The sequence below is a fragment of the Rhizobium pisi genome, assembly GCF_003938655.1.
Taxonomy (GTDB): Bacteria; Pseudomonadota; Alphaproteobacteria; order Rhizobiales; family Rhizobiaceae; genus Rhizobium; species Rhizobium pisi.
The window spans coordinates 115343-172076 of sequence record NZ_RJJT01000004.1 but is presented as its reverse complement, the minus strand read 5'-3'; the positions used below and the strand labels follow the sequence as shown (position 1 = coordinate 172076).

The following is a 56734-nucleotide window of genomic DNA, read 5'->3' as shown; positions in this document are numbered from 1 at the left end:
CCAGGGGATGGGCCACCACCCCCGCCGAACGCAGCACGTTCAGAACGCCGGCACAAAATCCGAGAAGCAGAAGAACAATCAAACCCCAAGGCGCCGTGCCGACAAAACGGTCGAGGAGATAGCCTAGAACAGCACCGACGACGATCGCGGCAATGAACTCGCTGGAAAGCTTCATAGCCTGGGCATAGCCTTTGCGGCTTACCTCGGCACGAGCCTCGCTTGCATCATCCGCTCCCGCCTCAACACGCTTGGTCGCGAGTTCCGCTTCCAATCGCGCACGGCGCTTCTCAAGACTTTCCTCGCGGTCATCCGCCATGGATCCCTCCTCGCTTGCCCGTCGCCCGTACTCCCGCTACCCCGGTCATTCGGACCCCGGACACGAGGGTTGAAACCCTTCCGGCCCGTTCTGAAGTCGCGCGCAACATAGTTTTAGGGATTGGTATAGTCAAGGCGTAGGCGGCTTCTGTCCAGCCAGAAAATAATTCCATCGAATCAATAATTTAGGCCGATATCCGGTCGATTGCCCAAATTCGATTGAAAGAAACCGCTTTTAAGGGTCGGAAATCCGCTGGCCCAGGCGGTTTATCTCAGCTCCAGCCGCCGCCATAGGTACGATAGAAGACGTGGAGACCGATGCGGCCGACCTTTTCCATGGTCTTTGCCCATTTCGGTCTGACATAGACGGCGTGATAATGCGTTGCCGAGCCAACCTGCGGCAGCCAGATCTTGCCGGCAGTCACCGCCATCGCCACGTCACGGGCGACTCGCCAGTGATATTCCGAATTCACCCTGTCCTTGATGCTGTCGCAGGCGAAGGAAAACTGGCAGCGGTTGCGCCAATCCTCGTTCTGGTAAACGACGCCGCAGATCGTCTTGGGATAGGCGGGGTTGCGGACGCGGTTGAGAATGACCTGGGCGACGGCCGCCTGGCCCTTCACCGATTCTCCCCGCGCTTCGAAATAGATGCCGGAGGCAAGGCATTGCTGTTCGCCGGCGGAAAAGACGCTCGGCGGCAACACACTTGCGGCCCAGGCGTGATCGCGCGGGCCGATCTCCGGGACGAAGCGGCCCTCCCCCTGGTCGGTCAGGATGGAATCGAACGGCGACTGGCGGGCATAATCGGGGGCGGGCGGCGCGTAGGCGGTGGCAAGCACATCGGCCTTGTTGCTGGTGACGAGGCTTGCGAGCATCGCCGGCACGTCGTTGTCGGTGACGACAGGCTTCTTCTTGTAGAAAGAAGTGGCGATCTCGATCTCCTTGCCCCGGATCTTCGGCTTGACGAAGGCCGACCTCTCCTTGAGATCGAAGCTCGGCGTGAAGAGCATCTTGGTGCGCTCGAGAATGGAGCCGGCGGAAAAGTCCTTCGGCGGCTGCATCTTCTCGACGGCGACGATGCGGCCCTTCTTGGTGGAGCGCTTGACGCGATCCTCGTCCGGCGTGTCCTCGTGGCCCTTGTCCTTCCCGGTGAAGGCGACCTTGCGGCCATCGGGCAGCACCATGCCGGCGCCGGCGGAGATCGACCCCGTCACATCAGGCTCGGCGAAAGCCAGTTCGGCCTGGTGGATGGAGCCGGCGGGAGAATTGGTCAGCACCATGCGCCAGTTCCCGCCTTCGCGGTCGAGACCCGCGAGCATGGCGGCAAGATCGGCGTGGGATGCGACACTTGGGAAAATCAGCCAGCCGGCAAGACCGAAGATCGCTGGCGACACCCAGTTCTCGGGAAGAAGACGCAGCTTGCTACGGAAAGGGCTCTTGCGACGCAACACGAACTCCGGGCATGGGACGCGGGAACATTCCCTTGAAAATCTCGCATTAACCTTGACGTCCGGTTAACGGAGCGTGCCGGAATGTGACCGTGAGAATTTTTGGATATTCTAATGCGGGCGATATTTCCTTGCGAAAGTCCCCTCCCCACACGGGGAGGGACTAACCCGGAGCGCCCGCTCGTTCCACTCGAAACGTCGCAGATATGCAGGTTAAGCCCCTCCCCCTTGTGGGGGTCCAGAGGACGGGTCGAGACCTGTGGCTCGACCCCGGGCGGGTTTGGGGCGGGGTCTTCATCGCGAAGACCAATAATCCGGAAGCATCACAGAGTTAGGGCCTCAAACCGCGCCCCCCGTTCCACACATCAAATAATGACGTGCGAGCCCAGTTCCACCACGCGATTCGCCGGCAGACGGAAGTAGTCCGAGGGATTGGCGGCGGCATTGGCGAGCGCGATGTAAAGCCGGTCCTGCCAATAAGGCATGCCGGACTTGGCGTCCGGCACCAGCTTGCGGCGTCCGAGATAGAAGGACGTCGACATGATGTCGAACTTCAGCCCCGTCTTGCGCAGCGTCGCCAACGCCTGCGAGACATTTTGCGATTCCATGAAGCCGAACAGCAACTCAACGCGGGAGAAGCGCTCGGAAATCTGCTCGACCTTGTAGCGGTCGTGACCCGGGACGCGCGGCTTGTTGACGGTGCGGATCGTCAGGATGACGTTGCGGTCATGGAGCACGTGGTTGTGCTTAAGATTATGCAGCAAGGCGGCGGGCGCCGATTCCGGATCGCTGGTCAGGAAGATCGCGGTGCCGGGAACCTGGGCCGGCGAATGCTCGCTCTTGCGCTCGATCGAGCTGACGAAGGAGGTGAGCGGAATGTCGGTGTGGCGGGTCTTTTCCATCAGGATCGCCGTGCCGCGGCGCCAGGTCCACATGATGACGGTAAAGGCCGTGGCGATCAGGATCGGGATATAGCCGCCGTCGTGGATCTTCAGCAGGTTGGCGCCGAGGAAGATCATTTCGAGCGCGACCAGCGGGGCGAGGGCGATGATGGCAACCGGCAGCGACCAGTTCCAGCGGACGCGGACGAATTCGAAGGCCATGATCGAGGTGACGACCATGGCGCCGGTAACGGAGATGCCATAGGCGGTCGCCAGCGCGTCCGAGGTTTTGAAGCTCAGGACCAGGAAAATGACGCCGATGAACAGTACGGCGTTCACCGAAGGCACGAAGATCTGCCCGGTGTTGGTTTCGGAGGTGAAGAGGATTTCCATGCGCGGCAGGAAACCGAGGTTGATGCCCTGGCGCACCAGAGAAAAGGCGCCTGTTATGACAGCCTGGCTGGCGATGATCGTCGCAGCGGTGGCAAGGATGACGACCGGCAGCAGCGCCCATTGCGGAAACATCAGATAGAAGGGATCGGACATCGTTTCCGGCTTGCCGAGAACGAGAGCGCCCTGACCGAGATAGTTCAGCGTCAGCGACGGGAACACCAGCGCGAACCAGGCCCACTGGATCGGGCGGCGGCCGAAGTGACCGAGATCGGCATAAAGCGCCTCGGCACCCGTCACCGTCAGGAAGACGGCGCCGAGCACGACGACGCCGTAGAAACCCTCATGCAGCAGGAAGCTGACCGCATAATAAGGATTGAAGGCGGCAAGGATGCCGTAATCGTCCGAGATATGCGATACGCCGGCGGCGGCTATGACGATGAACCAGACGGCGGTGATCGGGCCGAAGAACTTCGCAACGGCGCCGGTGCCGCGCGACTGCACGACGAAGAGCAGCGCCAGGATCACCACCGAAATCGGCACGATATATTCCGAAAGGCTGGGCGTGACGAGCTTGAGGCCCTCGACCGCCGACAACACCGAAAGCGCCGGCGTAATCATCGCATCGCCGAGGAAGAGTGCCGCACCCATCAGGCCGAGCAGCATCAACAAGGCGGTATGGCCGTTGGCGGTCTTCATCAGAAGGGCAAGCAGCGACAGTGTGCCACCCTCACCCTCGTTGTCGGCGCGCAGCAGGAAGAGCACATATTTGATGGTGACGATGATCGTCAGCGCCCAGATCATCAGCGAGATCAGGCTGATGACCTCAAAACGGGTGAGGCCGTCGTGGGCCACGGGCTTCAACGCTTCGCGAAAGGCGTAGAGAGGGCTCGTGCCGATATCGCCGTAGACGACGCCGACCGAACCCAGCGCGAGATAAAACAGCTTTCTCGGCGTCATATGACGTTCGTGCTGATGGCTCTCTTCGGACATGAAATTTCAACAGGCTCCTCAGAGCCAGCCTTTCCAGCGGAAAAAGAAAAAGGGAATGATGGCTGAGATCACCATCAGGGTCAGCGAATAGGGATAACCCGCGACCCAGGTCAGTTCCGGCATGACCTGAAAGTTCATGCCATAGATGGAGGCGACCAGCGTCGGCGGCAAGAACACCACGGATGCGATCGAGAAAATCTTGATGATCGAGTTCTGCTCGATGTTGATCAGTCCGAGCGAAGCGTCGAGCAAAAAGGTGATGTTGGCGGCGACGAAGGAAGCGTGCTCCGACAGCGACTGAACATCGCGTGAGACGGTGCGGCAGAGATCTTTCGCCTCGCGGTCCTGCTGGATCGCCGGGACAGTGTGAAAGAAGGTCAGCAGGCGGAAAAGCGAACCGAGGCTGTCGCGCAGTTTGCTGATCGTCCGGTGATGGCCGGCGATATCCCTCAGCTTCTCCTCGAGATAGTTCGAGGGCCTGCGCACCTTCCTGGCCCGGTCGCCGAAGACATGCATCGACAGGATGTCGATACGCGAGACGGAGACCTCGAGGATCTCGGCAGTGCGGTCGACGATCGTCTCCAAGAGCTTGGCGAGGAGGGCCGTGCCATTGCGCCAGTTTTCCGGCAGCCGGTGAAGGGCGGCGATGAACAGCGCAAAGGATTTAGGATGAGCGTAACGGATGGTGACCAGCCGGTTTCTGGCCAGGATGAAGGCGACGTCAGTCAGCATCGGCGCTTCGGTATCGGCTTTCGAAAGCAGCGAGGCCGTCATGAACACGGCGTCGTTTTCGACATAGAGGCGTGCGGAGGGCTCGATATCCTTGAGGTCGTCGCGGGTCGGAACCTCGATGCCGAGAACCTTCTCGACATAAAGCTCCTCGTCGCGGGTCGGCTCGACCATGTCGATCCATACGACATCCTCGGGCACGGACGCGCCCTTCGAGAGATCGCGGATCTCGATCGACCTGCAATTGGAACAGTAAGCGGTGATCACCGGCACAATCTCCGATGCTCACGCGGCTTCGTGGCCGTTGCCCTCTTCATCGAAAGCCTTTCCATGCGGCCGCGAGCGCAGCAACGCGACGGTCGCTCGTCATCGATCGAAACGGAAGCGGATCAAGAAAGCTCATATAACTCCGGCTGCATCCAGTCTTTCGGACCGGCATGCGCATTCTGCTCCACCGCATCGCAGTTACCAATCCTTCGATCGACAAGACAACTCCGAACCTGCAGGCGGACCGGACCCTTCGAAACGAAGGCGGCCGTCATCGAGCATCTGCTGCAACGCCATCATGGCGCCGCGGCATATGAAGCAAAGCCATGAAATAATCAAGACATCTTCCGTGAAGCGCGGCTTTTCACCACGCTTCCCCCACAATTTGGGGTATCGGCCGCAGCGATTCGGGTATCGGGAGCCTATATTTTACGCATGTCGTTATCCCGGAACCGCTTCACACTTCCGGGCGACATGCATTATTCGAAGACGATCGTTGGCGCAGGGCGCTGTGACTGGCCGGCGAGCTGCTCCCAGACCTTGGTAGCGATGCCGCGATAGATGCCGGCGACGATGCCGTTCGGCTCGGAGGCAACCAGCGGCGTTCCGGCATCGGAAGTTTCGCGGATGTTCATCGTCAGCGGCACTTCGCCGAGGAAGGGCACGCCGATGCGCTCGGCCTCTTTGCGGGCGCCGCCATGACCGAAGATGTCGTAGCGGGTGCCGGTGTCCGGGGCGATGAAATAGCTCATGTTCTCGACGATGCCGAGGACCGGCACCTCGACCTTGCGGAACATGTTGAGGCCCTTGCGGGCATCGATCAGGGCCAGATCCTGCGGCGTCGAGACGATGACGGCGCCGGCGAGCGGCACCTGCTGGGCCATGGTCAGCTGCGCGTCACCGGTACCGGGCGGCATGTCGACGACGAGGACGTCAAGCTCGCCCCAGGCGACTTCGCGCAGCATCTGCAGCAGTGCCGACTGGACCATCGGCCCCCGCCAGATCATCGCTGTCTCCTCATCGACGAGAAAGCCCATCGACATGACCTTGAGGCCGTAATTCTCCATCGGATTGATGATGCGGCCGTCGATCTGCGTCGGGCGGCCCGATATCTTCAGCAAACGCGGCATGGACGGTCCGTAGATATCGGCATCGAGAATGCCTACGCGCAGACCGTTGGCCAAAAGGCCGAGCGCGAGGTTGACGGCGGTGGTCGACTTGCCGACCCCACCCTTGCCTGATGCGACGGCGATGATGGCGCCGATGCCGGGAACGCCGATCTTGCCCGTGCGCGGGGTCTGTTGCTGCGGGGCGTGCGCATGGCCCTGATGATCGTGCGAATGATCGTGGCCGGCATGGCCGTGGGGCGGGTTCGGCGCCGGACGCGCAGCAGGAGCTGCGGCGGCCGCCTTCTTGTCCGCCGTCAGCGTGACGAGAGCGCCCTTGACCCCCGGCATTTCCTTGATGACGCGCTCGGCAGCGAGCCGCATCGGCTCCAGCTCCCTTGCGCGCTCGGCCGGAACGGTGATGGAGAAATAGACCTTGCCATCGGAGATGAAGACGTCGGAAACCATACCGAGCTCGACGATATCGTGCTCGAGATCCGGTCCACGCACGGTCTTCAGCGTTTCGAGAACCTGTTCCTTGGTGACGTCGGCCATTCCACCCTCACTGCTTCTTCTCGCAGACTACAGTGCCGCGCGTTTTTCAAGACGCGCAAAGGACGCTGTAGCACTTTAAATTACTGCATAATTTTAGCCTTGATCGATTCCGATCAAGGCTAAAATTATGCAGTAGAGATAGTGGAGGCGCACGCCTTCGCCAAACAAAATCATCGGCCGGAAAATCGATTTGCCGGGCACTCAGGAGAGCAGCGGTGAAATTCGCGTTCCGTTGCGGCCATCAAGTCCGCCGGGCTTTCGCCCTGATGGCCGCAACGGTCTCCCCTGAGTACCGGCGCAATGCGGGCGAACTAGAGTAAGCCGAAAAAAAGACCAGCAAAAAATGATGGAGAAAGCCGAAATTGCAAACAGCTGCGAAAGGAGCGGTGCGAAAACGCAACAATCGCCCCCGACGCCGAAGCACCGGAGGAGTGCAGTATCGGCGTCGGGCAGCGATGTGTCGGCCGCGCCATTTCCTGGCGCTGGTCATTAAAGTCCCCTCTGGACCTCTGGCAAAGGAGATGCAGAAAGCGTGCCAGATGGAAAATCCGGAGGAATAGGGCAAACACGCGTGGGATTGTTCCCTTGCGAGAAAACGTGCCTATACGCTGGGCGAAAGGCGATAGCACGCCGTGCCTTTTTGCACCTTATTTGATCAGGCCGATCCGCAGCGCCTTGGCGACGGCCTGGGTGCGATTGACCGTGTCGAGCTTCTTGGTGGCGCGGTTGAGGTAGTGATTGACCGTGTGCTCGGACAGCGTGAGAATCTCGGCGATTTCGGCACTGGTCTTGCCGGCCGCCGTCCAGTTGAGGCAATCGATCTCGCGGTCGGTCAGCGTATCGGTCATGCGCGTGTCGAGATGGCGGATCTCGGCGAGCCTGTCGAAGACATGGATAGCGATATAGCACAGCTCGCGCATTTCGGCCGCACTGAAGGGTTCGCGATCGCCCGCGAAAGAGACGGCGCCGCGCAGGCCGGAGGGCTCGTGTGTCGGGAAGTAGGCGGAGCGCATCATCTTGAAACGTTCGAACAGGGAGGTGACGAGGATGGACTTGCCATCGTCCCGCGGCCAACTCTGCCGCGACATGTCGAAGGAGAAGGGCCGCGCCGATGTTCTGAGGCGCCTGAGAACCGGGCTGTTCACCATCAGGCCTTCCTGGTCGTAGAGCGCCAGAAGCTCAGCCGGCCAGCTGGTGATGACGGTGCTGCCCTGAAGATCGAAAGAGGTGATCGGCGGCAGGTTGAGAACCATGAAGGCACGGCTGCGATAGGCTTCCGTCACGCGTTTCATGAAACGGAAAATATCGAACTGGGTCTTCAGGCCCGCTATTTCCTGAACATAATCGTCTTCTTCCGGGGATGTTTGCGACAAGTGTGCCATCACATTTCTTCATCTTCGGCCCAGCGGCCGGCAAACCATTTACGAAACCCCATGGGTGTTTCGATTGCATCAGGGAATGACGACCGCTTTGGATCACATGGGATCGGCCTCGGCGTTTCAGCGTATGGCCGTTGAACGGTTGTAGATTTCGCGGACCGTTCTAGTTGTGGTGATTCGCCGGTAAATCTCAATATCGCGCTCATCATAAGCATGCTCTGCGATCCCGTCCAGGAGCCGGCGGACGGCGATTTTTTCCCGTCAACGGCGCGGACCAAGACGAATGCGCATGCCTTCCATGATCCTCCCGGCCGCCAGTTGAACCGGAACGGCCCATTGGCGCAGAAGTTCCATCGACAATCGATAGGCCGGGCCGGTAATCGACACCCCGCCGATAAAAGTCCGGTCCTCCGACCAGATGGGCGCGGCGACGCAGCGGATGCCGGCCTCGTGCTCTTCACGGTCGAAGGCATACCCGAGATCGGCGATCTCACGGATCTCGGCGAGCAGGGTTTCAGCCGAAACATGGGTGGAGGCGGTAAATCGGGTAAAGCTCAAATCGGCCAGCAGATTGGCGAGGCTTTCGGCCGGAAGCCTGGAAAGCGCGGCCTTGCCGACGCCGGTGCAGTAACAGGGTGAAGCGTTGCCGATCTGCGAATACATCCGCACCGGCTGGCGGCCTTCGACCTTATCGAGGTAGATGATCGACGAGCCCCTGAGCACACCGAGATGGACCGTCTCGCCGGTCGCCTGCTGCAGATCGGCGAGATGCGGTTCTGCAATGAGACGGAATTCGTTGCGCGCCCAGCTGCGCGCGGCGAAATCGAGAAGGCGCAGGCCGGGAGCGTAGCGGCCGTCGACGTCGACCTCGATCAGCCCTTCCTCCACCAGGTGACCCAGCTGGCGGTGCAGCGTGCCGCGCGGCTGGCCAGCAAGGGAGAGAATATCGGTGAAGCGCAGCGGCGCATCGGCGTGGGTGACGAGGTCGAGCAGCACCATCAGCTTGCCGAGCGTGCCGGTCTCGCGTGCCTGCATTATACCATCACGGTTTGAATCCATCGCCTCGTCCGCCCTTGACAGAAAGGGCAGCATAATTCGATAATTCCATATAGTCAAATTAAGTTCCGAATAATGGAACAACCCGCCGGGAGGAGACGGTGACCGTAATGCCAGCACAATTTCCCGAATTCAGAGACCGCACCGTGCTCGTGACCGGCGGCGGGTCGGGCATAGGTGCCGCGATCGTCGAAGGTTTTGCCCGGCAAGGCGCCAAAGTCTCCTTCATCGATATCGCAGAAGCCGCAGGCGGCGCGCTTGCCGAAAGGCTGTCGCGGGAAACGATGCATCCCGTCTCCTTTCACCATGCCGACCTGCGCGACGTCGAGGCGATCCGATCTACGGTCGATAGCGTCGTTGCGACCTCCGGGCCGATCCGCGTGCTGGTCAACAATGCCGCCTGGGACGACCGTCATGAATTCGACGAAGTAACCGAGGCCTATTGGGATAACAACCAGGCGGTGAACCTGCGGCACGTCTTCTTTACGTCGCAGGCGGTGGCGCCGTCGATGCGGGCAGCCGGCGGCGGGGCGATCGTCAATATGTCATCGATCGCCTTCAAGCTGAATATGGGCGGGTTCCCCTCCTATGCCGCAGCGAAGGCAGCGGTCGTCGGGTTGACGAAGAGCATGGCTGGCAGGCTCGGGCCTGAGAATATCCGGGTCAACTGCATCCTGCCGGGCATGGTCGTCACCGAACGGCAGATGCAGCTCTGGCTGACCGAGGAGAGCATCGCGCGCTCGGTGGAGCAGCAGTGCCTGAAAGTCGCACTCACGGCCGATGCGATCGTCGGTCCTTGTCTGTTTCTTGCATCCGACTGCGCGGCGGCAATGACCGCCCAGTCCCTGATTGTCGATGGAGGCGTTCTGTAATGGTAAATCCCGCTTATGTGGCGGTCGACTGGGGCACCAGCAGCTTTCGGCTGTGGCTGATCGGCAAGGATGGCGCCATCCTTGCCGAACGCCGCAGCGGCGAAGGCATGACTAGCGCGGCAAAGACCGGCTTTTCCCAAGTGCTCGCCGGCCATCTTGCCGCCATCGAGGCACCGGAAAGCCTGCCGGTCATCATCTGCGGCATGGCGGGCGCAAGACAGGGCTGGGTCGAGGCCGGTTATATCGACGTGCCGGCCCCGCTCGCCGCGATCCTGACCGGCGCCGCCTCGGTGCCTGGGGAAAGTCGCGACATACGCATATTGCCAGGCCTTGCCCAGCGGGATACCGCCACTCCCGACGTCATGCGCGGCGAGGAAACCCAGCTTCTCGGCGCGCTTGGCTCCGCAAGTTCCGGCGCGCAAGCGGTCTGCATGCCGGGCACCCATTCGAAATGGGTGCATGTGAGCAACGGCAAAGTCACCGGTTTTTCGACCTTCATGACCGGCGAGCTTTTTGATGCGGTCAGCAAACACACGATCCTGTCGCATGCTGTAGCAGGTGCCGAAGAGCAGCCGGTCGACGCGGCAGCCTTCGAGGCGGCGGTGTCGGCCGCTTTCGCGCGCCCGGCGCTTGCCTCCAACCTGCTCTTTACCGCCCGCTCGGGCCAGCTCCTGCACGGGATATCGGCCGCTGCCGCGCAAGCCCGGCTTTCCGGCACGCTGATCGGCCTCGAGATCGCCGGCGCGTTGCAGGATGCGCCAAGCGGCACAGGCATCACCCTCGTCGCCTCCGGGCGCCTGCAAGCGCTCTACGAACAGGCCTTCAGAACTCTCTCCCTTGCCTTCACCGCCATTGATGCGGACGCCGCCGTGCGCCGCGGGCTTTCGGCCGCGGCCGAAGCCATCTGGCCGAATTGAGAAAGCTGACACGATGAACCGCATCTCCTTCCCCGACATGAAGCGCCCGCTGATCGCAATCCTTCGCGGCATCAGGCCTGAAGAGACCGAGAGCGTCGTCGGCGCCCTGATCGAAAACGGCCTGACGGCGATCGAGATCCCGCTGAATTCGCCGGAGCCGTTCAAATCCATCGAGATCGCCGTGAAGATGGCGCCGGCCGACGTGCTGATCGGCGCCGGCACCGTGCTGACGGCCGAAGCGGTCGACAGCCTGAACGCGGCCGGTGGCAAACTGCTCGTCACGCCGAATGTCGAGCCTGAGGTGATCATCCGGGCGCGCCAATACGGCATGGTGACGATGCCCGGTGTCTTCACGCCGACCGAGGCGCTGGCGGCAGCGCGCGCTGGCGCCACCGGCCTCAAATTCTTTCCTGCCAGCGTACTCGGTCCTTCCGGCATCACAGCGATCCGGGCCATCCTGCCGCCGGAGCTCACGATTGCCGCTGTGGGCGGCGTATCGGACAAGAATTTCGGCGATTACACCAAGGCCGGCATCTTCTCCTTCGGCCTCGGCACCAGCATCTACAAACCCGGAATGACCGCGTCAGAGGTTGCCGAGCGCGCCAAGGCGACCATTTACGCCTATGATGCAGCCATTGGGAGCGTGAACGTATGACCGATATCTACGATTTCGAGGGCAAGACCCTTTGCAACACCAATTCCGTTCTCGGCGAAGGCCCGACCTATGATCCGGACAGCAATACCGTCTGGTGGTTCAACATTCTCGGTAAGGAACTGCACGAGCTCAATCTTTCGAGCGGGCAGAAGAAGGTGCATCCGCTGCCCGTCATGGCGAGCGTGCTTGCCCGCATCGACGCCGGACGGCAACTGATCGCGACGGAGGAAGGGCTTTTCGTGCGTGACGTGGCCAGCGGCAACCTCACCTTCTACGCCGCGCTCGAAAACGACAAGCCGGAAAACCGTTCGAACGACGGACGCACCCATCCCTCCGGCGCGCTCTGGATCGGCACGATGAGCAAGCGGGCGGAAAACCAGGCCGGCGCCATCTATCATGTCGCTAGCGGCAAGGTGACGAAGATCTTCAACGGCATCAGCATCCCAAATTCGATCTGCTTCTCGCCTGACGGCACGACCGGCTATTACACGGATTCCCGCATCAACCGGCTGATGCGCGTCATGGTCGATCCGCAGACCGGCCTGCCCTCGGGCGAGCCGATCGTGCTCGTCGACAGCATGAACGAACCAGGCGATATCGACGGTTCGGTGGTCGATGCCGATGGTTATATCTGGAATGCACGCTGGGGCGCCGGCGTCGTCGACCGCTACAATCCCGATGGCCTGCGCATTTCGCGCTACAAGGTTCCGGCCGTGCAGCCCTCCTGCCCGGCTTTCATCGGCGCCAACGCTGACCGGCTGGCAGTGACCACCGCCTGGGAAGGGCTCGACGAGCATGCTCGTTCGGCGCAGCCCAGCGCCGGCGCGCTTCTGGAGCTTGGCATCGAGGTCAAAGGCATATTCGACCCCGTCTACGTCATCTGAATGTCGTTTGCCGGCGGCAACGAGAGGCGCTCCGGACCGGGGCGCCTTTTGCTTTTCGTTGCCGGCTTCTCGATAAATGTTCCGTGAAAATCGAGAAATTTTCCGTGTTTTCAGCCGGAACCAATCTGCACACCAGTCATTTCCTCTTCGAACCGACACGGTAAGCATGCCCAAAATGAGCCTTGCCGGGTCAGCGATTACTCTAGGGAAATGAAAAGGCAGGTTCGAAATGACAAGCAAACTTCTGACGACTGTTGCCGCTGGCGCCCTGTTTGCCACGGCTTTCGCACCGGCGGCATTTTCGCAGGCGGCCCCAAAGCCGGCGGATCCCGCCGCTCCGACGCAGGCAGCTCCGGCTGATCCGGCAGCACCCAAGCCGCCGATAACCCCTGATGTCACGAAGCCCGCAGGCGATGCCGCACAGGCTCCCGCTCCGGCACCGACAGCCGATACGGCTCAGGCCGGCTACATCACAGAGCAGGCTCCGGACCAGATCAGCGCCAATACCTACATTGGCCAGTCGGTCTATAACGGCAACAATGAAAGCATCGGCAGCGTCAACGACCTGATCATGAAGAAGGATGGCGGCCTTGTCGCTGCGATCATCGGCGTGGGCGGTTTCCTCGGCATTGGCGAAAAGAACGTCGCCGTGCCGATGGAAAAGATCACCGTCGCCCAGAACACGCAGGACGGCAGCGTCAAGCTGACGACGAGCGAAACGGCCGAATCGCTGAAGGCCGCACCTGAGTTCAAGACGCTGGCAATGCAGTCGGCTGAAAAGGCTCCAGCCGCGACCGGCACCGATACCACGGCAACCGGCTCGACCACGGCTAAGTAAATCCGCGCGCGCGGTAGTATAGCGTAGGCGATGGCGCTCCTAGGGGCGCCATTGCTTTGTTTCCGCGAACGACTCGGAAATCTCTACGCGCTGACACGCTCGGTCACGGCTGAGTCGTAGTAATTCTCGTGCAGGAAGCGCAGCGTGGCTATTCCATCGGCCGGCCGGCCGAAGTGATAGCCTTGCCCCATGCCGCAGCCGAGCGTGCGCAATTTCACCGCTTCGGCATAATCCTCGATGCCCTCCGCGACGACTTCTAGTTCCAGGCCCTCGCACATGGCAAGGATCGCCTTGATGATGTGTTCGGAGGCGCGGTCGGAATTGATGCGCGAAACGAAGGCGCGGTCGATCTTGATCTTGTCGAAGATGAAGTCGCGCAGGCGCCCGAGACTCGACTGGCCAGTGCCGAAATCGTCAAGCGAAATGCGCACACCGGCGGCGCGCAGATCAGCGATGATGCGATGAGCGGTGTCGGCCGAACCCATGACCGCGGTTTCGGTGATCTCCAACTCCAGGCGATGCGGATCGAGGCCGACACGGCCGAGGATCGACAGGACGCTGCTGCTTGTGCCCGGATCCATCAGCTGGGCCGAGGAGAGATTGAACGACAGGAAGAGGTCGCGCGGCCAGGAAAGTGCTGCTTCGGCAGCCTTGCGCAGCAGCGCCTCCGATAGTGCGTCGATGAAGCCGCGCTCTTCGGCGAGCGGCACGAAGACGCCGGGCGAAACGAAGCCGAGATCGGGATCGTTCCAGCGGGCGAGCGCCTCGAAACCGACCACCTGATTGTTGGACAAGGAGACGATCGGCTGAAAATGCACATCGATCGCATCGGAGATGATAGCGTTTCTGAGCGCCTGCTCCAACTGCGTCGCGCGCTTCATTTCCTGCGCGATCTCACGCGAATAGACAGTAATCTGGCCGCGGCCGCGGCGCTTGGAACGGTAGAGCGCGGTTTCGGCGCTCTTCAGCAGTTCCTCGCAATCCTCGCCCGCAAAGGGGTAGATGGAAAAGCCGAAGGAGGCGGAGAGACGAACGTTGCGATCACCGAGATCATAAGGCGCCGACAGGACCTCGCGGATCATCTGGCCGAACTTCTCGGCACTCGCCCGTTCGAATATCAGCGGCAGCACGAAGGCGAATTCGTCACCGTCGTGGCGGGTGACCAGCGCACCATCCGGAATGCAGGCCTTGAGGCGATGGGCGACCTGGCAGAGGATTTCGTCGCCGGCGGCCGAGCCGAACAGATCGTTGATCGGCTTGAAGCTGTCGAGGTTGGCAATGCCGATGGTGAAGGGAGCCGGATCGCTGGCCCGCTCGGCGGAAATCTGCTGCACCTTTTCCCGCATACGATTGCGGTTTCCCAATCCGGTCAACGGATCGGTATAGGTCATTGCCTGAGGCTCATTCTGACTGCCGGTCAAGAAAGCTATTTCCGCCGATTTCATCATCCAAACCCAAGCTTTTCCTCCACAGGCATGCGAAGAATGACCGGCATGTCTTAACATTTCGATAGTAAATCAGCAGTCGTCGCCGCTCGGACGTTCCCCAAAATCTGGGGAGTTGACCGATCTTTCGATTAGTTTCGAGCCCTCATCGCCTCTTCAATTAGATACTTCTGAAATACGGTCTCGAGCATATCGGGGCTGACCGGTTTCATAATGACGTCGTCCATGCCCGATTTGACGCATTCGGTGCGGTCACGCTCGAAGGCCTGGGTCAGCACGCCGATGATCGGGGTGTGGACCTCGCCGCCAGCTTCCTCCATCTGGCGAATGAGGCGCGCGGCCTCGAAGCCGTTGAAGCCCGGCAGGGAGATATCCATCAGCACGATCTGCGGCCGGTGTTCGGCCCAGAGGCGCACGACCTCGTCGCCGGTCGCCGCGATCATATGGCGGTAGCCGAGGCCCTCGAGGATCTGCGAAAAGACGATCTGGTTGATATCGTTGTCCTCGGCCACGAGAACCTCCAGGCCGACCACCTCGTCGGAGGTGCTGATCTCCCAATCGGTGTCCGCACCGGCGCCGCCGCGGCCATTACGATTGAAGTGGCGGGCGATCTGGAAGGTGAGCTCGTTGGCGATCTGGAAACCGTCCATGACGAGCGCCGGGATGCCGTATTGCTCGGCGAGTTCGAGGCAGCGCATGCCCATCTGGTTATCGATGATCAGCAGATCGAGCGAAATGCCGGAGGAGGTGGCGATTTCCAGGAACCGCTCCTCCTCGTCCTCGCCGCGCACTGAGCAGGATTCGAAGCCGTATTTCGACAGCGTGCGCAGGGCGGCGGTTTCGGCGGCGAGATCGGCAGTCACGACGAGGATCTTGCGGCCAGAGAAATTTTCCGGAACGATCGCTTCCATCGCCGCCGGTTCGCGCCGCTCGACGGGGCTCGGCACCGGCAGATAGGCCCGGCGGTAGCTTTGATTGCTTGACGTGGTAATCGCGGACGCCCGGTCGAACTCGTCGAGATCGGCACCGTCGCGCGGCAGGTCCTGCATGGTCGACACCAGGAAATAGCGGCCGGGCTTGCCAATGCGGTGCTTGCGGCTGACGATGTCGCGCTCGATGCCGTCGCGGGAGATCTGGCGCTGGCGGGAGACGGACATCTCACCGGTCTCCAGCACATGACGATCGCTTTCCTCGAAGCGATTGGCGATCTCCTGGGAAAAAAGATCGCCGCTTTTGCGGCCGAGCACCTCGTCGGCAGTCGTCTGGTATTTCTCGCAGAAGGCGAGGTTTACGGCGACATAGGTGAGGTTGCGGTCCTTGACGAAAAGCGGAAACGGAAGATTGTCGAGAATATCCTCTGTGAGCTGCACGCGCTCCAGATCCGAACGCCATTGCTCTTCGCGCTTCTTGTCCTCGGAAATATCAGAAATGATGGTGACGCCGTACCCGCCCGGCAGCCTGCGTTTGACGAAGCGCACCCAGCTGTCGGTGCCGTGACGCTCGACGGCGTCGAAGCGCTCGCGCCAATGCGAGGCGATTTTCTGCGACAGCCAATCTTCGCGGCTGAGCGAACCGCCCTTCCTGACGTCATACTGCTGGCGAATGCCGGTATCGTAGATCGCACCGAGGAAATCGCGGAGCCTTGTGCCCGGTTTCAGCATTTCGGGTGGCAGCGGAAAGAATTCGAGGATCTGACGGCTGGCGAAGATCAGATGGTCGGTCTTGTCATAGATGATGAAAGCCGCCGAAAGGCTGTCGCACACCACATCGAAAAGCGCCGTCTGCAGATCGGCCTCGGCGGAATTCCCGTCGGTTTCCGATGATGTGTCCGCCTTTTCGAAGCCGGCACTCATTCTATTGCGTCCCACATCTGTTCGATTTCACAGCTTCCGGAGGTATGTGATTAGAAATGCCATTTTTATGTTAAAACCGGCTTAACATTACCCGTTCCCGAAATTAGCGGAGTTCCGGATCACGGTTCCGGGAAAGCCCATCGACCCCCTTCCCTCCAGCCCGCGAATCCTCGAAAATAACCCATGGCCATCAGACAGCTTTCCGAAACGCTCATTAACCAGATCGCCGCTGGCGAAGTCATCGAACGGCCTGCGAGCGCTGCCAAGGAACTGATCGAAAACGCGCTCGATGCGGGTGCGACGCGTATCGAGATCGCCACAGCTGGCGGCGGCAAGGCGCTCTTGCGCGTCAGCGACAACGGCTCGGGCATGGACGCGACCGATCTCGAACTGGCGGTCCGGCGCCACTGCACCTCGAAGATTTCAGAGACGCTCGAGGATATCCGCACGCTTGGCTTCCGGGGCGAGGCGCTGCCTTCGATCGGCTCCGTCGCAAGGCTCAGCATCGCAAGCCGCAGACGCGACAGCACTGAGGGTAACGAGATCGCCGTTGCCGGCGGCAAGATCGTGCATCTGAGGCCTGCCGCCGCCAATCCCGGCACGATCGTCGAAGTGCGGGACTTGTTCTTCGCCACCCCTGCCCGGCTCAAATTCCTGAAGACGGAAAAGGCCGAAGCCGGCGCCATCACCGAAATCGTCAAGCGCATGGCGATCGCCTTTCCCGCCGTCCGCTTCGTGCTGTCGGGCTCTGACCGCACGACGCTGGAATTTCCCGCGACTGGCGACGATCACCTGGCGCGCATGGCGCAGGTGCTCGGCAAGGAATTCCGCGACAATGCCATTGCGCTCGACGCTGAGCGCGAGGACGTCTCGCTCACCGGCTTTGCCGGCGTGCCGACCTTCAATCGTGGCAACTCCGCCCATCAATATGCCTTCGTCAACGGCCGGCCGGTGCAGGACAAGCTGATCCTCTCGGCGATCCGTGGCGCCTATGCCGAGACGATCCCATCGGGACGCTATCCGGTTGCGGTGCTGTCGATCACGCTCGATCCGGCTCTCGTCGACGTCAATGTGCATCCGGCGAAATCCGACGTGCGTTTCCGCGATCCGGGCTTGGTGCGCGGGCTGATCGTCGGCGCGATCCGTGAAGCCTTGGCGCGCGACGGCAGCCGGGCAGCGACGACGGGAGCGAGCGACATGCTTCGCTCCTTCCGCCCCGGCTTCCAGCCGAACGTGCAGCGGCCGCAGGGCGGATGGTCGGCCGAGACTTCGCCATCCCGGCCCTACCAGCAGCCCACACATTTCGCCGAGCGGCCGCAGGCTTCCTTCGAGGGGCTTTCGACGCCAACGGCGCAGGCCGAACCGCAGCCCTCCATGTCGCCGGCAACCCCGGAATCCATCACGCGATATCCGCTCGGCGCGGCGCGAGCGCAGATCCATGCGAACTACATCGTCGCCCAAACCGAAGACGGCCTCGTCATTGTCGACCAGCATGCCGCGCACGAGCGGCTGGTCTTCGAAGCGATGCGCAAGGCGCTGCATTCGAAGCGGCTGGCTTCGCAGGTGCTGCTCATCCCCGAGATCGTCGACATTCCCGAAGAGGATTGCGATAGGCTGATGCAGCATGCGGTAGAGCTTGCCGAACTCGGCCTGGCGATCGAGCGTTTCGGTCCAGGTGCTATCGCAGTGCGCGAGACGCCTGCCATGCTCGGCGAGGTCGATGCGGGCGGTCTCATCCGCCAGCTTGCCGATGAGATTGCCGAATGGGATACCGCGTCCGGCCTGTCGGCCAGGCTCGAATATGTGGCTGCGACCATGGCCTGCCACGGATCGGTGCGCTCCGGACGGCGGTTGCGGCCGGAGGAAATGAACGCGCTGCTCCGCGAAATGGAAGTGACGCCCGGCTCCGGCCAATGCAACCACGGACGGCCGACCTATATCGAACTGAAGCTCAGCGATATCGAACGGCTTTTCGGCAGAAGCTAAAAAAGCTGGAAAAGCAGCCTTTGCGGGAGTAAGGCAGACTAAAGCGTGTCGCGATCTTTCAGATTCGCTTGCCACGCTTTAGGCATTTGGTGTTCCGCATGTCGTGATCGCAAAACCGCGGCACACTTTTGCGCGACATGCTTTAATGACAGACTGCAGGGAACGGAGCGCATGAATTTGTTCGAAGGGCACGGAAACCGCGAAGCGAAGATCCGGTATCTCGATGGCGATTTCCAGATTCTCTCGCCCGGCTCCTATGTCGTCTGCGCGATGACAGGCAAACAGATCCCGCTCGACGAGCTGCGCTACTGGAGCGTTGCACGGCAGGAACCCTACGCCGATGTCATGTCATCGCTCGAAGCCGACAAACGCGCCGGCGTGCTGCCGAACCAGCGGCGCTAGAAATTGCGATCCGCTGCGCGGCAGACGCGACTGTGGTGCCGTCGGAGGTTCTGGCTGAGATGGTTCTCCGACCCGCAGCCCGGAGCTGCTGCAGGGAGAATATTCACTCTGGTCACCCGGCGACTTGAAGTATCATAGGCTCTCCAGACTAGCAAACTGGCTCCGGGCCGCAGGGTTCGACGATATCAATCCCGACAACGGGTGAGGTTTGACTCTGCCGCCTACGCGGTCGGCAGAGGGTAATGATTCACTTGAATTTTGCCATATTCTCAGGCGTCACGAGCGCAGCGCCGGAGTCGATCAAAGACTCAACCTTCTCTCCACGAATCGATTTTACCAGCGCATCCACACCGAGTTCAGCCATCTTGGTGGGGAACTGTGCCACTGACGCATCCTCGATCCCACTCTTCAGCGCCTCCTCTTCGCCGCAGCAGAAGTCGAAACCGACCAGCACAATCTTGTCGTTGGCAATGCCGGCGTTCTTGATGGCGCGTGCCGCGCCAGCAGCGGGCGGGCCGCAAGCCGCATAAATGGCCTTAAGGTCCGGGTTCTTCGTCAGCAGATCCTCGGCGACACTGATCCCGAGTTCCTCGGTGCAGTTTGTTGCGCCTTTCCCCACTATCTTTACGTCAAGACCATTCAGCCCTTCAAGCATACCCTTCACACGATCATCAAGTGCCGGCACGCCGGGCACACCCTCGAGAATCCCGAGCGTGTCGCCGGCTTTAAGAACAGTTTTGAGATATTCGCCGGCGATTTTGCCGGCGGCGAAATTATTGGTCGTGGCAAGCGCCGTCCTGCCGTTCCAATCCGGAATATTGTTATCCATCAGCACGACCTTGATCCCGGCCGCCACCGCCTTGTCCAGGGCAGTCGACACGGTGGGATCGACGGGGGTAAGGGCAATGCCCTGCACGCCTCGTGTCACCATCGACTCGATCTGGGCAATCTGGCCCTCGATGTCGGTTGCTGATGTCCCCTGCCCGTAGATGATCTCGACGCCGGGATTTCTCTTCGCATAATCCTTTGCGGCGTTCTCCATTGTGGCGAAGAACGGTACAGGGAATTTGGTTATAAAGCCAAGCTTCACCGGCTCCTGCGCCAAGGCCGGAACTGCAGCGACGGCCAGGAGCGCAAGAGCTCCCAGCAGGGATTGCGGTTTCATGATATGCCTCCCATGTTTCGACCGCCCTCCTCTAGAGCGATCTCGTTGTCCGCTGCCCCGACGAAGCAGCGATCTCCCTTAAACCTCCGCCCCGACAATCATCGCGACAATGTCCTGCTTGTTCGCTTCCGTCGGCTTCAGTTCACCCACCTTGCGACCCTGCCGCAGCACAACCGCCCGATCGGCGATTTCGACGACATGTTCCATATTGTGCGTGATGATGATCACGGCATTGCCGTCGGCTTTGAGCTGATTGATAAGGTCGAGAACTTGGCGAGACTCGCGAAGCCCGAGGGCAGCCGTTGGCTCATCGAGAACCACCAGCTTGCGCGCAAAAACAATGGCGCGCGCGACCGCGATCGCCTGTCGCTGCCCACCGGACATCAGCGCGACCGGCGCGTCGAACCTCGGCAGCTTAACCTTCAGACGATCGATGACACTTGCTGCTTCCCGCTTCATCACGCCCGTGTTGAGGAAGCGGAGCGGACGCGGCAGCCAGGAGGGGAAAGAGATTTCTCGTCCGCAATAGAAATTCTGTACGGGGGTCAGGTTGTCGAAAAGCGCCAGATCCTGATAGACGGTTTCAATACCGGCGCGGCGGGCGGCCGCCGTTGAATGGAGCGATACAGGCGCACCATCCACGAGGATCTCTCCTTCGTCGAGACTATGAAGCCCACTGATGCATTTGACGAGCGTCGACTTGCCGGCACCATTGTCCCCCAGGAGAGCGGTTACCTCGCCTGCATAGGCATCAAAGCTTACATTTTTCAGGGCATGGATCGCGCCAAAGCGCTTCTGCGCGTTTCGAACCGAAAGTGCCGGTGTTGTGGATGCAGGGTTCATTGTACTCTCGCCGATTGAAGCACGCGCGCCCGCGCCTCGAGATGATTGCGAAGCACATCGGCCTCTACGGCGATAACGATGACGAGCCCAATCGCGATCATTTGAAAGAACACGTCGACCCCGAGAAGGTTAAGGGCGTTGCGGATGACGCCGATCAGCACGGCGCCGATCAGGGCGTGGCCGAGATGGCCTCGTCCGCCAAGGAAGCTAGCGCCACCGATAATCACCGCAGCAATCGTGTCGAGCTCCAAAAGATTGCCGTAGATCGGCGAGGCGGCGGCGGTCCGTCCCGCAAGTAGCACCGCGCCGACACCTGCGCAAAAGCCTGAGACAATGTAGGTTGCGAGCAGAACGCCCTTTACCGGTATACCCATGCTTCTGGCGGCATTCGGCGCGCCGCCGACCGCATAGATCCATCGGCCACAGACCATCGACTTCGTCAGGATCAGAAAAAGTAGCCCGAACATCGCAACGACAAAGAAGGAATTGGGCACACCAAGCGTCGTCCCGCCGCCGATCGCAGTCACTGCATCGGGCATCCCGCGCATGGTGGTGTGGCCGGGCGCCAATGCAAGTGCCAGGCCGCGGCAGATACTCAAGCTCGCGAGTGTAATGATGAAGGGGTGTGGCAGCCGCCCATAGACAAACACCACGCCGTTCACCGCGCCGACAGCCGCACCCGCAAGCAGCATGGCCACAATGACGACGATCGAGGAATCAACCTGCTGGTAGACCAGCCCGCCGATGACCGTCGCGAGCGCAAGATTCGAGCCGACAGACAGATCGATCCCGCGCGTTAGGATAACGAGCTGCTGCCCCATTGCCACAACGGCAATCACTGCCGTCTGCGCCAGGATGTTCCCGAGGTTAATGGGCTTTAGAAAAGCCGGCGTGATCAAACTAACGACGGCGATGAGCATAATGAGGATCAATAATGGGCCCAGGCTCAATAGCTTCAGCCCCAATGTGATGCCAGATTGTCTCGGATGGAAGGTTGCATCCTGCGAACCACCAGGCCGCGACGAATTCTGAGGCAGAATCCCGGAGTCTTCCAAATTCCCCTAGCCTCCCCCGTTTTTTATACATAAGAAACATATGATACACGTGGGTCAACTTGTTTTTTATAGATATATAACCATCTCTAGGATTGCGTCATGAGAACAGATACAACCTTCAAGAGAGCATTCAACGACATGATCGATATCATTCGGACGCTCGATCTCGGGGAGGAATTGCCGTCGGAAAACGCCCTGCGCGCCCAACTCGGCGTGAGCAGAACGACGGTGCGGAAGGTGCTGGCCGGGATGTCCGCCCGTGGGATCATCATATCTGAAGCGCACAGGCGGATCATAGGTGAGCAGCCGCTACAGGCGGAGCGCTATCCGAAGGAAGAGACCTTAGCCATTTCGGAACAGGTCGAGACGAGTTTCATGGAATGGATGCTGCGCGACAATGCCTGTCCGGGCACCGAAATCAATGAGGCGGAATTGGCCAGGAAATTCGGCGTCGCGACAACGATCGTGCGTGAATTTCTCAATCGATTTCAAAAATATGGGCTGATCGAGAAGCGTCAGAATGCAGGCTGGATTTTTAAAGGGTTCACCGCGAATTTCGCACTCGAACTGTTCGAAATCAGAGAGATGTTCGAAATGCGCTCCGCACGACTGTTCGCTACCCTGCCCGACAGCTCGCCGGTCTGGAAGCAGGTCCGTGCCATACGGGCAGCGCATTTGGAACTGCTCGCGGATATCGACGCTCGGTTTCAGGATTTCTCGGAGCTGGACAGCCGCTTCCATCGGCTGATTGCGGCAGTCTCGCCAAACCGCTTTATCGAAGGCTTCCAAGACGTGATAGCCATGGTCTTCCACTATCACTATCAGTGGAACAAGCGTGATGAACGCACGCGGAATGAGATCGCCATCAGGGAACATCTCGCGCTGATCGACGCCCTCGAAAGCCGCAATATCGCCTTGATCGATCGCGCCTGCCGGTCGCATCTGACCTCCGCCCGCGAAACTTTGCTTCGCTCGATCGTATGAGGAGCGTTGCTCCATCAGCATCCTCCGAGCGGATCGAGCCTTCAGGAGCGTCGCCGCAGTGCCACTGCAGCAGCCCACTAGAGCGGGTCGGCCTTGCCTGGACTTGCTTTAACCCCGGCCTTGATTTCCCGCAGGCGCCGCTCCCGGCAGGCGGCGATCGCCCGGTCGATGATGAGGCTTGGTGCGCTGTGATCCTCGAACACCATGTCGACCTCGATCACCCTGCTCTTTTCGGCAAGCCGCTCCGCCTTGCCGTGATGGCCGGAGAGGCGGACGAAATCCTTGGAGGTGGTGACGATCAAAAGCCCCTGCCCGTCGGCGGTCGTCAGGATGTCGTCGATCTCCTCCTCGGTCAGGTGCTCGTGGTCCCCGAAGGATTTGGCGACGACGATTTCGGCGCCGCGTGATTCCACAGTGCGGAAGAATTTGGCCGGATCGGCGATGCCGGCGAAAGCAAGCACCTTCGCGCCGGCAAGCGTATTGTCGCTGCGCACTTTCAGCGATGCGGTGAAATAGGGTTTTGCCGCACGCGCCGCCATTCGGACGATCCTGTCGGCAGCATTGCCGCCGCCGACCTTGAGCAGCGCCGTGGCATAGCGCAGCTGCTGGCGGATCGGCGCGCGCACCGGACCGCCCGGCACGATATGACCATTGCCGAGACCGCGCGTCGCATCGATGACGAGCAGGGCATAGTCGATCGCCAGCCGGGCACTCTGGAAACCGTCATCCATGATGATGAGATCGGCGCCCTCCGCCACCAGGCGCTGAGCCCCTTCGACGCGCCTGCGGGAAATCACCGTCAGCGCCTCCTGGGCGAGCAGCAACGGCTCGTCGCCGACGGCCACCGCCCGGTGATGATCGGGATCGACCACCGTCGTTACATCGAGCGAGCCGCCATAACCCCGGCTGAGGAAACCGGGCTTCAGCCCCTTCGCCTTGGCGGCGCGGGCGATCGTCAACGCGGTCGGCGTCTTGCCGGCGCCGCCGACGGTGAAGTTGCCGACGCAGATGACGGGAATGGGAACAGAGGCGCGGCGCGCATAGGCCATGCGATGACCTGCGATGCGGCCGTAGAGAAAGGAAAGCGGCAGCAACAGCCAGGCCCGCCAGTCGGCCTTCCTCCACCAGAACGGCGGCGCTTCGGATATCATCTTGCCGTCCTGCTCCCCTGCCCGCCTTGTTCCCCCGCGGTCCCGAATGCAAAACCGCTGTGCATTTTTGCTGGAATTGCTCCAGCCGCAGCCAGCCCCTTGCGTTTCGACCGGCCGGATTGAGAAGCTAAAATCGGTGAAAATGCAAGCCCTTACCGGTCAGGCAGGCTGCAGATCCGGCAGCAGCGTCTCGATGGCGGTGATGTCGTCGAGCACATGATCGGCCGCGGCGGCAAGCGATTCCCGCGAACCGGTGCCCGTCAGCACTGCGATCCTCAGCCCCGCACCGGCATTCAGACCCATGTGCAGATCGTGGTTGTTGTCGCCGACCATGGCGATTTCGTCAGGCGAAAGGCCGGTCGCGGCACAGAAGCCGAGCACCATGCCGGGCTCCGGCTTGACGCCGAAACCACTGTCGTAACCGGCGATATAGTCGACATAGCGGGCAAAACCAAAACGTTCCGCCGTCTGGCGGATCGAGCGTTCATTGTCGCTGGAGGCGACCCCGAGCTTGAAGCCGCGCTGATGCAGCCGGGCAAAGAAGCCGGCGAGATCGGTCACCGGCACGGAAAATTGGGCAGCATGGGAAAAGAGTTCGTCGAGGCGGATCGTCAGCTCGTCGACATCGACCATCGAGCCCGCTGCCACGAGACCTTCGGCGATCTGGCGGGTATTGCCGGCGGCAAGCAGGCTGTCGGGAACGATATGACCGGTCGCGGGATCCATGCCGCAGGCCGAAAGCAGCCGGTCGGCGAGCGCCTGATCCCCCTTGGCGGCGATGCGGGCAAGCTCCCGGTTCACCGGCAGCCAGCTTTCGTCATAATCGAGCAGTGTACCGTCCTTGTCGAAGAGGATGCCTTTGATACCAGCCGCGGCCAAAATTGCGCCTCCTCAGACCTGCGCCACGGCCTTCGGCAACAGCCGCGCCTTGACCGTCAGGGGATTGATATAGGGCTCCAGCCCCTTCACCGTCGCCGTCAAAGCCCCGCGCATCTCATGCACGGCGGTGATGCCGGCCTCGATCATGTTGCGACGGGCTTCGTCGTTGGTCAGCAAATAATGCACGCCCTTGGCCAGCATTTCGGTATCGCGCACCATGCGGGCGCTGCCACTGCGGGCGAGTTTCTGATAGGCCTCGCGAAAATTCTGCACATGACCGCCGGAGAGGATGGCGCAGCCGAGCATGGCGGGCTCCAGCGGATTTTGACCACCTTCGGCAAAGAGCGAGCGCCCGACGAACGCGATTTCCGTCAGTCTCAAATAGAGGCCCATTTCGCCGATCGTATCGCCGAGGAAGATATCGACATCGGCGGACAAGGCATCGTCGCGGGTGCGGCGCGCGACCTTCAGCCCGTGCTTGACCAGCGCCGCCTCGATCTCGTCGCTGCGCTCGGGATGGCGCGGCACGATGATCGTCAATTGACGATCGCGCTCCTTGAGCGCGCGATGAACGATGGCCGCAGCGTTCTCCTCGCCGTCGAAGGTCGAGATCGCCGCCCAGGTCTTGCGCTCGCCGATCTGCTTCTTGTAGCGAGCAAGGACAGCGCTGTCATAAGGCGGTGCGTCGGTATCGACCTTCAGATTGCCCGAGGTGATGACGGGGACCGCACCAAGATCGCGGAAACGCTCGGCATCGACATCCGACTGGGCAATGACGAGGGCGAGATTTTCGAACAGGGCTTCGGCGATCGCAGGGCGGCGGCGCCAGCGGGCGAAAGAGCGGTCCGACATGCGGGCATTGATCAGGATTTGCGGAATGCGGCGGCGGCCGAGTTCCAGAACCGTTGCCGGCCAGATCTCGGATTCGGCGATGATGGCGCAGTCGGGCTGCCAATATTCGAGAAAGCGGCTGACGGAGGGTTTCAGGTCGAGCGGCACATATTGGTGGATCGCTTCGTTGCCAATGCGCTCGGCAGCGAGCTTGGCTGATGTGATGGTGCCGGTCGTCAGAATGACATGGATGTCGCGACGGCGGATTTCGCGGATCAGCGGGATGACGGCGTTGGTTTCGCCCACACTTGCTGCGTGGAACCAGACGAGCGGCCCCTGCGGCCGGTTGGCGCTCGGATAGCCGAAGCGTTCCAGGCGGCGCGCGCGGTCTTCCTTGCCCTTGGCCGTGCGGTAGGTGAGATAGAGGCCGACAACGGGAGAGGCCACGGTTCCCGCCAGACGATATGCGCTCAGACCGAACCGCGCTATACGGGAACTCATTGCGCCAGCCTCCGATCAAAAGCGATCGACATCAACCCCATTCCCCAATCATCGTTGCGGCCGGAATGACCGATTAATTTGTTCAGAATGCGTCAAACAAACCGATCGAAGGGAGCTCGATGTACGAAATCCCCGCTCGACGAGCGGTTGACCGGCCGCATGTGCCAGGGTCAGTTGCCCTTCGACTGCGGATCAAGCAGACGATGCATGTGGACGATGAAGTAGCGCATATGCGCATTGTCGACCGTCTGCTGCGCCTTCGCCTTCCAGGCTGTCAGCGCCGTGGCATAATCGGGGAAAATGCCGACGATATCGAGACCGTTCAGATCACGGAACTGGACGTCATCGAGGCTTTCCAGTTCGCCACCAAAAACGAGATGCAAAAGCTGCTTCTTGTCACCGGAGTCAGTCATTTTCTTGTTCTCTTTCTGCCTATTCTCCTCCGACACCTCATCTGCGGGATTTTGACGAAAACGTCAACTGTCTCGTCGCCCCGTAAAGGCTGCGAGAAATTCGGTGAGACGGGGTTCTGAAGCCGCGCAAAGCGCCTCGTGGGTGACGTTGGCGAGATTGTAGACGACCGGTTTGCCGGCGAGGTCGACGAGGCCGCCGCCGGCGCAGGCGAGGATCAGATCGGCAGCGGCAAGGTCCCAATCATGCGAATTGCCCTTGACGAAGGTGCCTTCGAGACGTCCGTCGGCCACCATGGCGATGCGGTAGGCGAGCGAGGGAATGTATTTCTCGCGCCTGACCCGGTCGCGGAACTCCGGCGGCAAGGTTTTCAACACGTCTTCACCGATCGCGAGGCGGCTGATCTCCTCCGGTCCCGCGGCCGAAACGATCAGGGGCACACCGTTCTTCAGCGCCACACCACCCTCGATGGCCTCATAGAGTTCTTCGAGCGCCGGCGCATAGAGCACGCCGGCCACCGGCCGGCCGCGATGAACGACGGCAACGCTGACGCACCAGACCTTCTGCCCGCCGAGAAAGGCGCGCGTGCCGTCGATCGGGTCGACGATGAACAGCGTCTCGCGGGAGAGCCGGTCGGCGGCGTCCTCGGTTTCCTCCGACAGCCAGCCATAATCCGGCCGGGCCTTGCGCAGGATGGTTTCGAGCGTCTTGTTGGCGGCGAAATCGGCGGCGCTGACCGGAGAGCGGTCCTCGTTCTTCCACCAGACCTCGGGCGACTGGTTGAAGAAGCTGAAAGCGACCGCGCCCGCCTCTTTCGCGGCATCGGCGATCAGCGCGAGATCGCTCTGCCAGCGGGCTTTATCCAAGTCGCTCATTGCGTCTATCCGTTTCTCAACGCCCGGCGAGCGTCATGCCTTCGATGGCGAAGGTGGGGGCGGCGACGCCGAACTTGCGATCTATGTCGTTTGCCAGCGTCAGGCGCATGAACATGTCCTTGAGGTTCGAGGCGATCGTCACCTCGGAAACCGGGAAGGTCAGTTCGCCGTTCTCGATCCAGAAGCCGGTCGCGCCGCGGCTGTATTCACCGGTGATCATGTTGACGCCGTGGCCGATCAATTCGGTGACATAAAAACCGTTGCCGACGCTACGGATCAGTTCCTCCGGCGAGATGTCGCCGGGCTCGAGGGCGAGGTTGGTCGAGGAAGGCGTCACGGCGCTGCCGCCGCGCACGCCGCGGCCGTTGGTCTCAAGGCCGAGCTCACGACCGGTCGAAGTCGAGAGGAACCAGTGCTTCAGAACCCCGTCCTCGATCATGACAAGCCGTTCGCCGGACACGCCCTCGCCGTCGAAGGGCCGCGAGGAGGGCCCACGCACGATCAGCGGATCGTCGGTGATCGACAGACCCGATTTCAAAACTTGCTGGCCCATCTTGTCACGCAGGAAGCTCGTCTTGCGGGCAACAGCGGCGCCGTTGATCGCGCCGGCGATATGGCCGACGAAACCACGGGCGACACGCGGATCGAAGATGACGGTGACGCCCTTGCCGGTCGGCACCTGGCGCGGATTGATGCGCTTTACCACCCGTTCGCCGGCGCGGCGACCGATCTCCGAGGGATCGTCCAGTTCGCCATAGTAGAGACGGCTATCGAAATCATAGTCGCGCTCCATACCCGTGCCTTCGCCCGCGATGACGCTGACGGAATGGCCGAAACGGGAAGCCATGTAGCTGCCCGAAAAACCGTGCGAGGTGGCAAGAACCAGGCCGCCCATGCCGGCGGACGCACCGGCGCCGGAAGAATTAGTGACGCCCTCGACCGCAAGGGCCGCCGTCTCGGCCGCAAGAGCTGCCTCGCGCAGCATCTCGGAGGAGACTTCCGTGGTGTCGAGCAATTGCAGATCGGGATAGGATTTCGAGAGGTTCGCCTCATCGGCCAGGCAGGCGAAAGGGTCTTCCGGCGAAACTTTCGCCATGGCGACGGCGCGTTCGGCAAGCGCCTGAAGATCGAAGCCCGGATTGGCCGAAACGCTGGCGACCCGCTTGCCGATGAAGACGCGCAGCGAGAAGTCGTCGCTTTCGGAGGACTCCGTTCCCTCGACCTTGCCGAGGCGTACGCTGACCGATTGCGAGCGCGACCGGACGACAACGGCGTCGGCGGCGTCGGCCCCGGCCTTTTTTGCCAGATCGATCAATTGACTTGCACGGGAAAGAAGTGTCGAGGAATCGATTTCAGAGGACATGATTTGGCCTTTCCTTCGGCTTCCATTTATTGTGCACTCTCCCAGGCATCAAGGCCGCCGCCGCCGATTCTTTGTCGGAGCCGCCTGCATGCTCTCCGCCGTCGAAAGAAATTGTCAGCATGTCAGCGCCCAATGCCCTTTTTTCCGAAACGATCCTGCTGCTCGGGGGCGCGGTTGTCGCCGCTCCGATCTTCAAAAAGCTCGGGCTCGGCACGGTGCTCGGCTACCTTGCCGCCGGCATCGTCATCGGCCCGATCTTCCACGGCATCACCGACGGCGAGCAGATCCTCGACGTCGCCGAGCTCGGCGTCGTCTTCCTGCTCTTCATCATCGGGCTGGAGCTGAAGCCAAGCCGTCTCTGGCAGATGCGGCGCGACATTTTCGGCCTCGGCACGGCGCAGGTGGTGCTGACAGGCCTGGCGTTGACCGCGCTTGCGTGGTTTTCCCAAGTTCTCGACTGGCGTGGCAGTATCGTCGCCGGATTTGGCCTAGCGCTGTCTTCGACTGCCTTCGCCATGCAGATCCTTGAGGGCGACGGCGACGTCAACACGAAATACGGGCAGCGCTCCTTCTCGATGCTGTTGTTCCAGGACCTGGCGATCGTGCCGCTCCTGGCTCTGATCACCGTCCTCGACGGCGGCAAGGGCAGCAATGCCCCGTTCACCGATTTCGCCGTCGCCGTCGGCGCGGTTGCGGCGATGATCGTCATGGGCCGATACCTGCTGACGCCGCTCTTCCAGATCATCGCCCGGACCGGTGCGCGCGAGGCGATGATCGCGGCCGCTCTCTTCGTCGTCATGGGATCGGCGAGCCTGATGCAGCTTGCCGGGCTTTCCATGGCGATGGGCGCCTTCCTTTCCGGCGTCATGCTGGCCGAATCCTCCTACCGGCACGAGCTGGAGGCTGACATCGAGCCGTTCCGCGGTGTGCTGCTCGCTATCTTCTTCATCGCCGTCGGCCTGTCGCTGGAACTCGACGTCCTCGTCGACAACGCCCTCTTCATCATCATCGCCGTGCCGATCGTCATGGCCGTCAAGGCGATCATCATCTACGGGCTCTGCCGGATCTCGGGCTCACCGCACAATGATGCGATCCGGATCGCTTTCCTGCTGCCGCCCCGGCGGAACTCGCCCAATATGTGCTTCCTGATGGGACACTGCCGACGCTTTGCGTCACCGTCACCGACAAATCCGACCAAGGGCAGCACGACAAAGCCCGTTCGCATGGCTGCGAGGCCTGCGGGATCAGCGCCTCGACCCTGCTGCCGACGCCGACGGATGTCGCCGGCGCTCCTATACCCTTTGCGGTTACGGTTGAATTGCCGATCCGGGCCGAGGCCTTCCACCGCCAGCTTTTCCCGCCCAATACCGGGCCTCGCGCTCCTCCTTCAGATCCGATCCCTGCCTGAACTCCGTGTTGCGGCGGGCGCCGTAACGCGCCTTTCAACGCCGGCCAACCTGCTTTCCTGCAGTCGGCCGTGGATACGGATCCATTCTCATGTCGACTATTACTGCTGCCGAACCGGCGGAGGACGCTGCACACGGCGTTTCGCTCTATCGCGCCATCTGGCGCTGGCATTTCTTTGCCGGGCTTCTCGTCATACCCTTCATGCTAAACTTGGCCATTACCGGATCGCTCTATCTCTTCAAGGATGAGATCAACAGCACCTTCTTCGGCTACCGTTACATAGTCCAGCCGACCGGCAAAACGCTGCCGGCGGCGCGGATCGCAGAGATCGCGGCCTCCGCCGTGCCGGGCTCAACCGCGACATCCTACAAGGACCCGGTTCTGCCGGAGCGATCGGCGATCGTCACCGTCTCCGGCGATGCCGGCTCGACGCTGGTCTTCGTCAATCCCTATGACGGCAAGGTGCTCGGTGTGGTCGGATCGATCGACGAGTTCAATTATGTCGTCAAGCGCATCCACAGCCTCGCCTATTTCGGCAACACAGCGAACCGGCTGATCGAAATTGCCGGCGGCTTCGCCATGGTGCTCGTCGTCACCGGCATCTATCTCTGGTGGCCGCGACGCCAGACAGGGGGCATCGTCAGCGTGCGGGGGACGCCCGGCCGCCGCGTTTTCTGGCGTGACCTGCATGCGGTGACCGGCGCCTTTGCCGGTGTCCTGATCTTCTTCCTGGCGATAACCGGCATGCCCTGGTCGGGTTATTGGGGCGCGAACGCCAATGCCTGGCTGACCGAACACGGTCTCGGCTATCCGGTTCAGCTCTGGGACGACGTGCCGAAGTCGCGGAAAATCACCGAAGACATTCTTCCGAAGAGCGGCTGGATCGTCGAGAAGGCGCCGGTTCCGCTTTCCGATATCGCCGCGGCGCAATCAGCCAGGCCAATCGGCCTCGACAAAGCCGTCGAGATTGCCAAGCGGTTGGGCATGGCGCCGGGCTTCGACGTGGCGATCCCATCCGATGAAACAGGCGTGTATACCGCCTCGCTCTATCCCGAGGATCTTTCCGACGAACGGACCATCCATATCGACCAGTACTCCGGCAAACCTCTGATCGATATCGCTTTCAACCAGTATCCGTTGCTCGGCCGGGCGATTGAGTGGGGCATCAATATCCATCAGGGACAGGAATGGGGGCGCTTCAATCAGTTGCTGATGCTCGCAACATGTCTGGCGATTGTGCTCAGCTGCGTGACGGCTGTCGTCATGTGGTGGAAACGGCGCCCAGCCGGCCGCCTAGGCGTGCCGCCCATGCCGCCGCAGCGCTCGGTCTATTACGGCCTGTGGGTGATCACCGGAATCTTTGCCATCGCCTTCCCGATGAGCGGGCTTGCCATTGTCGTCATGATCGCCTTCGACCAGCTCGTCGTTCGGTTCGTACCATTGTTGAAACGCGTTCTCGCTTGAAGAGGCCATCGGATGAAGAAGATTATCGCTATTCTCGCCTGCCTGTTGCTTGCCTCGACGGCATCTGCCGGTGACGATCCGCAGCAGGCGATCCCGGCAAGGCTGAAGCTGATGTTCGAACGGCCAGACAAGCCGCTTGATATCGCGCCGGTCGTCGTTCAGGCCGATTGGGCGATCGTCGGCTGGCGACAGGACGGGCGCGGTGGACGCGCCCTGATGAAGAAGACGCATCATGGCTGGAGCGTTTATCTTTGCAGCGGCGATAGCCTGAAGGACGCCGGGACGCTGGAGAAGATTGGGCTCTCCACAAATGATGCCGCCGGGCTGGCTGCGAGGCTGAAAGATGCCGAGGCCGGCCTCGATTCTTCCGTGCTTGCGCTCCTCTCAAGCTTCCAAGGCACCGTCATGATGATGAATGAGGCATCGAACGGCTCGGGCGGCGGCCATGAGGGCCACGCCCAATGAGAGTAAGGCTCTAGCGCTTCAAGCGCGCTTCGATCTCGCGGTCGAGGGCGAATTTGAGGTCGTCCTTGACGCCGACGGACATGGCGAGGACTTCGCGGGCCTTCAGGAAATCCATGACGCCGGTACGGCCGACCGCAGGGCGTAGGAAGATCTGCGGCTGGCAAAGCTTCAGCTTGAGCGAGATCGCCGTCTGCATCATCAGCTGGCCGGAGCCGAAGATGCTTTCCATGCGGTTCGGAATATGCGTGCCGTCACCTTCGGGGGCGCCGACGACATCGATGCCGATGACGATATCGGCAAGATCCATCAGGCATTCATAGGGCACCGGATTGCTGATGCCGCCGTCGATCATCACGCGGCCGTGCAAGCGCACCGGCATAAAAACCGCGGGAATGGCGGAAGAGGCCGCCAGCGCCGGGAATAACTCGCCCTGCTCGATGATGACTTCGTGCTGCCCGTAATAATCGGTGGTGATGACCTTCATCGGGACCAGCAAGTCCTCGAAGCGGGCCGGAAGCTCGGACGGCAGGAAGGCCTTGAGGATACGCTCCAGATTGAACTGGCCGATGCGGATGCCCTTGGCCACCGCATCGCGCACCGTTGCCGGCCTCAGACCCCAGATGCGGGCGACCACGGCCGTCTTGTTGCCAACGGTCTCCAGCGCATGTTCGCGGATTTCGACGCCGGACATGCCGGCCGCCATGCCGGCCCCCATGATGGAGCCGATCGACGAGCCTGCGATCGCCACCGGCCGGATGCCGAGTTCGTCGAGCGTCTCGATAACATGGATATGGGAAAGCCCGCGCGCGCCGCCGCCGCCAAAGGCAACCGCGACCGTCGGAAGATCGCTGATCGCAGGCAATTTCGGACTGATGATCTCTGCCTGCTGCACGCTCCGTCCTCGCCCTTATTGCGGCTGATATCGGAAGAAATGCACCCTCGTATCCCCAAAGATGCGGCTTTCGAGGAAAACATAGGAAGGATGGACCGAAACGACAACGTCGGCACGCTCCTCGAGGACCGCGATCGCGCCTGGTTGCAGCCAGCCGCCCACGGCCGCTGCCGCCATCGCCTTCTCGCCGAGACCCTTACCATAGGGCGGGTCGGCAAAGAGCACATCGAAAGGTTCGAGATTGCCGACGCTGCCGAGATCGGTCGCATCCCGGCGCAGGATGCGCGTGCGGCCGTGCAGGCCGAGCGCATCGATGTTCTCCCAAAGAAGTGCCCGGCCCTCGACACTGTTTTCGACGAAGAGCGCGTGGCGACAGCCGCGCGAGACGGCTTCAAGGCCGACGGCGCCGGTTCCGGCGAAAAGATCGAGGATCCGGGTGCCGTCGACGCAATCCGGATAGGCATGGCTCAAAATATTGAACAGGCTCTCGCGCGTCCGGTCGGCAGTCGGCCGGATATCGTTGGATTTTGGCACGGCGAGAGGCCGTCCGCGAAACTCACCGCCGACGATCCGCACCGCGCGTCATTCCCTTTCCTCTAGCCCCACCTCTGGACGGCCCGCCCGCAGGCTTGTCGCCGCCCGGCCTCTCGCCGCCGGGCTTGGCGCCTTTCGGCTTGCCGGAAAAACTCTTGGCCCCACCGGGCTTGGCCGCAAAACCCTTGCCGCGAGGTTTGTCACCCGACGGCTTGTCGCCGAAGGATCTTTCGCCACGCGGACGCTCGGAGCGGCCCTCGCCGGCAAAGCTTCTGGCTGCCCGCGGGCGCTCGTCGCCATCCTGGCGCGGCTTGCGATCACCACGCGGCTTGTCGCCGAACGGCCGATCCCCACGGGAGGGGCGATCGCCGAATGGGCGGTCGCTGCGCGGACGCTCCGAACGGCCTTCGCCGGCGGAGGCTCTGGCGGCGCGAGGCCGCTCGTCACCATCCGCACGCGGCCTGCGATCACCACGCGGCTTGTCGCCGAATGGCCGATCACCGCGCGAGGGACGATCACCGAAAGGCCGGTCGCCGCGCGGACGCTCCGGGCGGCCTTCGCCGGCAGAGCTTCTGGTGCGCGGCCGATCCTCACCCCCTTCGCGGAGGCGGCGTTCGCCCCGGGCTGGCCGGTCGCCAAAACCGCGGTCTTCGCGAGCGGGACGATCGCCGAAGGAGCGCTTGCGGCCGGAACCTTCTCCCTCATCCTTGCGACGGGGCTCCTCGCTCGAACGGATCCATTCGCCATCCTCTTCACGCACGCGGTTCACCAGCGTCCGCGGGCGATCCTCGATGCGATCGAAAGCGGTGTTCCTTGCCGGCGCCTGCTCGCCGCGCTTGCGCGCGGTCTGCGCATTCTTGGCGGCTTTCGCCGCTGCCTTTTCACCGAGCGGACGGGCGCCGGGCGCCATCCAGACATTGGCACTGCGGCGCTGGCCGAGCGGATGGGCGCGCTTCGGCTTCTCGTCATCCTTGCGACCGCCGTCGCGGCGGTCGTCATCCCTGCGGCCCCCACCAGGGCGGTCGTCGCGCTTGGTATCGAGGCGGCTCAGCGCCCGTTCGCGCTTGTCCTCCTCGCGGCGCGGACGCTCGCGCTTTTCCGGGACTGTGGGCTCGATCTCTTCTTCGGCGGCAACGGCCGGCGCATTGTAGATCGGCGCGTCGAAATTCGCCTTGGCTTCCTCGATGAGGCGCGGGCCGAGCTGGTCGCGCAGCGTGCGGCCGCGCACCTCGATGACATGACCTTCCGGCAAGTCGCCGAGCTGGAACGGGCCATAGGAAATGCGAATGAGGCGATTGACGTCGAGACCGAGCGCACCGAGCACGTTCTTGATTTCGCGGTTCTTGCCTTCGCGCAGGCCCATGGTGATCCAGACGTTCGAACCCTGGGTACGGTCGAGCGTTGCCTCGATCGATCCGTAGAGCACGCCGTCGACGGCGATGCCGTCCTTCAACTTGTCGAGTGCTTCCTGATCGATTTCGCCATGGGCGCGGACACGGTAGCGCCGCAGCCAGCCGGTCGCCGGCAATTCGAGCGCGCGAGCAAGGCCGCCATCATTGGTGAGCAGCAGCAAGCCTTCGGTGTTGATGTCGAGGCGGCCAATCGACATGACGCGCGGCAGCTCTTCGGGCAAGTTGTCGAAAACGGTTCGCCGGCCTTCCGGATCGGCATTGGTGGTCACCAGGCCCGCGGGCTTGTGATAGAGCCAGAGCCTGGTGCGCTCGATGCCGCGGATCGGCACGCCATCGACCTCGATCCGGTCGGTGAGCGTGACGTTGACGACTGGGGTTTCCAGAACCGCGCCGTTCAGCGTCACCCGGCCTTCCATGATCATGCGTTCGATGTCGCGGCGCGAGGCGACGCCTGCGCGCGCCATCACCTTGGAGATGCGTTCGGCCTTGGCGTCGCCATCGCTCCCGGCGTTGGCCGGGCGCGCGGCGGCAGCCTTTGCCGGCTTCGCATTGCCCGCCTTGGGATCAGCTTTCGGCCTGGTATCCCGTGAAAAGGGCTTTGCGCCCGGCCGTTTTGGCTTGTCTTTGGGTGTCATTTGTTGTTTGCCTGCCTTTTGGGCCTGTCTATCAGGTCACGCATCTGCGGTTAAGTGGAAATTCTTGCGATCGTGAAGACAAATCGTTTCATGGAGATGGCGCTTCAGGAAGCGCGGGCGGCCGAAGCGCGCGGCGAGGTGCCGATCGGCGCCGTCGTGGTGATCGACGATATTGCCGTTTCACGCTCCGGAAACCGTACACGCGAGCTGAAAGACATCACCGCACACGCCGAAATCGCCGCCATCCGGCTCGCCTGCGAAGCGCTCGGGCAGGAGCGGCTGACCGGCGCCGATCTTTATGTGACGCTGGAGCCCTGCACCATGTGCGCGGCAGCCATCTCGTTTGCGCGTATCCGGCGGCTCTACTACGGCGCGGAGGATCCAAAAGGCGGCGCCGTCGACAACGGCGTGCGATTCTATGCGCAGCCTACCTGTCATCACGCTCCGGAGGTCTATTCGGGCATCAACGAGGTCCAGTCGGCCGAGATGCTGAGAAGGTTCTTTTCGCAAAAGAGAGAAACGCCGTAGCGCTGCGCGCGTAGCCATCGTTCCAGCTCGCGAAGCCGATCGATGGTAATTGAGGAAGGCACGGCTGAGCCGGCCGAGACAACTCATACCATACCCGCAGGCGCTGCCTTGCCTGGCGCTCCAAACATAACCAGTCGGCCCACTGCGATCCGGGACCGAAAGCTGTTATTGCAACAGATTCCACCACTGCTTGCCGCTGTTGGCGATCGCCGCATCCTTCTTACGCTTCTTCTGCTTCTTGAGCTCGGGTTCGCCGAGATCGTCGAGCTTTGCAGGATCATCGACGGTGCGGTAGCCGGACGGCGGATCGGAGATGGAGCGGCGCTGATCGAGATAGGAGCCCTTCTGCAGGGCGCGGGCATCACGATAGGCCTGGGTCTGGGCTTCGGTCGTACGACGACCGCCTTCGATCGCCGAGCTCGCCAGAGGCGAGCGGTAATTCGGATTGTCCGAGTTCGTATCAGCCTCGGAAACGAGGCGGGCGCGGGTCTCCTCCGGCGATTCAAGCCACTGCGGATTGTCCTTGTTGGCGATCGTCGGCTGCGGCGTAACCAGGGTCTCTTTCTGTGCCTGGGCCGGCAGCACCAGCGTCGGACGCGGCGTATACTTGACGCCCTTGTTCTTCGGGTCCGGTCCCGTCAGCGACACGGACTGGCCAAGATCGTCGGTCAGCTGCTCCATGGAGGTCTTGCCGGTGCCGTAGGTCGGGCTGCTGGCGCAACTGGACACCAAGGAGCATCCCGCCACGACAACAGACAGGCAGGCGCCTATACGGAACCAATGCGTTGCGAACATGAAAACCCTTCCAGCCACCGGTGCAATCGTTGCCCAACCGGACAACCGTCCCCCTGACGCAAAAATCCGGCCATTTTCAGGCAGCTTTTACCGGATGAACGCTATAAAGGCAATTCACCCGGCAAATATCTTCAGGCGCGGATGCCGAGTTCACGCAGGGCCGCAGCGTCTCGCGCCGAGACATCGGGATATTCCGGATCGGAACCGACATCGGTGGTGATGCGCCAGGAACGGGCGCATTTCACGCCTTCGGCAAGCTTCGGAATGACCGCGACTTCGGGCACCTCGGACAGCCGGAAGGCGTCGGCCGGGCCTGCGCTCGCCTCGATCGTGATGCCGGAGGTGATGCAGACTTCGCTGAAATCCTGACCTTCGAGCGCCTTGCGCAATTCCGCATCGGTAACGTGGACGACAGGAGCCGCTTCCAGCGACGAGCCGATGCGCTTGTCCTTGCGCTCGATTTCGAGAGCGCCGGTGACGACGCTGCGGATCGCGCGGATCTTCTTCCACTTTTCCGCGAGCGCATCGTTGCGCCATTCCCTGGCGACCGGGGCGAACTGCTCCAGATGCACCGAGACGGCCGAAGGATCGCGCGAGAGCCATGCCTCTTCCGTGGTGAAGGGCAGCATCGGCGCAAGCCAGGTCACCATGCAATCGAAGATCATGCGGATGACATAGAGCGCCGAACGGCGGCGAAGGCTGGAGGGCGCATCGCAATAGAGCGCATCCTTGCGGACGTCGAAGTAGAAGGCCGAGAGCTCGACATTGGCAAAATCAATCAATGCGCGGGCGATCTTCTTGAAGTCGAAGGCGTCGTAGTTTTCGCGCACGAGCTGATCGAGCTCGGAGAGGCGATGCAGCATCAGCTGCTCCAGCTCCGGCAGATCGGCAAGCGCGATGACCTCGCCCTTGTCGTGCGCCAGCGTGCCGAGCATCCAGCGGATCGTGTTGCGCAGCTTGCGATAGGCATCGACATTGGTCTGGATGATCGTCTTGCCGACACGCAGATCGTCCGCATAGTCAGAGGTCATGACCCAGAGGCGCAGGATATCGGCGCCGGCATCCTTCATCACCTCCTGCGGCGAGGTGACATTGCCCTTGGACTTCGACATTTTCTCGCCCTTCTCGTCCATGGTGAAGCCATGGGTGAGGACGGTGTCGTAAGGCGCGCGGCCACGGGTGGCTGCCGATTCCAAGAGCGAGGAATGGAACCAGCCGCGATGCTGGTCGGAACCCTCGAGGTAGAGATCGGCCGGCCACTTCAGGTCGGGGCGGTCTTCCAGCGTGAAGGTGTGCGTCGAGCCCGAGTCGAACCAGACATCGAGGATATCCATGACCTGCGACCACTTGGCCGGATCATGCTCGTTGCCGAGGAACCGCTCCTTGGCGCCTTCGGCGAACCAGGCGTCTGCGCCTTCGACATCGAAAGCATCGAGGATGCGCTGGTTGACGGCATCGTCCTGCAGCACTTCGCCCTGCTCGTCGACGAAGACGCAGATCGGCACGCCCCAGGCACGCTGACGGGAGAGAACCCAGTCCGGGCGCTGCTCGATCATGGCGCGCAGGCGGTTCTGGCCGGCAGCCGGCACGAAACGCGTGTCGTCGATCGCGTTGAGCGCACGGGTGCGCAGCGTCGTTCCGTCAGGCAGCGTCTTGTCCATATAGACGAACCACTGCGGCGTGTTGCGGAAGATCACCGGCTTCTTGGAACGCCAGGAATGCGGATACTGGTGCTTCAGACGGCCGCGGGCAAAGAGCGCGCTGCGCTCGATCAGCGCCTTGATGACGCGGTCGTTGGCATCGCCCTTCTTGCCGTTGTCGTCGATGACGCGCGCGCCTTCCAGGCCCGGAGCATCCGATGTGTAGAAGCCGCCGTCGTCGACCGGGAACGGGATCTTGGTTTCGATGCCGCACGCCTCGATTTCGCGGGCATGCGCCATCCAGACATCAAAGTCTTCGCGGCCGTGGCTCGGCGCCGTGTGCACGAAGCCTGTACCGGCATCGTCGGTCACATGGTCGCCATCGAGCAGCGGCACGGCAAATACATAACCGTCGCCGAGACCCTTCAGCGGATGGGCGCAGGTGATACCGGCGAGATCGGCAGTCGTGACGTCGGCGAGACGCTTGTACTGCAGCTTTGCCTTGGCGAAGGATTCCTCAGCCAGCTTGTCGGCGAAGATCAGTTTCTCGCCCGGGCGCGGTCCAAAATCGTTCTCGGCGGCCGTTACTTCGTATAGGCCGTAAGCAACGCGCGACGAGTAGGCGATCGCCCGGTTTCCGGGGATCGTCCAGGGTGTGGTGGTCCAGATGACGACGAAGGCATCCTTGACGCCATCGGAGCCCTTCGCGACCGGGAACTTCACCCAGATCGTGTCGCTCTCATAGTCATGATACTCGACTTCGGCTTCCGCGAGCGCCGTACGCTCGACGACCGACCACATGATCGGCTTGGAGCCGCGGTAGAGCTGGCCGCTCCCGGCGATCTTGAGGAGTTCTCCGGCGATGCGGCTTTCCGCGTGGAAGTTCATCGTCAGGTACGGATTTTCGAAATCGCCGACGATGCCGAGACGCTGGAACTCACCGCCCTGGATGGCGATCCACTTTTCGGCATAGGCGCGGCACTCGCGGCGGAATTCGATCATCGCCGACGGCTCGGTCAGGTCAGGCTTGGCCTTGCCCTTGGCGCGATAATTCTCTTCCTCGATCTTCCATTCGATCGGCAGGCCGTGGCAATCCCAGCCCGGCACATAATTGGCGTCGTAGCCGCGCATCTGGAACGAACGGTTGATGACGTCCTTGAGGATCTTGTTCAGCGCGTGGCCGATATGGATATTGCCGTTGGCATAGGGAGGGCCGTCGTGCAGGACGAATTTTTCGCGGCCGGCGGCAGAAGCGCGCAGCTTCTTGTAGAGATCCATCTGCTGCCAGCGGGCAACGAGTTCCGGCTCCTTCTGCGGCAGGCCGGCACGCATCGGGAAATCCGTTTCAGGCAAGTAGAGGGTCTTCGAGTAGTCGATCTTTTCGGCTGTGTCGGTCATATGTGACAATCGTTTCTGGCGGCCCAGGAAGGGGCGCAACGGACATGAAAATAGGTGGCGGCGGAAGCGCCTGCTCGCAAGCGCCGAAAACCCGGACCTCCCGGCCGCTTAGCGCGCGCGGAAGGCCGGGCCGATAATTCGTATCGTGGTCGCCAGCCGAAATTTCGTCATAGCGCCGGTTCATAGGCGTTTTTGCCGGGAAAAGGAAGAGCAGAAATTACCTGCATGCGATCCTGCGGCACGGCCGAATTCGGCTTGCGCCGGAGAAAATCCGAGCTGGTGGCAAACTCAGGAAAAGCACAGTTTCCGATCGAGCTCGCCAAGCGGTGCCACGCCCGCCAGCAGTGCCCTCGCCTCCTCCTCGTCGCGCTTGATCTGGGCGACGAGCGCTTCCAAGCCGTCGAATTTCAGCTCGGGTCTGAGATAGCCGAAGAATGAGACCGAGCAGAGCTGACCGTAGAGATCGCCGCTAAAGTCGAACAGATAGGTTTCCAACAATGGTGCACCGTTTTCCGTGACCGTCGGGCGGCGGCCGTAGCTTGCGACGGCATCGTAGAGCGTTCCGTCCTGAAGGCGGAAGCGGACGGCGTAGATGCCCGCTGCAAGTTCGGCCTCGGGCGGCAGGCGCATGTTGGCCGTGGGAAAACCGAGCTGCCGGCCGAGCTTTTCTCCGTCGATCACCTCGGCTTCGACAGTATAGCGGTACCCCAGCATGCCGGCGACTTCGCTGACGCTGCCCTCCTTCAGGAGCGCGCGGATGTGGCTCGAAGAGACGACGTCGGCGTTTTCGTCGCGGAAGGCATCGATCAGGGTGACGCCGAAGCCGTAGGTCTGGCCGGCATTCATGAGGAAGGCAGGCCCGCCCTCGCGGCCGCGGCCAAAATGGAAATCGAAGCCGGTGACGACTTCGGAGGCGCCGAGCCAATCCTTCAGGATCGAATGGATGAAATCATCGGCCGAGCGCTGCGAGAACTCATAGTCGAAGGGATATTCGATGACGGCGCTGAAACCCAGCGTTTCCAGAATGCGGGCCTTCAGCGGCGCAGGCGTCAGTCGGAAGACCGGCGTCTGCGGCCGGAAGACCGTGCGCGGATGCGGCTCGAAGGTGAGCACCAGGGCGGGGATGCCGCGCGCTTGGGAAATTTCCAGCGCGCGATTCAGCACCGACTGGTGGCCTCGATGCACACCGTCGAAATTGCCGATGGCAATCACACCGCCTCTGAGATGGGCGGGCAAAGGATCCCGGGTTTCATTGCGATGGAAGACGGTCATCGTCTGGCTTCTCTTCATGCAAGGCGTGGCATCCACCACCTCGGCGCCGCCTTTTCCCGTTCGAGATAGGCGTTGAGGATCGCCTCGTCGGTCTTGCCGTTGAGGGTGTATTCCTTAGCGTGGATACCGCCGCTGATGTAGAGGAGGTCGAGGCCGTAATTCAAGGCCCCGCGCACATCGGTCGGCATGCCGTCGCCGATTGCCAGCACACGATCGATCGGGAAATCGCCGCGAAGCTCGCGGGCCGCCGAAAGCGTCGCCTCGTAGATCGGCCGGTGCGGCTTGCCGGCAATACGCGTCCTGCCGCCGAGCTGCTCGTAATAGGCGGCCATGGCGCCGGCGCAGGGGATGATGCGGTGCCCGCGCTCGACGACCAGGTCCGGATTGGCGCAGATCATCGGCACTTCACGCGCTTTGAAATCCAGAAGCATGTCGGTGTAATCCTCCGGCTTCTCGGTCTCGTCATCGAAAAATCCGGTGCAAACGAGCGATTGCGCCTCGCCTGCCGGCCGGCGCTCGACGCCAATGCCTTCGAGAAGCGCGCTGTCGCGATCGGGGCCAAGCAAAAAGACCGTCTTCGGCCCTTCGGCGATCAGCCCGCGCGTCACGTCGCCAGAGGTGACGATCCTGTCATAGGCGCTGTCGGGAACGCCGATGTGGCGCAGCTGCGCGACCACCTGCCAGGAAAGGCGCGGCGAATTGGTGATGAGCACCACGGCAAGGCCGCTCTCTCTTGCGGCTTGAAGGGCTGCGGCTGCCTTCGGAAACGGATCGACCCCATTGTGAACGACACCCCAGACATCGCAGAGCACCACATCATAGTGACCTGATATCTCCGAGAAGTTTTCTATCCGCTTGGCCATTCCAATTTCCCGATTTGCTTCAGTCACCGGTGACATTGCAAAGGCGCAAGGCGATGGCAAGGCATTTTCTTCGCCGTGGCAATGCGAAATTCCTGAACGGCAATCAGACGAGCCCGGACGGTCAAGGGTCGCCCGCGTGGGGATTTCGGTCGGAATCTCCGAGAATTCTCCGGCCTCTTCACAATTCGGGCACAAAAATTCGTGATTGCTCTCATTGACTCCTTTCGGAGCCATCCCTAAATGCTCGGCGCTAGCACTCACCGCAAGGGAGTGCTAACATTTATCCATGTGGGCCACTCCGGTCCGCGAATGTCATTCGATCGAGGGATTAGACAATGGCAAGCACCAATTTCCGTCCGCTTCACGACCGCGTCGTCGTTCGTCGCGTCGAGTCCGAAGAGAAGACCAAAGGCGGCATCATCATTCCCGATACCGCCAAGGAAAAGCCCCAGGAAGGCGAAATCGTCGCCGTCGGCTCCGGCGCTCGTGACGAGTCCGGCAAGGTCGTCGCACTCGACGTCAAGGCTGGCGACCGCGTCCTGTTCGGCAAGTGGTCCGGCACCGAAGTCAAGATCAACGGCGAAGACCTTCTGATCATGAAGGAAGCCGACATCATGGGCATCATCGGCTGATCAGCCGATCCGCTTTCCCGAAATGACTAACGGGCTTTTGCCCGAACAAATCGAATTCAGGAGTCACAAACATGGCAGCTAAAGAAATCAAGTTTGGCCGCACCGCGCGCGAAAAGATGCTGCGCGGCGTCGACATTCTCGCCGACGCAGTCAAGGTAACGCTCGGCCCGAAGGGCCGTAACGTCATCATCGACAAGTCCTTCGGCGCTCCGCGCATCACCAAGGACGGCGTTTCGGTCGCCAAGGAAATCGAACTCGAAGACAAGTTCGAAAACATGGGCGCCCAGATGGTCCGCGAAGTTGCTTCGAAGACCAACGACATCGCCGGTGACGGCACCACGACTGCAACCGTTCTTGCCCAGGCGATCGTTCGCGAAGGCGCCAAGGCAGTTGCCGCCGGCATGAACCCGATGGACCTGAAGCGCGGCATCGATCTTGCCGTTGCCGAAGTCGTCAAGGATCTCCAGGCCAAGGCCAAGAAGATCAACACCTCGGAAGAAGTCGCCCAGGTCGGCACGATCTCCGCAAACGGCGAACGTCAGGTCGGTCTCGACATTGCCGAAGCCATGCAAAAGGTCGGCAACGAAGGCGTCATCACGGTTGAAGAAGCCAAGACCGCCGAAACCGAACTCGAAGTCGTCGAAGGTATGCAGTTCGACCGCGGCTACCTCAGCCCCTACTTCGTCACCAACCCGGAAAAGATGATCGCCGACCTCGAAGACGTCTTCATTCTCCTCCACGAGAAGAAGCTGTCGAACCTGCAGTCGATGCTGCCGGTTCTCGAAGCCGTCGTCCAGACCGGCAAGCCGCTCCTCATCATCGCTGAAGACGTCGAAGGCGAAGCTCTTGCAACGCTCGTCGTCAACAAGCTGCGCGGCGGCCTGAAGATCGCCGCCGTCAAGGCTCCTGGCTTCGGCGACCGCCGCAAGGCCATGCTCGAAGACATCGCGATCCTGACCGGCGGTACCGTTATCTCGGAAGACCTCGGCATCAAGCTCGAATCCGTCACGCTCGACATGCTCGGCCGTGCGAAGAAGGTTTCGATCTCCAAGGAAAACACCACGATCGTCGACGGTTCGGGCGCCAAGTCTGACATCGAAGGCCGTGTTGCCCAGATCAAGGCCCAGATCGAAGAAACCACCTCCGACTACGACCGCGAAAAGCTGCAGGAACGTCTTGCCAAGCTTGCCGGCGGCGTTGCCGTCATCCGCGTCGGCGGCTCGACGGAAGTCGAAGTGAAGGAAAAGAAGGACCGCATCGACGACGCTCTCAACGCGACTCGCGCTGCCGTTCAGGAAGGCATCGTACCGGGCGGCGGCGTTGCCCTGCTGCGTTCTTCCGTCAAGATCACCTCCAAGGGTGTCAACGACGACCAGGAAGCCGGCATCAACATCGTTCGTCGCGCTCTGCAGGCTCCGGCTCGCCAGATCGCTGAAAACGCTGGCGACGAAGCTTCGATCGTCATCGGCAAGATCCTCGACAAGGATCAGGACAACTGGGGCTACAATGCCCAGACCGGCGAATATGGCGACATGATCGGCATGGGCATCATCGACCCGGTCAAGGTCGTTCGCACCGCCCTGCAGGATGCCGCTTCCGTTGCATCGCTGCTGATCACCACCGAAGCCATGATCGCCGAGCTGCCGAAGAAGGACGCTCCGGCTATGCCGGGCGGCATGGGCGGCATGGGCGGTATGGACATGATGTGATAGGCCAACGGCCTTTCACAACATCGTCCATGAAACCGCCCATCATCTAAGATGGTTCAGCGCGTCAAGCGCGCTGAACTGGCGGTATGGACATGATGTGATAGGCGAAAGCCTTCACTGATATCCTTTCCGGTCTCCGGAATTAGGAAGGGCGGCCCTCGGGTCGCCCTTTTCTTTTGCCCAAAACGATTCGATCTGTTGCGCACAATTTTTCGCAATCGGCGCCGGTTTCCGTCCGGGAAGCTTTCGCGAAGCTTGCGTCGCTGCGCATTCTTTGATCTGCGGAAATAGGCGGGAGACCCTAGCATAGGAGCGAAATTTCTATCGTTGCAGGGTGTGGAAACGTTTTCGAAGCACAAAAAGACGGTTTTTCGGCCTCTATTTTCGTGAGGTAGCCGGAGCATACCGACATCCAGAGGAATGATGCTGGCCCGAACGCCCCTTAAAAAGCCGTTGCCGTTTGTCAAAAAGCCCCTATAAATCCGCGCTGCAATTCAAACGCGCCGGCGACCAATTTCGTCACCAGACAAAGCCGGTACGCGGAAGGTGATACGTCAACATTCAGCTTCGACGTCGGGTTCCGAAAGCCTGACAGCCGCAGCAACAATTGTCGGATGCGCGGGCATAATGTCCGCAGCTGCATGATCCTGTTTTGTGTTTACCTGGCGTGCGGCGGAGGAGTCGCATCGGAATTGGGGAACGCCTTGTTTAAGATCGCCAAAGCCAACGCAGCCGTACCCTTGATGCCCGGCTCGCTGAACGACAACAATCAGAATCGTGAGATGCTGGCGCAGTTTTCCGTTTCCGAAGCCTGGACCGGAGATTTTTCGAGCGGCTTGATCCGCCTCGGCGAATGGAGCGCGATGCTGCACGGCCTCTCGGCACCGGAATGCGGGCTGCTGAGCCTGATCCGCTCCTATGACACCAAGGATCGCAGCCACGTGCTCGAGCTGTTCGAGCAGGCGGCGACGCTCTGCTCCTCCTTCTGTTTTTCGACGACGATCATCATGCCGAACGGCTTCCGCCAGCCGCTCTTCTGCATGGGCGAGTCGAACGGGCTCGAGCAAAAATACAGCGGCAGCATGTCCGGCGTCTTCGTCTTTCCGCGCTTCAAGCTCGAAGGCGCAAGCCAGATCACAAGCCGGCGATAGAAACCAGCGACGCACAGGAGAGGCCGCCCGAGGGCGGCCTTTGCGTTTTCCGAGCGGATCCGTTCGTTACTCCGGCTTGACCGGAATGTTGAGGCCCCTGGCGCTTGCCGGACGGGCGATGCAGCGCGCCAGCCAATCCGAAACGGCGGGGAATTTCGCATATTCGAGAACCTCGCGGCCGCCATAGAAGATGTCGGCGCCGCGCACCCAGGTGAAGGTGGTGATGTCGGCGATCGTGTAGAGATCGCCCATGATCCACTGACGCCCTCTCAGCCGGTCTTCGAGCACGCCGAGCAGGCGCTTGGATTCGTCGCGATAGCGTTCCACCGGATAGGAATTGTTGGCGACCTTGTCGGCGGCGAATTTATAGAAATGGCCGAATTGGCCGAGCATCGGGCCGATCCCCGCCATCTGAAAAAACACCCACTGGATGGTTTCATAGCGGCCTGCGGCGTCGGCAGGGATGAGCTTGCCGGTCTTTTCCGCGAGATAGAGCAGGATGGCACCGGATTCGAAAAGGCCTATCGGCTTCCCATCCGGCCCGTTCGGGTCGATGATCGCCGGAATACGGCCGTTCGGATTGAGAGATTCGAATTCCGGCGACTTCTGCTCGTTGGCGGCGAAGGAAACATAATGCGGCTCATAAGCCAAGCCGAGCTCTTCGAGGGCGACGGAAACCTTCACCCCGTTCGGCGTCTGCAGGGAATAGAGCTGGATAATGTCAGGGTTTTTCGCCGGCCAGCGCGTCGAAATCGGAAATGCGGAAAGATCTGCCATCGGATTCTCCATGTTATCAGCCGACCATAAAAGACAGGGCTCGGCAAAGGCAAGCGCAGGTGGCGAGTACATCGTTCCATATTATTGAACAAACTGTCCGCTTCCGTTTATCTTTCCACAACGAGAGAAAAGAGCGACATAGAGGCATCCGAGGTCCACAGGGTGCCGGGGGCACCACGATCTCCAGAGCCATTCAAACGGAGACAAAGTCCATGTCGAACAACGTCATCATCCTGATTGCCCGCATCCTTCTTTCCTTCATGTTCATCTTCGCCGGCTTCGGCAAGGTTACCGATCCGGCTTCCACCGCCGGCATGATCGCCGGCGCCGGCCTGCCGGCTTCCACGGCGCTCACCTATCTCGCCGGCCTCTTTGAACTGGCAACCGGCATTGCCGTGCTCGTCGGCTTCCAGGTGCGCATCGTCGGCTGGCTTCTCGCTGTCTTCTGTGTCTTCACCGGCGTTGTCTTCCACCTTGCACCGGTCAATGTTCCGGACTTCCCGGCAGCTGCTAACGGCTGGATCAACGGCCTGAACTTCGTCAACTTCCTGAAGAACATCACGCTTGCCGGCGCCTATATCATGCTCGCCACCAATGGCGCAGGCGCTTACTCGCTCGACGCCCGCCGCGGCGCCTACGCGGCTGCCTGATACAAGCCAACACCCTCCCAGCATAAGAAAACCCGCCGTCATCCGACGGCGGGTTTTTTCATGCCTTTTCGAATGATATCAAAGGGCGGCGCGCACGGCCTCGATGATTGCCTGCACAGCGGGCTCGCCGGCATGGCTCTCCTTGCGGGCGCGCACGAGGCAGGCCTGCGAATGCAGGATGACGCCGTCCTGGAGCACCTTCAGGTGGTTTGCGCGCAATGTCGAGCCGGTCGAGGTGATATCGACGATGATATCGGCCGAGCCGGATGCGGGAGCACCTTCGGTCGCGCCCAGGCTTTCGACGATACGATAGAGCTGGATGCCGTGCTGGCTCGAAAAGAACTGCTGGGTCAGCCGCCAGTATTTGGTGGCGATGGCAAGGCGCCTGGAGTGACGGGCGCGGAAATCGGCGGCGACATCGCCAAGATCGGCCATGGTCTCGACGTCAAGCCAGATCTCAGGCACGGCGACGACGACATCGGCATGGCCGAAACCGAGGCGGGCGCAAAACTCGACGCGCTTGTCCACCTCGGCAAAACCTTCCCGCATCAGATCCTCGCCGGTGACGCCGAAATCGACGGTGCCGTTGCCGAGTTCGCGGGAGATTTCGGAGGCCGAGAGGAAGGCGACTTCCACATCGTCCCAGCCTTCGACGCGGCCGCGATAGGAGCGGTCGTTACCAACAGCCGTTATCGGCATGCCGGCGCGCTCGAAGATCGCCGACGCGTCGTCTTTCATCCGGCCCTTGGAGGGAAGCGCGATGGTGATGGTCATGCGGCTGCCCTTTCGGTTTCGATGCGGTCGAGCCAGAAGGAGAAGCCGACGGCCGGAATGCGGTCCGTCGCACTGAGGAAGGTCAGCAGCCGGTCGAAGCGGCCACCGCCGGCGAGAACCGCGGCCGAGCCCTCCACCGTCACCTCGAAGACGAGGCCGGTGTAATAATCGAGCGGTCGCCCGAAGGCGGCGCGGTAGCTGAGGCCGGATAGATCAACGCCGGTGTTTGCGAGGGCGGCGACGCGGCCGTCGAAGCGGGAGAGCGCGTTGCCGAGTTTCAGACCGGCAGCATCGGCGAAGCCGGCCAGTGCAGCGGAAGCGTTGACGAGTGGCACGTCGAGCGACAGGAACTCTTCCAGCACATGGAAGGCCGCGTCGTCGAGGCGCGTTTCGGAAAGGATGAGCTTTTCCTTGAGCCTCCGGGCGATCTCGAGCGGCGAGCGGCCGGCGTTCGTCGAATAGCCGGTCTTCTGCATTTCCTGCTCGATATGGGCGACCAGCGCCTGTTCGTCGCCGGAGGCAACAAGCCGTGCAATGTCGTCGTCGAGTCCGGTCACGAATTGCGGGCTGACGAGGCTCGCAAGCAGCGCCTCCAACTGCGTCATGTTGCCGAAAGCGTGGATCAGACGCTTCTGCCAGCCGAGCGGCAGGCCGAGCGCCTGCACGACCGCTTCGAACACTGCCTGATCGCCCAGCGTCACCGACAGGCGCCGGCCCGGCAACAGGCGGGCGAGAATGCCGGTGGCATCGCCGATGGCGCGGGCATCGGCGCTCGCGATGTTGATATCACCCAGATCCTCGATGCCGGCCTGGTAGAATTCGTTGGCGCCATCGCGGCGTTGGCGGAAAACCTCGCCCAGATAGGCATAGCGTTTCGGCGTGCCGGTCGCCGTTTCGATGTGGCGCAGACAGACGGGGATGGTGAATTCGGGACGCAGGCAGAGGCTGGCGCCGGTTTCGCTCTCCGTCATGAAGATGCGGCGGCGCAGATCCTCGCCGGCAATGTCGAGGAAGGGTTCAGCCGGCTGAATGACAGGCGTGTCGATGCGCTCGGCTTTGCGGGCGGTAAATTCGGCAAGCAGGTCGTTGGCGAAGTCGGGGAGGTTGATCAGGGGCATGGTGTCGCTCCTGGGAAAAGTCCCCTCCCCAACCCCTCCCCACAAGGGGGAGGGACTAACACGCGGCGATCGCCGAAACAGATTAAGCGCGCGCTGGGTGAAGCGAAGGTTGAGTTGGGCACAGCGGCGCCACGTGAAGCCCCTCCCCCTTGTGGGGCGGGGTTGGGGAGGGGTTTACTGGCCATTCGCCGCCGCCCTCTTCCGATCCTCCGCCTGCGCGGCCAGGATTTCCCTGACCTTGGCGACGAGGTCGGCTTCCGGCATGGTCTCCTGCGCCACGCGCGCCTCGCGCCAACTGGCATTGTCCTCGATTTCGCCCGAGAGCCGCTTGCCTTCGATGAGATCCTTGATTTGCACGACGCCGCCGGCGCGCTCGTCGCCGCCCTGAATGATGGCGACGGGGCAGCCGCGGCGGTCGGCGTATTTCAGCTGGTTGCCGAACTTCTTCCAGTTGCCCTGGAACATCTCGGCGCGGATGCCGGCGGCACGCAGTTCCTGCGTCATGCGCTGATATCGGCCCATCGCCTCGACATCGCCGTCCATGACGGTCACCAGCACCGGCTCGATGACCTCGCTCGCGCCAAGCTTGCCGAGGTTCTTCAGCGCCGTCATCAGGCGGGAGACGCCGATCGAAAAACCGGTGGCCGGAACCGGCTGGCCCATGAAGCGGGAGACGAGGCCGTCATAACGCCCGCCGCCGCCGACCGAACCGAAAACGACCTTCTCGCCCTTTTCGTTGGTGACGTCGAAGGTAAGTTCGGCCTCGTAGACCGGGCCGGTGTAATATTCGAGGCCACGCACGACCGAGGGGTCGATCTTGATGCGGTCGGAGCCGTAGCCGGCGCTCGTGACGAGCGCGCCGATGAAATTCAGCTCCTCGACGCCTTCACCACCCCTGGAGGTTCCGGCAACGAGCTCGGCGAGGCGCGCAGCACTTTCGGCATAGTCCTTGATGCCGACGAAGAAGAGCACCTTGTCGATCTGCTCCTGATTGAGACCCGCGCCTTTGGTGAAGTCACCGGATTCGTCCTTGCGGCCGGGACCGAGCAGCAGCGACACTCCTTCCGGGCCGAACTTGTCGAGCTTGTCGATAGCGCGCAGCACGTTGAGCCGCTGGCCGGCCTTGTCGTCGCCGCCGAGACCGATCGCCTCCAGCACGCCATCCAGAACCTTGCGGTTGTTGACGCGGATGACGTAATCGCCGCGCTTGATGCCGAGGGCTTCCAGCGTATCGGCCATCATCATGCACATTTCGGCATCAGCCTGAACGCCGGGCGCTCCGACCGTATCGGCATCGAACTGCATGAACTGGCGGAAGCGGCCCGGACCCGGCTTCTCGTTGCGGAAGACGTAACCGGCGCGATAGGTGCGGTAGGGCAGCTGGATCTCGTTGAAATTCTCGGCGACATGACGGGCGAGCGGCGCCGTCAGGTCGTAACGTAGCGACATCCATTGCTCGTCGTCGTCCTGCAGCGAGAAGACGCCCTCGTTCGGCCGGTCGCTGTCGGGCAGGAACTTGCCGAGCGCATCGGTATATTCGAACAGCGGCGTTTCCACAGGGTCGAAACCATAATGCTCATAGACTTCCCGGATCTTTGCCGTCATCTCGTTGACGGCGCGGATATCGGCGGCCGTCCGATCGACGAAGCCGCGCGGCAGGCGGGCCTTGAGCTTTTGCGGTTTCTTCTGCTTGTCGTTCATTTCCGGGGATTCCACTGACTGGGACAGTGGCGGTTTCCTAGCGGATTGGGCGGGGAGCGGCAAGGGCGAAGGGTCTTGAGGCCGCAGGCAGAATCGATTGAACGAAAGGCATCCATCAGAAATGTGGATATGCTCATGATCACCGAGGCTCTTCTTTATGCCGCGACATTTCCGCTGACAGGCAAAGCCCATCGAAAATTCATCCACTACTCGGTCAATCTCTGGTCGCGAGCCGGGCGCTGCGCCCGGGATTGGGCCGAACATGAGGAGATGAGCCGGAATGCGATCCGGGCGGCATCAGCCGGTCTCAGGCAGAAGCGGACAGCCGTGGTGCTCGGTTCCGGCCTGTTGCGGGATGTGCCGATCGAGGAATTGGCGAAAGATTTTGACACCGTCGTTCTGGTCGATCTCGTTCATCTCGCATCGGTGCGCCTGTGGCTTGCGGTCAAGAGCTATCGTAATGTCAGGCTGATCGAGCGCGATCTCTCGGGCTATGACGATCTTGCCGCGGGCCGCGAATCTGAACCGCTCGGTTTCCTGCGCAACGTTCCCTATCTCGATTTCGTGGTTTCGGCCAATCTGCTATCGCAGATCGCTCGCGGCGTGAAACGGCGGCACGAGGCCGAGGCCGGACGAGTGCCTAAAGACACCGTGGAAAGACTGATCGCGGCGCATTTGGCCGGACTTTCCGGACTTTCCTGCTCCAGCTGCCTGGTGACCGACATTGCCTACGCCGTTATCGACCGCAACGGCAAAACGCATGAGGAGGCCGACCTGCTGCACGGCGTTTCACCCCCACCTGTAAATGCGGCCTGGACATGGCCGGTTGCGCCACTTGGCGAGGAAAGCAAGGATTACCGGATAGAGCACAAGGTCATTGCCGCCTGGTGACCGGGATGTGACCACCGGTCGGCTTGGCTTGTATCAGGCATTCGCCTATAAGGCGGTATGCGCGCTCTCGCTCTCATCACGATGGTTTTCGGCTGGCTGGTCTACAGCGCCATGTCCGCGTGGGCGGGCTGCCCGACATGCGCGTCGATGAATATGCCCGTGGCCGAAAGCGGCGGCATGCACCATGAGATAACGGGCATGAAAATGCCCGGACCGGCGGGCAAGTCCAATCCCTTGAAAGACCCCTGCGCCGCCGGTGGCTCGGCCCATATGCCGCTTTGCGCCGCCTGTCTTCTGCTGCCGCCGACGGTGGCGGTCATGGCCGACGGAAAGTCTATTTTCGGCTATCCCGCGCCGGCGCTTGCGCGCGCCCTTGATGACAATAAGCCCGCTCCGCAGGCGCCCCCTCCCCGATTGTCCTGACACCGCATTCTCCGTGCAGAACGGGCGGCTCCGGCTGCCCTCAAAATCCATTGTCAGACAGAGGAAGGAACTCTCATGTCTTTGAAAATCATTGCCTTATCCACGATGCTCGCCATCGTTGCCACCCCCGTCCTTGCGGAAGACATGTCCATGGACATGAGCAAGCCGATGGGCAACCACGAAGCCTCCAGCCACGCTTTCAGTGAGGCGAACGACAAGATGCATAAGGATATGATGATCAAATATAGTGGCGATGCCGACACGGATTTCGTCCGCGGGATGATCCCCCATCATCAGGGGGCCATCGACATGGCAAAAGTCGAACTTCAATTCGGAAAGGATCCCAAAATCCGCGAGCTCGCCGAAGCCGTCATCAAGGCCCAGGAAGCAGAAATCGCGGAGATGAACGCCTGGCTCAAGGCCCACGGCAAGTAGTCGATCGTTCTTGAAAGAGGAACGCCGGAGATATCCGGCGTTCCGCAACAGCTGCCAGGCCGCCCTTTTCCTGGCGTTGGCGTCAGTCCTTCGGCTCGAAATCGGCCGGGCGGCGACCGGCGCCCTGCCGCGCCAGCATCCAGCCCGGATATTCGGGAGCAAGCGCGCTCACCTCGTCGAGCCTCGTCATATCGTCAGCATCGAGCTTCAGCTTGACGGCGGCCAAGTTCTGGTCGAGCTGGTCGACACGTTTGGCACCGATGATGACTGACGTGACGAAAGGCTTGGCGAGGATATAGGCGAGCGCCACGGTGGCGACGCTGACGCCGTGCTTGCCGGCGATCTCACGCATGACGGCGACGCAGGCCCAGGCCTTGTCCTTGTCGACGGGCGGGAAATCGAAACTGGCGCGGCGGCCCTCGCCGTTGCCAGGCGCGCCCGGACCGTATTTGCCGGACAGCAGGCCGCCGGCAAGCGGCGACCAGACCATCAGGCCAAGCTTTTCCTCCTGCATCATCGGCACGATGTCGCGCTCGAGATCGCGGCCGGCGATGGAATAATAGGCCTGCACGCTCTCGAAGCGGGCAAAGCCGCGGCGCTCGGACAGGCCGAGCGCCTTGGAAATGCGCCAGGCCTGCCAGTTGGAAACGCCGATATAGCGCACGAGACCACGGGAAACGAGATCGTCGAAGGCGCGCAACGTCTCCTCGATCGGCGTCACCGTATCGGTCGCGTGGATCTGGTAGAGGTCGATGTGATCGGTCTGCAGGCGCTTCAGGCTTGCCTCGACGGAATCCATGATGTGGCCGCGCGAGGCGCCGCGGTCGTTCGGCTTGTCGCCCATCACACCATAGACCTTGGTGGCGATGACAACGTCCTTGCGGGGCACATCGAGGTTCTTCAGCGCCTGGCCGAGCAGCCTTTCGGACTCGCCGACGGAGTAGACGTCGGCCGTGTCGATGAAATTGACGCCTGCGCTGAGCGAACGCTCGACGATCCGGTCGGCGGCATTCTGGTCGACGTCGGCGATGGCGCCCCAGAGGTTGCCTTGTGTGGCTTCACCGAAGGTCATCGTGCCGAGGCAGATTTCCGAGACGAAAAGTCCCGTATTTCCGAGTTGATTGTAACGCATGGTCGAAAAATTCCTTTGTGTCTGCCGCAAGAGGGGCTTGCGAACTCAAGAACTTCATCTTTTGATTATTGGCCTGCGCATGACGGGCACAGCCGTGGCTGGCTGCAAAGTGAGGCGATTTTCATGTAGTGCGGCATTGGCGCTTTTCAACGTCGCGCTACTGCATAATTCCTTAAATCGAAAATCGATTTTAAGGATAAAATTATGCAGCAATTCAAAGTGTTACAGCGTCCTTTGCGCATCTGAAGGATGCGCGGCGCTGTAAAGGCAGATGCCCTTGTCTCGACACAGGCGACCGATAGATTGCCGGCCTTATTTCAAGAGGTGCGCATATGGCGACGCGACCACTGACCACCATCGGCTTCGATGCCGACGACACACTCTGGCAGAACGAACAATATTACCGACTGACTGAAGAGCATTTCACCAGGCTCCTTGCCGATTTCGCCGAAGGGCCGAAGATTTCCGAACGGCTGCTGGAAGCCGAAAAGCGCAACCTTCGCCATTACGGCTTCGGCATCAAGGGTTTCACGCTGTCGATGGTCGAGACCGCGATCGAGATCACCGAGGGCAAGGTTCCAGCGAGCGTGATCGCCAAGATCCTGGATACCGGCCGCGATCTTCTCAGCCACCCGGTCGAAACCATGCCGCATGTGCGCGACACGCTGGAGGCGCTTGCCGGCAAATACCTGCTTGTCATGATCACCAAGGGCGATCTCTTCGATCAGGAGCGCAAGCTCGCCCAATCCGGGCTCGGCGACTTCTTCGATGCCGTCGAGATCGTCTCCGACAAGACAGCCGTCACCTATCGCCGCATCTTCGCCAGGGTCGGCGATGGGCCGGAGCGAGCGATGATGGTCGGCAATTCGCTGAAATCGGACATCGTGCCGGCGATCGCGGCCGGCAGCTACGGCGTCTTCGTGCCGCATGAACTGACCTGGGTGCTGGAGCATGTCGACGAGCCGACGGAAGCGCCGCGTTTCCGCAAGATCGGCCATCTCGGCGAATTGCGCGACCTGATCGACCGGCTCGCCTGAGCGAGATGCCCCTGCCTCACTGCTTGGCGGGCGCCTTCGGAAAGAGCGACGGCCGCTCCAGCTCGGCCGGCTTTTGCGGCTGCTGCGGGGCGGCCAACGGCTCGATCAGGATGCTGAAGGGAGCGCCGAGGCCGCGGCGCGGCGAGACCTTGGAATAATAGGGGCGCAGCAGCCAGGTCGTATTTTCCTTGACCGTCGTCTCGAAGCTCGTGCCGTCCTCGTCCGTGCCGAAGAAGGCTTCGTCATCCGGTTTCGATAGGTCGAAGATCGCCAGGAAGGCGAACTTGCTCTTCGTGGCAAAGCTGATCTTCATGTGCTGTCCAGCGTGCACCGGCAGCGTATAGACGTGGCTGTTGCCGAACTTCGTCCAGCCCTTCAGCTGCATGGTGACGGCCGGGAACTGCAACTTCTCCAGCTTCTCGCCGGGATTGAGCTGCGGCGCCTGCGCCATGGCGGAGGCCGTCAGGAGGAGCAGGGCAGCGGCTGTAATCAACGTTCTCACGGAGTGATCTTTCATGGACGAACCAGGGCGGCGCGCATCGCCTCGACCTCGGGCCGGCAATAGCAGCCCGCCAGATGATCGTTGACGAGGCCCATCGCCTGCATGAAGGCATAAACTGTAGTCGGACCGACAAAGGTCCAGCCGCGCTTCTTCAGATCTTTCGAAATGACCACGGATGTCGGGGTCGTCGGATTGGCGACGATATGATCGCGGTCGACGATCGCCGGCCTTTCGTTGTGGCCGGGCTCGTAGCGCCAGAAGTAATGGGCGAGCGAGCCGAATTCGTCCCGGAGCGCGATGGCGCGCTTGGCGTTGTTGATCGTGGAAACGATCTTGCCGCGATGGCGAATGATGCCGGCATCGGCAAGGCAGCGGGCGACATCTTCCTCGCCGAAGAGGGCGACCTTCTCGAAGTCGAAGCCGGCGAAGGCGGCGCGGAAGTTCTCACGCTTGCGCAGGATGGTCAGCCAGGAGAGGCCCGACTGGAAGCCCTCGAGGCAGATCTTCTCGAAGAGGCGGATGTCGTCGATGACGGGGCGGCCCCATTCCTCATCGTGATAGCGGAGATAATCCGGCAGATTGGCGTGCCAGTGGCAGCGGCTCCTGCCGTCCTCGCCGATGATAATGCCCGTCGCGCTCATGTCCGCTTCATTCCCCGGCGTTCGCTTCGTTCTCCGGTCGTGATTCCGGCTTTACCATTTGCAAACCGTCTTTCCAAACCGAACGGTAACCCTGACGAAAAGTTTATTCGACCGATCGGCTTTTCATGATTCGATCTTTACCATTCGCTGGCGGATAGGGTGGCAGCGTCTTTGCGGGCGGAACATCTCCGCCCGGGGCGGACATGCTCCGCCAGCACATTTTCGGTCATTTGTAGAGAGTTCGTCCGATGATGAAACACCTTGTTCTTGCCGCTGCCCTCGTCGGCATCTTCTCCACGACGGCCATGGCGGACGATCGCTACGCCACCCGTCCACCCGTCGTGCTCAGCCCCGATCTGACCGCGCCATGGATCAACCAGCTCGGCGGCGGCACGGTTCGTCCCGTCGTCTACCAGCGTCCGGTCGTCCAGACGCAGCAGCGTGGCCTTTTCCAGCGCCGCATCATCCGCCAGGCGCCGCAGGTTGCGCCGCAGACCGTTTCGGCGATCAATCCCGGCATCCCGTCGATCCGCCATCCGATCGAACCGCAGTTCCTGCCTCAGATCGTCGATTACGACACCCAGGAAAAGCCCGGCACTATCGTCATCGATACCAACAACCGCTTCCTCTATCTGGTGATGGAAGGCGGCAAGGCGCGGCGCTACGGCGTCGGTGTCGGCAAGCCGGGCTTCGAGTGGGCAGGCGCCCACAAGATTACCCGCAAGACGGAATGGCCGGACTGGACACCGCCGTCCGAAATGGTCAGCCGTGAAGCCGCCAAGGGCCACTACCTGCCGGCACGCATGGACGGCGGCCCGGAAAACCCG

The 56734-nt window shown here is 61.6% G+C and carries 52 protein-coding genes and 2 pseudogenes (2 of these 54 cut by a window edge); 22 read left to right on the top strand and 32 right to left on the bottom strand.

The window, feature by feature from the left end; translation table 11 throughout:
• The 7 genes from EFD55_RS07160 to EFD55_RS07125 all read right to left on the bottom strand — a co-directional run.
• A protein-coding gene (locus EFD55_RS07160) for an AtpZ/AtpI family protein (protein WP_125843911.1) crosses the window boundary here: on the bottom strand, positions 1–316 show its 5' portion. The gene continues 23 nt to the left of window position 1, outside the view; the window shows 316 of its 339 coding nt (coding positions 1–316); the start codon lies at positions 314–316; the stop codon falls past the left edge of the window.
• Between the two features lie 271 nt (positions 317–587).
• Positions 588–1763 (bottom strand): cell wall hydrolase, encoded by a 1176-nt coding sequence (locus EFD55_RS07155; RefSeq protein ID WP_125843910.1) that lies wholly within the window; start codon positions 1761–1763, stop codon positions 588–590.
• Positions 1764–2128: 365 nt separating this feature from the next.
• Positions 2129–4027, bottom strand: a complete 1899-nt coding sequence (locus EFD55_RS07150; protein ID WP_125843909.1) for a potassium transporter Kup — start codon at positions 4025–4027, stop codon at positions 2129–2131.
• 18 nt (positions 4028–4045) lie between these two features.
• A complete protein-coding gene (locus tag EFD55_RS07145) occupies positions 4046–5023 on the bottom strand; it encodes a magnesium transporter CorA family protein (RefSeq protein WP_125843908.1) in 978 nt (325 codons plus the stop codon).
• 479 nt (positions 5024–5502) lie between these two features.
• Entirely contained in the window at positions 5503–6684 is a 1182-nt protein-coding gene (locus EFD55_RS07135) for an Mrp/NBP35 family ATP-binding protein (RefSeq protein ID WP_125843907.1), read from the bottom strand.
• Positions 6685–7331: 647 nt separating this feature from the next.
• Positions 7332–8066 carry a LuxR family transcriptional regulator gene (locus EFD55_RS07130; protein ID WP_125843906.1) on the bottom strand — a complete coding sequence of 245 codons (735 nt, stop codon included), beginning with the start codon at positions 8064–8066 and terminating at the stop codon, positions 7332–7334.
• A 258-nt stretch (positions 8067–8324) separates the two neighbouring features.
• Positions 8325–9122 (bottom strand): IclR family transcriptional regulator, encoded by a 798-nt coding sequence (locus EFD55_RS07125; protein ID WP_125843905.1) that lies wholly within the window; start codon positions 9120–9122, stop codon positions 8325–8327.
• Positions 9123–9229: 107 nt separating this feature from the next.
• Between EFD55_RS07125 and EFD55_RS07120 the strand changes: the two genes are divergently transcribed.
• From EFD55_RS07120 to EFD55_RS07100, 5 genes are all read left to right on the top strand, one after another.
• Positions 9230–9991 carry an SDR family NAD(P)-dependent oxidoreductase gene (locus tag EFD55_RS07120; RefSeq protein ID WP_125843904.1) on the top strand — a complete coding sequence of 254 codons (762 nt, stop codon included), beginning with the start codon at positions 9230–9232 and terminating at the stop codon, positions 9989–9991.
• Positions 9991–10908, top strand: coding sequence for a 2-dehydro-3-deoxygalactonokinase (locus EFD55_RS07115; protein WP_125843903.1), 918 nt, complete (start codon positions 9991–9993; stop codon positions 10906–10908). The genes EFD55_RS07120 and EFD55_RS07115 overlap by 1 nt, the downstream gene beginning before the upstream one ends.
• 13 nt (positions 10909–10921) lie before the next feature.
• On the top strand, positions 10922–11563 hold the full coding sequence (locus tag EFD55_RS07110; RefSeq protein ID WP_125843902.1) for a 2-dehydro-3-deoxy-6-phosphogalactonate aldolase: 642 nt from the start codon (positions 10922–10924) through the stop codon (positions 11561–11563).
• Positions 11560–12447 carry an SMP-30/gluconolactonase/LRE family protein gene (locus EFD55_RS07105; protein ID WP_125843901.1) on the top strand — a complete coding sequence of 296 codons (888 nt, stop codon included), beginning with the start codon at positions 11560–11562 and terminating at the stop codon, positions 12445–12447. Before EFD55_RS07110 ends, EFD55_RS07105 begins: the two co-directional genes overlap by 4 nt.
• A gap of 229 nt (positions 12448–12676) precedes the next feature.
• Complete coding sequence (locus EFD55_RS07100) at positions 12677–13285, top strand: PRC-barrel domain-containing protein (RefSeq protein WP_125843900.1); 609 nt, start codon at positions 12677–12679, stop codon at positions 13283–13285.
• Positions 13286–13368: 83 nt separating this feature from the next.
• Here EFD55_RS07100 and EFD55_RS07095 read toward each other — a convergent pair whose 3' ends face one another.
• Complete coding sequence (locus EFD55_RS07095) at positions 13369–14733, bottom strand: putative bifunctional diguanylate cyclase/phosphodiesterase (protein WP_125843899.1); 1365 nt, start codon at positions 14731–14733, stop codon at positions 13369–13371.
• A 128-nt stretch (positions 14734–14861) separates the two neighbouring features.
• Positions 14862–16583 carry a response regulator gene (locus tag EFD55_RS07090; protein WP_125843898.1) on the bottom strand — a complete coding sequence of 574 codons (1722 nt, stop codon included), beginning with the start codon at positions 16581–16583 and terminating at the stop codon, positions 14862–14864.
• Positions 16584–16766: 183 nt separating this feature from the next.
• Here EFD55_RS07090 and mutL point away from each other — a divergent pair, with 183 nt between their 5' ends.
• Together mutL and EFD55_RS07080 are read left to right on the top strand one after the other, a co-directional pair.
• Positions 16767–18569 carry a DNA mismatch repair endonuclease MutL gene (gene mutL / locus EFD55_RS07085; RefSeq protein WP_125843897.1) on the top strand — a complete coding sequence of 601 codons (1803 nt, stop codon included), beginning with the start codon at positions 16767–16769 and terminating at the stop codon, positions 18567–18569.
• Between the two features lie 171 nt (positions 18570–18740).
• Positions 18741–18971: a DUF2093 domain-containing protein gene (locus tag EFD55_RS07080; protein ID WP_125843896.1), complete on the top strand. Its 231-nt coding sequence runs from the start codon at positions 18741–18743 to the stop codon at positions 18969–18971.
• Positions 18972–19218: 247 nt separating this feature from the next.
• On the opposite strand, the gene EFD55_RS07075 is transcribed toward EFD55_RS07080, so the two are convergent.
• From EFD55_RS07075 to EFD55_RS07065, 3 genes are all read right to left on the bottom strand, one after another.
• On the bottom strand, positions 19219–20136 hold the full coding sequence (locus tag EFD55_RS07075) for a sugar ABC transporter substrate-binding protein (protein ID WP_125843895.1): 918 nt from the start codon (positions 20134–20136) through the stop codon (positions 19219–19221).
• Positions 20137–20214: 78 nt separating this feature from the next.
• A complete protein-coding gene (locus EFD55_RS07070; RefSeq protein WP_125843894.1) occupies positions 20215–20979 on the bottom strand; it encodes an ATP-binding cassette domain-containing protein in 765 nt (254 codons plus the stop codon).
• Positions 20976–22034 (bottom strand): ABC transporter permease, encoded by a 1059-nt coding sequence (locus EFD55_RS07065; protein WP_183736676.1) that lies wholly within the window; start codon positions 22032–22034, stop codon positions 20976–20978. Before EFD55_RS07065 ends, EFD55_RS07070 begins: the two co-directional genes overlap by 4 nt.
• A 99-nt stretch (positions 22035–22133) precedes the next feature.
• Here EFD55_RS07065 and EFD55_RS07060 point away from each other — a divergent pair, with 99 nt between their 5' ends.
• Entirely contained in the window at positions 22134–23018 is an 885-nt protein-coding gene (locus EFD55_RS07060) for a GntR family transcriptional regulator (protein WP_125843893.1), read from the top strand.
• 77 nt (positions 23019–23095) lie between these two features.
• Here the strand turns inward: EFD55_RS07060 and lpxK are convergent, their stop codons facing one another.
• The 6 genes from lpxK to EFD55_RS07030 form a co-directional block, all read right to left on the bottom strand.
• Entirely contained in the window at positions 23096–24169 is a 1074-nt protein-coding gene (gene lpxK, locus EFD55_RS07055) for a tetraacyldisaccharide 4'-kinase (protein ID WP_125843892.1), read from the bottom strand.
• A gap of 159 nt (positions 24170–24328) precedes the next feature.
• Entirely contained in the window at positions 24329–25051 is a 723-nt protein-coding gene (locus tag EFD55_RS07050) for an HAD family hydrolase (RefSeq protein WP_125843891.1), read from the bottom strand.
• A 9-nt stretch (positions 25052–25060) separates the two neighbouring features.
• Positions 25061–26380, bottom strand: a complete 1320-nt coding sequence (waaA, locus tag EFD55_RS07045; protein ID WP_125843890.1) for a lipid IV(A) 3-deoxy-D-manno-octulosonic acid transferase — start codon at positions 26378–26380, stop codon at positions 25061–25063.
• A 170-nt stretch (positions 26381–26550) separates the two neighbouring features.
• On the bottom strand, positions 26551–26793 hold the full coding sequence (locus EFD55_RS07040) for a DUF4170 domain-containing protein (protein ID WP_125843889.1): 243 nt from the start codon (positions 26791–26793) through the stop codon (positions 26551–26553).
• A gap of 63 nt (positions 26794–26856) precedes the next feature.
• Positions 26857–27666: a 3'(2'),5'-bisphosphate nucleotidase CysQ gene (locus tag EFD55_RS07035; RefSeq protein WP_125843888.1), complete on the bottom strand. Its 810-nt coding sequence runs from the start codon at positions 27664–27666 to the stop codon at positions 26857–26859.
• Positions 27667–27682: 16 nt separating this feature from the next.
• A complete protein-coding gene (locus tag EFD55_RS07030) occupies positions 27683–29029 on the bottom strand; it encodes a TldD/PmbA family protein (RefSeq protein WP_125843887.1) in 1347 nt (448 codons plus the stop codon).
• A gap of 119 nt (positions 29030–29148) precedes the next feature.
• On the opposite strand from EFD55_RS07030, the pseudogene EFD55_RS07025 reads away from it, so the two are divergent.
• From EFD55_RS07025 to EFD55_RS07010, 4 genes and pseudogenes are all read left to right on the top strand, one after another.
• A pseudogene (locus EFD55_RS07025) lies at positions 29149–30148 on the top strand (monovalent cation:proton antiporter-2 (CPA2) family protein); the annotation flags it as partial.
• Positions 30135–30437 (top strand): annotated as a pseudogene (locus EFD55_RS33655) (hypothetical protein); the annotation flags it as partial. The pseudogenes EFD55_RS07025 and EFD55_RS33655, both read left to right, overlap by 14 nt.
• An 89-nt stretch (positions 30438–30526) precedes the next feature.
• Positions 30527–31900 (top strand): PepSY-associated TM helix domain-containing protein, encoded by a 1374-nt coding sequence (locus EFD55_RS07015; RefSeq protein ID WP_125843886.1) that lies wholly within the window; start codon positions 30527–30529, stop codon positions 31898–31900.
• 12 nt (positions 31901–31912) lie between these two features.
• Positions 31913–32365: a copper uptake system-associated protein gene (locus EFD55_RS07010; RefSeq protein ID WP_125843885.1), complete on the top strand. Its 453-nt coding sequence runs from the start codon at positions 31913–31915 to the stop codon at positions 32363–32365.
• Between the two features lie 10 nt (positions 32366–32375).
• On the opposite strand, the gene EFD55_RS07005 is transcribed toward EFD55_RS07010, so the two are convergent.
• Genes EFD55_RS07005 through EFD55_RS06995 form a run of 3 tightly spaced genes read right to left on the bottom strand, consistent with a single transcriptional unit; the run spans position 32376 to position 35838 of the window.
• Entirely contained in the window at positions 32376–33257 is an 882-nt protein-coding gene (locus EFD55_RS07005) for a patatin-like phospholipase family protein (protein ID WP_125843884.1), read from the bottom strand.
• A 15-nt stretch (positions 33258–33272) separates the two neighbouring features.
• Positions 33273–33833, bottom strand: a complete 561-nt coding sequence (gene rsmD / locus EFD55_RS07000) for a 16S rRNA (guanine(966)-N(2))-methyltransferase RsmD (protein ID WP_125843883.1) — start codon at positions 33831–33833, stop codon at positions 33273–33275.
• On the bottom strand, positions 33814–35838 hold the full coding sequence (locus tag EFD55_RS06995; protein WP_125843882.1) for a pseudouridine synthase: 2025 nt from the start codon (positions 35836–35838) through the stop codon (positions 33814–33816). The genes rsmD and EFD55_RS06995 overlap by 20 nt, the downstream gene beginning before the upstream one ends.
• 90 nt (positions 35839–35928) lie before the next feature.
• Between EFD55_RS06995 and EFD55_RS06990 the strand changes: the two genes are divergently transcribed.
• Entirely contained in the window at positions 35929–36366 is a 438-nt protein-coding gene (locus tag EFD55_RS06990; RefSeq protein ID WP_125844101.1) for a nucleoside deaminase, read from the top strand.
• 165 nt (positions 36367–36531) lie between these two features.
• Here EFD55_RS06990 and EFD55_RS06985 read toward each other — a convergent pair whose 3' ends face one another.
• The 4 genes from EFD55_RS06985 to EFD55_RS06965 all read right to left on the bottom strand — a co-directional run bounded on the left by EFD55_RS06985 (position 36532) and on the right by EFD55_RS06965 (position 42334).
• A complete protein-coding gene (locus EFD55_RS06985; protein ID WP_125843881.1) occupies positions 36532–37161 on the bottom strand; it encodes a hypothetical protein in 630 nt (209 codons plus the stop codon).
• 131 nt (positions 37162–37292) lie between these two features.
• The gene (gene ileS, locus EFD55_RS06980; RefSeq protein WP_125843880.1) at positions 37293–40199 is read right to left on the bottom strand and encodes an isoleucine--tRNA ligase; all 2907 of its coding nucleotides are present in this window, start codon (positions 40197–40199) and stop codon (positions 37293–37295) included.
• 288 nt (positions 40200–40487) lie between these two features.
• Complete coding sequence (locus EFD55_RS06970) at positions 40488–41471, bottom strand: bifunctional riboflavin kinase/FAD synthetase (RefSeq protein ID WP_125844099.1); 984 nt, start codon at positions 41469–41471, stop codon at positions 40488–40490.
• A gap of 14 nt (positions 41472–41485) precedes the next feature.
• Entirely contained in the window at positions 41486–42334 is an 849-nt protein-coding gene (locus EFD55_RS06965) for a TIGR01459 family HAD-type hydrolase (protein WP_125843879.1), read from the bottom strand.
• 335 nt (positions 42335–42669) lie between these two features.
• Between EFD55_RS06965 and groES the strand changes: the two genes are divergently transcribed.
• From groES to EFD55_RS06950, 3 genes are all read left to right on the top strand, one after another.
• Positions 42670–42966 (top strand): co-chaperone GroES, encoded by a 297-nt coding sequence (groES, locus tag EFD55_RS06960; protein ID WP_004675403.1) that lies wholly within the window; start codon positions 42670–42672, stop codon positions 42964–42966.
• 71 nt (positions 42967–43037) lie between these two features.
• Positions 43038–44675, top strand: a complete 1638-nt coding sequence (gene groL / locus EFD55_RS06955; protein ID WP_125843878.1) for a chaperonin GroEL — start codon at positions 43038–43040, stop codon at positions 44673–44675.
• 704 nt (positions 44676–45379) lie between these two features.
• A complete protein-coding gene (locus EFD55_RS06950) occupies positions 45380–45826 on the top strand; it encodes a hypothetical protein (protein WP_125843877.1) in 447 nt (148 codons plus the stop codon).
• 66 nt (positions 45827–45892) lie between these two features.
• Here EFD55_RS06950 and EFD55_RS06945 read toward each other — a convergent pair whose 3' ends face one another.
• The gene (locus tag EFD55_RS06945; protein ID WP_125843876.1) at positions 45893–46603 is read right to left on the bottom strand and encodes a glutathione binding-like protein; all 711 of its coding nucleotides are present in this window, start codon (positions 46601–46603) and stop codon (positions 45893–45895) included.
• Positions 46604–46815: 212 nt separating this feature from the next.
• Between EFD55_RS06945 and EFD55_RS06940 the strand changes: the two genes are divergently transcribed.
• Positions 46816–47253 carry a DoxX family protein gene (locus EFD55_RS06940; RefSeq protein ID WP_125843875.1) on the top strand — a complete coding sequence of 146 codons (438 nt, stop codon included), beginning with the start codon at positions 46816–46818 and terminating at the stop codon, positions 47251–47253.
• Positions 47254–47331: 78 nt separating this feature from the next.
• On the opposite strand, the gene hisG is transcribed toward EFD55_RS06940, so the two are convergent.
• From hisG to hisS, 3 genes are all read right to left on the bottom strand, one after another.
• Entirely contained in the window at positions 47332–48027 is a 696-nt protein-coding gene (hisG, locus tag EFD55_RS06935; RefSeq protein ID WP_125843874.1) for an ATP phosphoribosyltransferase, read from the bottom strand.
• On the bottom strand, positions 48024–49145 hold the full coding sequence (locus tag EFD55_RS06930) for an ATP phosphoribosyltransferase regulatory subunit (protein ID WP_125843873.1): 1122 nt from the start codon (positions 49143–49145) through the stop codon (positions 48024–48026). Before EFD55_RS06930 ends, hisG begins: the two co-directional genes overlap by 4 nt.
• A 174-nt stretch (positions 49146–49319) precedes the next feature.
• Positions 49320–50846 carry a histidine--tRNA ligase gene (gene hisS, locus EFD55_RS06925; protein ID WP_125843872.1) on the bottom strand — a complete coding sequence of 509 codons (1527 nt, stop codon included), beginning with the start codon at positions 50844–50846 and terminating at the stop codon, positions 49320–49322.
• Positions 50847–50975: 129 nt separating this feature from the next.
• Between hisS and EFD55_RS06920 the strand changes: the two genes are divergently transcribed.
• The 3 genes from EFD55_RS06920 to copM all read left to right on the top strand — a co-directional run bounded on the left by EFD55_RS06920 (position 50976) and on the right by copM (position 52595).
• Positions 50976–51737 carry a hypothetical protein gene (locus EFD55_RS06920; RefSeq protein WP_183736674.1) on the top strand — a complete coding sequence of 254 codons (762 nt, stop codon included), beginning with the start codon at positions 50976–50978 and terminating at the stop codon, positions 51735–51737.
• A 57-nt stretch (positions 51738–51794) separates the two neighbouring features.
• Positions 51795–52160, top strand: a complete 366-nt coding sequence (locus tag EFD55_RS06915) for a hypothetical protein (RefSeq protein WP_125843871.1) — start codon at positions 51795–51797, stop codon at positions 52158–52160.
• Between the two features lie 75 nt (positions 52161–52235).
• Positions 52236–52595, top strand: coding sequence for a CopM family metallochaperone (gene copM / locus EFD55_RS06910; RefSeq protein ID WP_125843870.1), 360 nt, complete (start codon positions 52236–52238; stop codon positions 52593–52595).
• 82 nt (positions 52596–52677) lie between these two features.
• On the opposite strand, the gene EFD55_RS06905 is transcribed toward copM, so the two are convergent.
• Entirely contained in the window at positions 52678–53727 is a 1050-nt protein-coding gene (locus EFD55_RS06905) for an aldo/keto reductase (protein ID WP_125843869.1), read from the bottom strand.
• 332 nt (positions 53728–54059) lie between these two features.
• On the opposite strand from EFD55_RS06905, the gene EFD55_RS06900 reads away from it, so the two are divergent.
• The gene (locus tag EFD55_RS06900; RefSeq protein ID WP_125843868.1) at positions 54060–54764 is read left to right on the top strand and encodes an HAD family hydrolase; all 705 of its coding nucleotides are present in this window, start codon (positions 54060–54062) and stop codon (positions 54762–54764) included.
• 16 nt (positions 54765–54780) lie between these two features.
• Here EFD55_RS06900 and EFD55_RS06895 read toward each other — a convergent pair whose 3' ends face one another.
• Both EFD55_RS06895 and EFD55_RS06890 read right to left on the bottom strand, forming a co-directional pair.
• Entirely contained in the window at positions 54781–55281 is a 501-nt protein-coding gene (locus tag EFD55_RS06895; RefSeq protein WP_125843867.1) for a hypothetical protein, read from the bottom strand.
• The gene (locus EFD55_RS06890; protein WP_125843866.1) at positions 55278–55907 is read right to left on the bottom strand and encodes a DNA-3-methyladenine glycosylase I; all 630 of its coding nucleotides are present in this window, start codon (positions 55905–55907) and stop codon (positions 55278–55280) included. The genes EFD55_RS06895 and EFD55_RS06890 overlap by 4 nt, the downstream gene beginning before the upstream one ends.
• Positions 55908–56155: 248 nt before the next feature.
• Between EFD55_RS06890 and EFD55_RS06885 the strand changes: the two genes are divergently transcribed.
• Positions 56156–56734: the 5' portion of a L,D-transpeptidase gene (locus EFD55_RS06885; protein WP_125843865.1), read on the top strand. Its footprint extends 171 nt past the window's final position; the window shows 579 of its 750 coding nt (coding positions 1–579); its start codon is at positions 56156–56158; its stop codon lies off the right edge, out of view.

Excerpts from the sequence above, each read along its gene's own strand:
- EFD55_RS07150 (WP_125843909.1), bottom strand. The coding sequence starts at position 4,027 with ATGTCCGAAGAGAGCCATCAGCACGAACGTCATATGACGCCGAGAAAG.
- EFD55_RS07135 (WP_125843907.1), bottom strand. The coding sequence starts at position 6,684 with ATGGCCGACGTCACCAAGGAACAGGTTCTCGAAACGCTGAAGACCGTG.
- EFD55_RS07130 (WP_125843906.1), bottom strand. The coding sequence starts at position 8,066 with ATGGCACACTTGTCGCAAACATCCCCGGAAGAAGACGATTATGTTCAG.
- EFD55_RS07125 (WP_125843905.1), bottom strand. The coding sequence starts at position 9,122 with ATGGATTCAAACCGTGATGGTATAATGCAGGCACGCGAGACCGGCACG.
- EFD55_RS07120 (WP_125843904.1), top strand. The coding sequence starts at position 9,230 with ATGCCAGCACAATTTCCCGAATTCAGAGACCGCACCGTGCTCGTGACC.
- EFD55_RS07115 (WP_125843903.1), top strand. The coding sequence starts at position 9,991 with ATGGTAAATCCCGCTTATGTGGCGGTCGACTGGGGCACCAGCAGCTTT.
- EFD55_RS07110 (WP_125843902.1), top strand. The coding sequence starts at position 10,922 with ATGAACCGCATCTCCTTCCCCGACATGAAGCGCCCGCTGATCGCAATC.
- EFD55_RS07105 (WP_125843901.1), top strand. The coding sequence starts at position 11,560 with ATGACCGATATCTACGATTTCGAGGGCAAGACCCTTTGCAACACCAAT.
- EFD55_RS07100 (WP_125843900.1), top strand. The coding sequence starts at position 12,677 with ATGACAAGCAAACTTCTGACGACTGTTGCCGCTGGCGCCCTGTTTGCC.
- EFD55_RS07095 (WP_125843899.1), bottom strand. The coding sequence starts at position 14,733 with ATGATGAAATCGGCGGAAATAGCTTTCTTGACCGGCAGTCAGAATGAG.
- EFD55_RS07090 (WP_125843898.1), bottom strand. The coding sequence starts at position 16,583 with ATGAGTGCCGGCTTCGAAAAGGCGGACACATCATCGGAAACCGACGGG.
- mutL (WP_125843897.1), top strand. The coding sequence starts at position 16,767 with ATGGCCATCAGACAGCTTTCCGAAACGCTCATTAACCAGATCGCCGCT.
- EFD55_RS07080 (WP_125843896.1), top strand. The coding sequence starts at position 18,741 with ATGAATTTGTTCGAAGGGCACGGAAACCGCGAAGCGAAGATCCGGTAT.
- EFD55_RS07075 (WP_125843895.1), bottom strand. The coding sequence starts at position 20,136 with ATGAAACCGCAATCCCTGCTGGGAGCTCTTGCGCTCCTGGCCGTCGCT.
- EFD55_RS07070 (WP_125843894.1), bottom strand. The coding sequence starts at position 20,979 with ATGAACCCTGCATCCACAACACCGGCACTTTCGGTTCGAAACGCGCAG.
- EFD55_RS07060 (WP_125843893.1), top strand. The coding sequence starts at position 22,134 with ATGAGAACAGATACAACCTTCAAGAGAGCATTCAACGACATGATCGAT.
- lpxK (WP_125843892.1), bottom strand. The coding sequence starts at position 24,169 with ATGATATCCGAAGCGCCGCCGTTCTGGTGGAGGAAGGCCGACTGGCGG.
- waaA (WP_125843890.1), bottom strand. The coding sequence starts at position 26,380 with ATGAGTTCCCGTATAGCGCGGTTCGGTCTGAGCGCATATCGTCTGGCG.
- EFD55_RS07040 (WP_125843889.1), bottom strand. The coding sequence starts at position 26,793 with ATGACTGACTCCGGTGACAAGAAGCAGCTTTTGCATCTCGTTTTTGGT.
- EFD55_RS07035 (WP_125843888.1), bottom strand. The coding sequence starts at position 27,666 with ATGAGCGACTTGGATAAAGCCCGCTGGCAGAGCGATCTCGCGCTGATC.
- EFD55_RS07030 (WP_125843887.1), bottom strand. The coding sequence starts at position 29,029 with ATGTCCTCTGAAATCGATTCCTCGACACTTCTTTCCCGTGCAAGTCAA.
- EFD55_RS07015 (WP_125843886.1), top strand. The coding sequence starts at position 30,527 with ATGTCGACTATTACTGCTGCCGAACCGGCGGAGGACGCTGCACACGGC.
- EFD55_RS07010 (WP_125843885.1), top strand. The coding sequence starts at position 31,913 with ATGAAGAAGATTATCGCTATTCTCGCCTGCCTGTTGCTTGCCTCGACG.
- EFD55_RS06995 (WP_125843882.1), bottom strand. The coding sequence starts at position 35,838 with ATGACACCCAAAGACAAGCCAAAACGGCCGGGCGCAAAGCCCTTTTCA.
- EFD55_RS06990 (WP_125844101.1), top strand. The coding sequence starts at position 35,929 with ATGGAGATGGCGCTTCAGGAAGCGCGGGCGGCCGAAGCGCGCGGCGAG.
- EFD55_RS06985 (WP_125843881.1), bottom strand. The coding sequence starts at position 37,161 with ATGTTCGCAACGCATTGGTTCCGTATAGGCGCCTGCCTGTCTGTTGTC.
- ileS (WP_125843880.1), bottom strand. The coding sequence starts at position 40,199 with ATGACCGACACAGCCGAAAAGATCGACTACTCGAAGACCCTCTACTTG.
- EFD55_RS06970 (WP_125844099.1), bottom strand. The coding sequence starts at position 41,471 with ATGACCGTCTTCCATCGCAATGAAACCCGGGATCCTTTGCCCGCCCAT.
- EFD55_RS06965 (WP_125843879.1), bottom strand. The coding sequence starts at position 42,334 with ATGGCCAAGCGGATAGAAAACTTCTCGGAGATATCAGGTCACTATGAT.
- groES (WP_004675403.1), top strand. The coding sequence starts at position 42,670 with ATGGCAAGCACCAATTTCCGTCCGCTTCACGACCGCGTCGTCGTTCGT.
- groL (WP_125843878.1), top strand. The coding sequence starts at position 43,038 with ATGGCAGCTAAAGAAATCAAGTTTGGCCGCACCGCGCGCGAAAAGATG.
- EFD55_RS06945 (WP_125843876.1), bottom strand. The coding sequence starts at position 46,603 with ATGGCAGATCTTTCCGCATTTCCGATTTCGACGCGCTGGCCGGCGAAA.
- EFD55_RS06940 (WP_125843875.1), top strand. The coding sequence starts at position 46,816 with ATGTCGAACAACGTCATCATCCTGATTGCCCGCATCCTTCTTTCCTTC.
- hisG (WP_125843874.1), bottom strand. The coding sequence starts at position 48,027 with ATGACCATCACCATCGCGCTTCCCTCCAAGGGCCGGATGAAAGACGAC.
- EFD55_RS06930 (WP_125843873.1), bottom strand. The coding sequence starts at position 49,145 with ATGCCCCTGATCAACCTCCCCGACTTCGCCAACGACCTGCTTGCCGAA.
- hisS (WP_125843872.1), bottom strand. The coding sequence starts at position 50,846 with ATGAACGACAAGCAGAAGAAACCGCAAAAGCTCAAGGCCCGCCTGCCG.
- EFD55_RS06920 (WP_183736674.1), top strand. The coding sequence starts at position 50,976 with ATGCTCATGATCACCGAGGCTCTTCTTTATGCCGCGACATTTCCGCTG.
- EFD55_RS06915 (WP_125843871.1), top strand. The coding sequence starts at position 51,795 with ATGCGCGCTCTCGCTCTCATCACGATGGTTTTCGGCTGGCTGGTCTAC.
- copM (WP_125843870.1), top strand. The coding sequence starts at position 52,236 with ATGTCTTTGAAAATCATTGCCTTATCCACGATGCTCGCCATCGTTGCC.
- EFD55_RS06905 (WP_125843869.1), bottom strand. The coding sequence starts at position 53,727 with ATGCGTTACAATCAACTCGGAAATACGGGACTTTTCGTCTCGGAAATC.
- EFD55_RS06900 (WP_125843868.1), top strand. The coding sequence starts at position 54,060 with ATGGCGACGCGACCACTGACCACCATCGGCTTCGATGCCGACGACACA.
- EFD55_RS06895 (WP_125843867.1), bottom strand. The coding sequence starts at position 55,281 with ATGAAAGATCACTCCGTGAGAACGTTGATTACAGCCGCTGCCCTGCTC.
- EFD55_RS06890 (WP_125843866.1), bottom strand. The coding sequence starts at position 55,907 with ATGAGCGCGACGGGCATTATCATCGGCGAGGACGGCAGGAGCCGCTGC.